At 69.7% G+C, this 56,809-nt stretch carries 48 protein-coding genes and 1 pseudogene (1 of these 49 only partly in view); 32 read left to right on the top strand and 17 right to left on the bottom strand.

Annotated elements, in window-relative coordinates; translation table 11 throughout:
* From ACZ6ZD_RS16775 to ACZ6ZD_RS16755, 5 genes are all read left to right on the top strand, one after another.
* A protein-coding gene (locus tag ACZ6ZD_RS16775) for a DUF6351 family protein (RefSeq protein ID WP_465672955.1) crosses the window boundary here: on the top strand, positions 1-852 show its 3' portion. Its footprint begins 1,236 nt before the window's first position; the window shows 852 of its 2,088 coding nt (coding positions 1,237-2,088); the start codon falls outside the window, past its left edge; it ends in the stop codon at positions 850-852.
* Between the two features lie 18 nt (positions 853-870).
* On the top strand, positions 871-1,656 hold the full coding sequence (locus ACZ6ZD_RS16770; RefSeq protein ID WP_465672953.1) for a DUF4184 family protein: 786 nt from the start codon (positions 871-873) through the stop codon (positions 1,654-1,656).
* Between the two features lie 73 nt (positions 1,657-1,729).
* Positions 1,730-4,348, top strand: a complete 2,619-nt coding sequence (locus ACZ6ZD_RS16765) for an FtsK/SpoIIIE family DNA translocase (protein ID WP_465672951.1) — start codon at positions 1,730-1,732, stop codon at positions 4,346-4,348.
* A gap of 2 nt (positions 4,349-4,350) precedes the next feature.
* Complete coding sequence (locus tag ACZ6ZD_RS16760) at positions 4,351-4,917, top strand: hypothetical protein (RefSeq protein WP_465672949.1); 567 nt, start codon at positions 4,351-4,353, stop codon at positions 4,915-4,917.
* Between the two features lie 119 nt (positions 4,918-5,036).
* A complete protein-coding gene (locus ACZ6ZD_RS16755) occupies positions 5,037-5,783 on the top strand; it encodes a helix-turn-helix domain-containing protein (protein WP_465672947.1) in 747 nt (248 codons plus the stop codon).
* 219 nt (positions 5,784-6,002) lie between these two features.
* On the opposite strand, the gene ACZ6ZD_RS16750 is transcribed toward ACZ6ZD_RS16755, so the two are convergent.
* On the bottom strand, positions 6,003-6,920 hold the full coding sequence (locus ACZ6ZD_RS16750; RefSeq protein WP_465672945.1) for an SCO6745 family protein: 918 nt from the start codon (positions 6,918-6,920) through the stop codon (positions 6,003-6,005).
* A gap of 194 nt (positions 6,921-7,114) precedes the next feature.
* Here ACZ6ZD_RS16750 and ACZ6ZD_RS16745 point away from each other — a divergent pair, with 194 nt between their 5' ends.
* The 4 genes from ACZ6ZD_RS16745 (at position 7,115) to ACZ6ZD_RS16730 (ending at position 10,476) form a co-directional block, all read left to right on the top strand.
* A complete protein-coding gene (locus ACZ6ZD_RS16745) occupies positions 7,115-8,827 on the top strand; it encodes a MiaB/RimO family radical SAM methylthiotransferase (protein WP_465672943.1) in 1,713 nt (570 codons plus the stop codon).
* A complete protein-coding gene (gene pgsA, locus ACZ6ZD_RS16740; protein WP_465672941.1) occupies positions 8,824-9,444 on the top strand; it encodes a CDP-diacylglycerol--glycerol-3-phosphate 3-phosphatidyltransferase in 621 nt (206 codons plus the stop codon). The genes ACZ6ZD_RS16745 and pgsA overlap by 4 nt, the downstream gene beginning before the upstream one ends.
* 71 nt (positions 9,445-9,515) lie before the next feature.
* Complete coding sequence (locus ACZ6ZD_RS16735) at positions 9,516-10,019, top strand: CinA family protein (protein ID WP_465672939.1); 504 nt, start codon at positions 9,516-9,518, stop codon at positions 10,017-10,019.
* Positions 10,020-10,182: 163 nt separating this feature from the next.
* Entirely contained in the window at positions 10,183-10,476 is a 294-nt protein-coding gene (locus ACZ6ZD_RS16730; RefSeq protein ID WP_465672937.1) for a helix-turn-helix domain-containing protein, read from the top strand.
* A gap of 12 nt (positions 10,477-10,488) precedes the next feature.
* Here ACZ6ZD_RS16730 and ACZ6ZD_RS16725 read toward each other — a convergent pair whose 3' ends face one another.
* From ACZ6ZD_RS16725 to ACZ6ZD_RS16715, 3 genes are all read right to left on the bottom strand, one after another.
* Positions 10,489-10,926, bottom strand: coding sequence for a DUF4262 domain-containing protein (locus ACZ6ZD_RS16725; protein WP_465672935.1), 438 nt, complete (start codon positions 10,924-10,926; stop codon positions 10,489-10,491).
* 84 nt (positions 10,927-11,010) lie between these two features.
* The gene (locus ACZ6ZD_RS16720; protein ID WP_465672933.1) at positions 11,011-11,811 is read right to left on the bottom strand and encodes an Fpg/Nei family DNA glycosylase; all 801 of its coding nucleotides are present in this window, start codon (positions 11,809-11,811) and stop codon (positions 11,011-11,013) included.
* Between the two features lies 1 nt (position 11,812).
* The gene (locus ACZ6ZD_RS16715) at positions 11,813-16,411 is read right to left on the bottom strand and encodes an ATP-dependent helicase (RefSeq protein WP_465672931.1); all 4,599 of its coding nucleotides are present in this window, start codon (positions 16,409-16,411) and stop codon (positions 11,813-11,815) included.
* A 113-nt stretch (positions 16,412-16,524) separates the two neighbouring features.
* Between ACZ6ZD_RS16715 and ACZ6ZD_RS16710 the strand changes: the two genes are divergently transcribed.
* On the top strand, positions 16,525-17,622 hold the full coding sequence (locus ACZ6ZD_RS16710; protein ID WP_465672929.1) for an LppM family (lipo)protein: 1,098 nt from the start codon (positions 16,525-16,527) through the stop codon (positions 17,620-17,622).
* Positions 17,619-17,813: a DUF3046 domain-containing protein gene (locus ACZ6ZD_RS16705; RefSeq protein WP_171670048.1), complete on the top strand. Its 195-nt coding sequence runs from the start codon at positions 17,619-17,621 to the stop codon at positions 17,811-17,813. Before ACZ6ZD_RS16710 ends, ACZ6ZD_RS16705 begins: the two co-directional genes overlap by 4 nt.
* A gap of 9 nt (positions 17,814-17,822) precedes the next feature.
* Here the strand turns inward: ACZ6ZD_RS16705 and ACZ6ZD_RS16700 are convergent, their stop codons facing one another.
* Both ACZ6ZD_RS16700 and ACZ6ZD_RS16695 read right to left on the bottom strand, forming a co-directional pair.
* Positions 17,823-18,389: a GrpB family protein gene (locus ACZ6ZD_RS16700; RefSeq protein ID WP_465672926.1), complete on the bottom strand. Its 567-nt coding sequence runs from the start codon at positions 18,387-18,389 to the stop codon at positions 17,823-17,825.
* 43 nt (positions 18,390-18,432) lie between these two features.
* A complete protein-coding gene (locus tag ACZ6ZD_RS16695; protein ID WP_465672924.1) occupies positions 18,433-19,224 on the bottom strand; it encodes a hypothetical protein in 792 nt (263 codons plus the stop codon).
* Positions 19,225-19,474: 250 nt separating this feature from the next.
* On the opposite strand from ACZ6ZD_RS16695, the gene recA reads away from it, so the two are divergent.
* The 3 genes from recA (at position 19,475) to ACZ6ZD_RS16680 (ending at position 23,569) form a co-directional block, all read left to right on the top strand.
* Positions 19,475-20,551, top strand: coding sequence for a recombinase RecA (gene recA, locus ACZ6ZD_RS16690; RefSeq protein WP_465672923.1), 1,077 nt, complete (start codon positions 19,475-19,477; stop codon positions 20,549-20,551).
* 1,555 nt (positions 20,552-22,106) lie between these two features.
* On the top strand, positions 22,107-22,607 hold the full coding sequence (locus ACZ6ZD_RS16685) for a regulatory protein RecX (protein WP_465672921.1): 501 nt from the start codon (positions 22,107-22,109) through the stop codon (positions 22,605-22,607).
* A 548-nt stretch (positions 22,608-23,155) separates the two neighbouring features.
* Complete coding sequence (locus tag ACZ6ZD_RS16680; RefSeq protein WP_465672919.1) at positions 23,156-23,569, top strand: hypothetical protein; 414 nt, start codon at positions 23,156-23,158, stop codon at positions 23,567-23,569.
* Here ACZ6ZD_RS16680 and ACZ6ZD_RS16675 read toward each other — a convergent pair.
* Positions 23,524-24,486 (bottom strand): helix-turn-helix transcriptional regulator, encoded by a 963-nt coding sequence (locus ACZ6ZD_RS16675; protein ID WP_465672917.1) that lies wholly within the window; start codon positions 24,484-24,486, stop codon positions 23,524-23,526. The genes ACZ6ZD_RS16680 and ACZ6ZD_RS16675 overlap by 46 nt on opposite strands.
* 62 nt (positions 24,487-24,548) lie before the next feature.
* Between ACZ6ZD_RS16675 and ACZ6ZD_RS16670 the strand changes: the two genes are divergently transcribed.
* From ACZ6ZD_RS16670 to rny, 3 genes are all read left to right on the top strand, one after another.
* Positions 24,549-27,038, top strand: a complete 2,490-nt coding sequence (locus ACZ6ZD_RS16670; RefSeq protein ID WP_465672915.1) for an ATP-binding cassette domain-containing protein — start codon at positions 24,549-24,551, stop codon at positions 27,036-27,038.
* 152 nt (positions 27,039-27,190) lie between these two features.
* Positions 27,191-27,736, top strand: coding sequence for an antitoxin (locus ACZ6ZD_RS16665; RefSeq protein ID WP_465672913.1), 546 nt, complete (start codon positions 27,191-27,193; stop codon positions 27,734-27,736).
* A 607-nt stretch (positions 27,737-28,343) separates the two neighbouring features.
* Positions 28,344-30,035, top strand: a complete 1,692-nt coding sequence (gene rny, locus ACZ6ZD_RS16660; RefSeq protein ID WP_465672911.1) for a ribonuclease Y — start codon at positions 28,344-28,346, stop codon at positions 30,033-30,035.
* Between the two features lie 9 nt (positions 30,036-30,044).
* On the opposite strand, the gene ACZ6ZD_RS16655 is transcribed toward rny, so the two are convergent.
* The 3 genes from ACZ6ZD_RS16655 to ACZ6ZD_RS16645 form a co-directional block, all read right to left on the bottom strand.
* The gene (locus tag ACZ6ZD_RS16655; RefSeq protein ID WP_465672909.1) at positions 30,045-30,329 is read right to left on the bottom strand and encodes a DUF6458 family protein; all 285 of its coding nucleotides are present in this window, start codon (positions 30,327-30,329) and stop codon (positions 30,045-30,047) included.
* 86 nt (positions 30,330-30,415) lie between these two features.
* Entirely contained in the window at positions 30,416-31,579 is a 1,164-nt protein-coding gene (locus tag ACZ6ZD_RS16650; RefSeq protein WP_465672907.1) for an acyl-CoA dehydrogenase family protein, read from the bottom strand.
* 45 nt (positions 31,580-31,624) lie between these two features.
* Positions 31,625-32,203, bottom strand: coding sequence for a DUF1707 SHOCT-like domain-containing protein (locus ACZ6ZD_RS16645; RefSeq protein ID WP_465672905.1), 579 nt, complete (start codon positions 32,201-32,203; stop codon positions 31,625-31,627).
* A gap of 76 nt (positions 32,204-32,279) precedes the next feature.
* On the opposite strand from ACZ6ZD_RS16645, the gene dxr reads away from it, so the two are divergent.
* From dxr to trxA, 7 genes are read left to right on the top strand one after another with little or no spacing between them, the layout of a single operon-like run.
* Positions 32,280-33,500 (top strand): 1-deoxy-D-xylulose-5-phosphate reductoisomerase, encoded by a 1,221-nt coding sequence (gene dxr, locus ACZ6ZD_RS16640; RefSeq protein WP_465672903.1) that lies wholly within the window; start codon positions 32,280-32,282, stop codon positions 33,498-33,500.
* Positions 33,497-34,807: a M50 family metallopeptidase gene (locus tag ACZ6ZD_RS16635; protein ID WP_465672901.1), complete on the top strand. Its 1,311-nt coding sequence runs from the start codon at positions 33,497-33,499 to the stop codon at positions 34,805-34,807. The genes dxr and ACZ6ZD_RS16635 overlap by 4 nt, the downstream gene beginning before the upstream one ends.
* 27 nt (positions 34,808-34,834) lie before the next feature.
* Positions 34,835-35,986, top strand: a complete 1,152-nt coding sequence (ispG, locus tag ACZ6ZD_RS16630; protein ID WP_465672899.1) for a flavodoxin-dependent (E)-4-hydroxy-3-methylbut-2-enyl-diphosphate synthase — start codon at positions 34,835-34,837, stop codon at positions 35,984-35,986.
* Positions 35,983-36,540 carry a nucleosidase gene (locus ACZ6ZD_RS16625; RefSeq protein ID WP_465672897.1) on the top strand — a complete coding sequence of 186 codons (558 nt, stop codon included), beginning with the start codon at positions 35,983-35,985 and terminating at the stop codon, positions 36,538-36,540. Before ispG ends, ACZ6ZD_RS16625 begins: the two co-directional genes overlap by 4 nt.
* Before the next feature lie 54 nt (positions 36,541-36,594).
* On the top strand, positions 36,595-37,038 hold the full coding sequence (locus tag ACZ6ZD_RS16620; RefSeq protein WP_465672895.1) for a hypothetical protein: 444 nt from the start codon (positions 36,595-36,597) through the stop codon (positions 37,036-37,038).
* A gap of 46 nt (positions 37,039-37,084) precedes the next feature.
* Entirely contained in the window at positions 37,085-37,450 is a 366-nt protein-coding gene (locus ACZ6ZD_RS16615; protein ID WP_465672892.1) for a MerR family transcriptional regulator, read from the top strand.
* Positions 37,443-37,778, top strand: a complete 336-nt coding sequence (gene trxA, locus ACZ6ZD_RS16610; protein WP_465672890.1) for a thioredoxin — start codon at positions 37,443-37,445, stop codon at positions 37,776-37,778. Before ACZ6ZD_RS16615 ends, trxA begins: the two co-directional genes overlap by 8 nt.
* Here trxA and ACZ6ZD_RS16605 read toward each other — a convergent pair.
* On the bottom strand, positions 37,761-38,165 hold the full coding sequence (locus ACZ6ZD_RS16605; RefSeq protein WP_465672888.1) for an SRPBCC domain-containing protein: 405 nt from the start codon (positions 38,163-38,165) through the stop codon (positions 37,761-37,763). The two genes, trxA and ACZ6ZD_RS16605, sit on opposite strands and share 18 nt — an antisense overlap.
* Positions 38,165-38,530, bottom strand: coding sequence for a nuclear transport factor 2 family protein (locus ACZ6ZD_RS16600; RefSeq protein WP_465672886.1), 366 nt, complete (start codon positions 38,528-38,530; stop codon positions 38,165-38,167). Before ACZ6ZD_RS16600 ends, ACZ6ZD_RS16605 begins: the two co-directional genes overlap by 1 nt.
* A gap of 56 nt (positions 38,531-38,586) precedes the next feature.
* On the opposite strand from ACZ6ZD_RS16600, the gene ACZ6ZD_RS16595 reads away from it, so the two are divergent.
* Positions 38,587-39,207, top strand: a complete 621-nt coding sequence (locus ACZ6ZD_RS16595; RefSeq protein WP_465672884.1) for a CGNR zinc finger domain-containing protein — start codon at positions 38,587-38,589, stop codon at positions 39,205-39,207.
* Here ACZ6ZD_RS16595 and ACZ6ZD_RS16590 read toward each other — a convergent pair.
* The 5 genes and pseudogenes from ACZ6ZD_RS16590 to ACZ6ZD_RS16570 form a co-directional block, all read right to left on the bottom strand.
* Entirely contained in the window at positions 39,204-43,235 is a 4,032-nt protein-coding gene (locus tag ACZ6ZD_RS16590; protein WP_465672882.1) for an RICIN domain-containing protein, read from the bottom strand. The genes ACZ6ZD_RS16595 and ACZ6ZD_RS16590 overlap by 4 nt on opposite strands.
* A 150-nt stretch (positions 43,236-43,385) precedes the next feature.
* On the bottom strand, positions 43,386-49,796 hold the full coding sequence (locus ACZ6ZD_RS16585) for an RHS repeat-associated core domain-containing protein (protein WP_465672880.1): 6,411 nt from the start codon (positions 49,794-49,796) through the stop codon (positions 43,386-43,388).
* Positions 49,797-50,028: 232 nt separating this feature from the next.
* Positions 50,029-50,223 (bottom strand): annotated as a pseudogene (locus tag ACZ6ZD_RS16580) (DUF7402 domain-containing protein); the annotation flags it as partial.
* A 95-nt stretch (positions 50,224-50,318) separates the two neighbouring features.
* Positions 50,319-50,510: a hypothetical protein gene (locus tag ACZ6ZD_RS16575; RefSeq protein WP_465676054.1), complete on the bottom strand. Its 192-nt coding sequence runs from the start codon at positions 50,508-50,510 to the stop codon at positions 50,319-50,321.
* Between the two features lie 61 nt (positions 50,511-50,571).
* Positions 50,572-50,739, bottom strand: a complete 168-nt coding sequence (locus ACZ6ZD_RS16570; protein WP_465672878.1) for a hypothetical protein — start codon at positions 50,737-50,739, stop codon at positions 50,572-50,574.
* Here ACZ6ZD_RS16570 and ACZ6ZD_RS16565 point away from each other — a divergent pair.
* From ACZ6ZD_RS16565 to ACZ6ZD_RS16535, 7 genes are all read left to right on the top strand, one after another.
* The gene (locus tag ACZ6ZD_RS16565; protein WP_465672876.1) at positions 50,714-51,202 is read left to right on the top strand and encodes a hypothetical protein; all 489 of its coding nucleotides are present in this window, start codon (positions 50,714-50,716) and stop codon (positions 51,200-51,202) included. The two genes, ACZ6ZD_RS16570 and ACZ6ZD_RS16565, sit on opposite strands and share 26 nt — an antisense overlap.
* A 33-nt stretch (positions 51,203-51,235) precedes the next feature.
* Complete coding sequence (locus ACZ6ZD_RS16560) at positions 51,236-51,391, top strand: ribbon-helix-helix domain-containing protein (RefSeq protein WP_465672874.1); 156 nt, start codon at positions 51,236-51,238, stop codon at positions 51,389-51,391.
* Complete coding sequence (locus tag ACZ6ZD_RS16555) at positions 51,388-52,029, top strand: VOC family protein (RefSeq protein WP_465672872.1); 642 nt, start codon at positions 51,388-51,390, stop codon at positions 52,027-52,029. The genes ACZ6ZD_RS16560 and ACZ6ZD_RS16555 overlap by 4 nt, the downstream gene beginning before the upstream one ends.
* 56 nt (positions 52,030-52,085) lie before the next feature.
* Entirely contained in the window at positions 52,086-53,348 is a 1,263-nt protein-coding gene (locus tag ACZ6ZD_RS16550; RefSeq protein ID WP_465672870.1) for an MFS transporter, read from the top strand.
* Positions 53,349-53,391: 43 nt separating this feature from the next.
* Positions 53,392-54,216 carry a GNAT family N-acetyltransferase gene (locus tag ACZ6ZD_RS16545; RefSeq protein ID WP_465672868.1) on the top strand — a complete coding sequence of 275 codons (825 nt, stop codon included), beginning with the start codon at positions 53,392-53,394 and terminating at the stop codon, positions 54,214-54,216.
* 27 nt (positions 54,217-54,243) lie between these two features.
* Positions 54,244-54,615, top strand: coding sequence for a DoxX family protein (locus ACZ6ZD_RS16540; protein WP_465672866.1), 372 nt, complete (start codon positions 54,244-54,246; stop codon positions 54,613-54,615).
* Positions 54,616-54,701: 86 nt separating this feature from the next.
* The gene (locus ACZ6ZD_RS16535) at positions 54,702-56,465 is read left to right on the top strand and encodes a proline--tRNA ligase (protein ID WP_465672864.1); all 1,764 of its coding nucleotides are present in this window, start codon (positions 54,702-54,704) and stop codon (positions 56,463-56,465) included.
* The last annotated feature ends 344 nt before the right edge of the window (positions 56,466-56,809 follow it).

Raw genomic sequence — 56,809 nt, 5'->3', positions numbered from 1 at the left:
TACTCGCATCAGGTGAATATCTGGGGTCCGCACGCCGGCGCTACCCGGCGTCCGCTGGACAACGTCGGCGTCCAGTACGGCCTGGCCGCGCTGAACGCCGGGAAGATCACCGCCGCGCAGTTCGTCGAGCTGAACCGCAAGATCGGCGGCTTCGGCAAGGACGCCGACTTCGTCCCGGGCCGGACGGTCGCCGATCCGTCGGCCATCGACACGGCGTACCGGACCGGCCAGCTGGTCAGCGGTAGCGGAGGGCTGAGCGGTACGCCGATCGTCGACTACCGCCAGTACACCGACGAGCTGCCGAACGGCGACATCCACCTCGCCTTCCACTCGTTCTCCCTGCGGGAGCGGCTGCGGCTGGCGAACGGTGACGCTGGCAACCATGTGATGCTCGTACAGTCCGGCAACGCGCCCGGCGGCTTCAGCACTGGCAACCCGGTGCTCAAGTCGGCCTTGAGCGCGCTGGACAAGTGGATGGACGACATCGACGCGGACGGCGGACCAGGCTCGCTGCACGCCCGCGTCGTCCGGAACAGGCCGGCGTCCCTCACCGACGCCTGCTGGAGCCCGCAAGGCGAGAAGTTCACCGAGCGGCAGGTCAACGGGATCGGCAAGACGCGCTGCAACTCGCTCTACCCCGTCTGGCCCTCCCCGCGGCAGGTAGCAGGCGCCTCCGTCGCCAACGACATCATCAAGTGCACGCTGCGGCCGCTGTCGCCGGCGGCATACGACGTCCGCTTTACTCCCGCGCAGTGGGCTGCGCTACGACAGACTTTCCCGAGCGGCGTCTGTGACTGGCAGATGCCCGGCGTCGGTCAGCGGCGTCCGGGCGACCCTTGGCCGACCTTCTGACCGTCTAGCCTGCTCGGCGTGCCGTTTCCGCTCGCACACGCCGCAGCTGTACTGCCGCTGATGCGCCATCCGTTCGTGCCATCGGCTCTAGTCGCTGGAGCGGTGGCTCCGGATGCCGTCTACCTGCTGCCCAACGACGCGCTCGCGCCGGACCACACCCATGAGTTCCTGTCGGTGCTCTGGCTCGACCCGCTGCTCGCGTTGGTGCTGCTGGCCGGTTTCAATCTGCTGGTCAAGCGGCCGTTGCTCGCTCTCGCGCCGGCCGCACTCGCGGCACGCCTGCCCACGCCGACCGAGCCGCTCCGGTTGCCAACCCTGCCGGTGCTCGGCTGGAGTGTCGTATCGGCGGTCATCGGCGCGTTCACCCACGTGCTGTGGGACTCGTTCACGCACTACAAGGGGTATTTCGTCCGCCACAACTGGTCCTTCTTCACTGCGAACGTGACGGCGGACTGGGACGTCAATCGCGTCCTGCAGTACCTCAGCACGGTCGGTGGCTGCCTCATCCTGACGGTCTGGCTCTACCGCTGGTTCCGGCGGACGCCGCCGCGCGTCGTGGTCTCGACCGACCATGTGCGGCCCTGGGTGACGTACGCCGTCCTGGCCGCTCTTCTGCTGGTTGGGACGGCTACGGCGGTGGTTCGTGTGTGGAGTGCGGAGGGCGAGCTCGTGGGGGAGGCCGCGGCGCGGCTGGTGCTGACCGGCGCCGCCTCGGGCTGTGTGGCCGTCCTCGGCTGGTACGTCGTCCTCTGGCACGCGGTGCGGATGCGGCGAATCCGGAGTGGCGGGGCTCAGGTGCCGTGACGCTACGGATGGGGCAGCGTGATCGGCGTGTGACACGTGGGACTTGAGTGGTGTTGGAGGTAGCCTGTTGGATATGGCGACCCGCACGTCTTCCCCGGCGCGGGCTCAGAAATCGGCAGCCAAACGGCCGAGTACGGCTCGTTCGGCTGCTGGTGGACGCTCCCGTCCGTCAGCCGCGCAGAAGCGTGGGCAGAGCGCGAAACGCGGTGGTGGTTCGACCGCCGCGCGGACCAGCACGCCCAAGAACAGCGGTCCAGGGCCGTTCGCGGCCGCCATGCTCGCGATCGGCCGGGGCATCGTCAAGCTCTGGATCGGCATCGCCCATCTGCTCGGGAAGCTGGTCCGCGGCATCGGCCACGGCGCCCGCGACCTCGATCCCGAACACCGCCGCGACGGCGCCGGGCTGCTTCTGATCGCGCTGGCGATCATCGTCGCCGCATCGATCTGGTGGCACCTGCCCAGCGCGGTCGGCAACGGCGTCCGCACGGTGATCGGCGAGAGCGTCGGCATGATCGGCTGGGCCGTTCCGGTCCTGCTGCTGATGATGGCGATCCGCACGCTCCGCAACCCCGAGCACAACGGTCCGGCCGGTCGACAGTTCATCGGCTGGACGCTGCTGTCGTTCGGCGTCCTTGGCCTGGTGCACATCGCCAACGGCCTGCCCCGCCCGAGCAACCCCGCCGACGCTCCGCTGAGCGACGCCGGTGGTGCGATCGGGTACGTCGTCTCCGCCGTCCTGTCCGATCTCCTCACCCAGTACGTCGCGGCGCCGCTGCTCGTGCTGATGGGGATCTTCGGCCTGCTGATCATCACCGGCACGGCGATCTACGCGATCCCGCTGCGGGTGCGCGCGGCCTTCGACGTCCTGATGGGCCGCACCGAGCTGCCCGACGACGCGCCGTCCGTCGCCGCCGAGCCGACCGACGACACCGTGCGCCTGACCCGCAAGGAGCGGCGCGCGAAGGCCGCCCTCGACGACGACGGCGAGCCGACCGTCAAGCCGTACGACTCGCCGGTGCTCGAGGGCCGCGAGATCTCCAAGCGCGGCCGCAAGGCCAAGGCGGCCCCGCCCGAGGAGGACGCCTACGACGTCGACGCGGAGGCCGCGGCCGGCGCCGCCGCTCCGGTCGCGGCCACGCCCGCCTTCAAGGTGACCGAAGCGCCGCCGGAGCCGCCGCAGCACACGCCGCTGCCGCAGCGCGTCGAGCAGCTCAGCCTGTCCGGCGACATCACCTACACGCTGCCCGACGGGCAGATCCTGAAGCCCGGTTCGGTGCACAAGGCCCGGACGAAGGCCTCCGACCAGGTCGTCGACCGGCTCACCGAGGTCTTCGAGCAGTTCGGCATCGACGCGCAGGTCACCGGCTACACCCGCGGCCCGACGGTGACGCGCTACGAGGTCGAGCTCGGCTCGGCGGTCAAGGTCGAGAAGGTCACCGCGCTGTCCAAGAACATCGCGTACGCCGTCGCGTCGGCCGACGTCCGGATCCTGTCCCCGATCCCGGGCAAGTCCGCGATCGGGATCGAGATCCCGAACACCGACAAGGAGATCGTCAGCCTCGGCGACGTGATCCGCTCGGCGATCGCGCGCAACGACCACCACCCGATGGTGGCCGGCCTCGGCAAGGACGTCGAGGGCGGTTTCGTCGTCGCGAACATGGCCAAGATGCCGCACCTGCTGGTCGCCGGCGCGACCGGCTCCGGTAAGTCCTCGTTCGTGAACTCGCTGATCACCTCGGTGCTGATGCGCGCCACGCCGGACGAGGTCCGGATGATCCTCGTCGACCCCAAGCGGGTCGAGCTGAACAACTACGAGGGCATCCCGCACCTGATCACCCCGATCATCACCAACGCCAAGAAGGCCGCCGAGGCGCTGCAGTGGGTCGTCCGCGAGATGGACATGCGCTACGACGACCTGGCGGCGTTCGGCTTCCGGCACGTGGACGACTTCAACAAGGCGGTCCGCGGCGGCAAGGTGAAGCCGCCGCCCGGCTCCGAGCGCGTCCTGACGCCGTACCCGTACCTGCTGGTGATCGTCGACGAGCTGGCCGACCTGATGATGGTCGCTCCGCGCGACGTCGAGGACTCGATCGTCCGCATCACCCAGCTCGCCCGGGCCGCCGGCATCCACCTGGTGCTGGCCACCCAGCGCCCGTCGGTGGACGTCGTCACCGGTCTGATCAAGGCGAACGTGCCGTCCCGGCTGGCGTTCGCGACCTCGTCGCTGGCCGACAGCCGCGTCATCCTGGACCAGCCCGGCGCCGAGAAGCTGGTCGGCCAGGGTGACGGCCTGTTCCTGCCGATGGGCGCGAGCAAGCCGATGCGGATCCAGGGCTCCTGGGTCACGGAGTCCGAGATCCGCGCGGTCGTCGAACACACCAAGACGCAGCTGGAGCCGACGTACCGCGAGGACGTCACCGCCGTCGCCGGCCCGAGCAAGGAGCTGGACGACGAGATCGGCGACGACATGGACCTGGTGGTCCAGGCGGCCGAGCTGATCGTCTCCACGCAGTTCGGCTCGACGTCGATGCTGCAACGCAAACTCCGGGTCGGCTTCGCCAAGGCCGGCCGGTTGATGGACATCCTCGAGAGCCGGGGCGTCGTCGGCCCCAGCGAGGGGTCCAAGGCCCGTGACGTCCTGGTCAAACCGGACGACCTGGAAGACTTCATCACCACCCTCCGAGGAGAGTGATCGTGACCGAAGCGAGCGCCCTGCCCCGCGAACACCATCTCGACCTCGACGACGGACCGGTGCCGTTCACGGTCCGCGCGTCCCAGCAGGTGCACGGGGGCCTCGCCCTCGGCGCCGGCCTGGTCGCCGTCGGGTTCGCCGCGTCGGCGTCCGGCAGCCCGGGCGGCGTCCTGCGCTGGTTCGTGGCGGCCGCGTTCGCCGTCCTGGCCGTCGTCTGCGCCCGGGCCCTCACGGTCGGGGACATGCTGGTCGCCGACGACGTCGGGATCCGGTTGCGAATCGGCAACGAATGGATCGGCACCCGGTGGCAGGACATCGAGGAGGTGACGGTGCTGAAACGCCGTCATCCGCTCGACGACGGCCGGATCGCCGTTCATTTGCTGGATCCTGGGCCCACCCTCGGCGCGATGCCGGCCGCGACGCGCAAGACCACGGATGCCAACCGGCGGTTGACCGGGTCCTCGCTCGCGATACCGTTCGGGTTGACGGCACGGCCGTCGAACGGGGAAGTGGTACAGGCATTGCACATGCTCGCGGACGCCAGATGTCCGGTGCGCGAGCAACTCTGACTTGTCCGTGACCCCATCGGACCACGACCGTTGACTTGATGTCGGCGGTCCGGCTGCCGGCAGATTCCCGATGACGCCGACAGCCCACCAGATCGGGCGATGGAGAGGACGGTGACCACGTGAGCATCGGTAGCGAGCTCACGGCGGCCCGCGAACGGGCCGACATGACGATCGAGCAGCTGAGCGCCGCGACCCGGATCAGATCCGGGCTGCTCCTCGCCATGGAGGCCGACGATTTCTCCCGCTGCGGCGGGAACTTCTACGCCCGTGGACACATCCGCTCGATCGCCCGCGTGGTCAAGGCCGACCCCGCGCCGCTGCTGGCGTCCTTCGACGCCGAGCACGCCGCGGAGGAGTCGCGCCGCGAGGAGCGCGCGGCCGTCAAGGGCCCGACCCTGCACCCGGCCCGCCCGCGCTGGGCCGTCGTCCTCGGCGCGATCCTGGTCGGCCTGATGGGCTGGGGCATGGTCCGCCTCTTCACCCTCCCCAGTGACGTCGAGGCCAACGCCGCCAAAACCACCGCCACCACGACGGTGACCACACAGCCGACCAGGCCCACCCCCAAACCCAAGCCCACCAAACCCGTCGTCAAGGTCACCACGCCCCCCGCGGTCCCCACCCAGACCAAACTGACCCTGACCGCCAAGAACGACGGCTCCTACGTCACCCTCCGCGACAAGAAGGGCAAACGCCTCTTCCAGGGCCTCCTCGGCCCCGGCTCCACCCAAACCGTCACCGCCACCGGCGACATCCGCATCTCCGCCGGCATCCCCGCCAACCTAACCCTCACCATCAACGGCAAACCCGTCACCACCAAGCTCTACCGAGCCGTAGCCCACCCCAACGGCACCCTCACCAAAAAGTAACCCCCGCCCGAGCAAACCCCGCAGGTGGTTGCGGGCCGAGCTGATTCCGAGCGCTGGCGAGGCGCGGTGGGCCGCCTCCGGTGGTTGTGGACAGGGCCGGCCCCGAGAGCCGGTCGGTCGACCCAAGCCTCCGCAGGTGGCTGCGGGCCAAGGTGGCTCGCAGGTGGGCCGCCTCTGGTGGTTGTGGGCCAGAGGCTGGTTGTGGAGTGGCTGGGTGGATTAGGCGGGGGTGCGTTCGTAGCCGACGGACTTGATGCGGGTTACTAGGGGGGTGAGGTCGGCGGCTAGTTGGGCTTGCTCGTGGTGGGTTAGGGCTGCGTACGCCGGGGCGGCCAGGGCGTCTGTGATTGCCTCGACTCGTGCTTTGGTGTCGCGGCCGGTGGGTGTCAGCCAGCCGTCGGCGCCGATCAGGCCGCGGTCGCGCATGCCTTGGACGACAGCGGCCAGCTCTTCGTCGCTCAGTGGGTACAACCGGCCGTACTCGCGGGCGGGCATCCCCAACCACAGCGCTTCCAGGACGTGGCACTCTTGCCCACCGATCCCAGCGGTCACGAGCGCGGCGTAGTGCCCGTCCCCGCGGTGCTCCCGAAGCAGCGCACCGGCGTGCCACAACCGCGCGAGCGGCTCCTCCGGAACGGGCAGCGTCCGGAGCGCGGCGTAGAGGATGCGCCGCTCCGACGGCGCAGCGAACGCGGCCCGCGTCGCGAGGTCCGCGGCCCGCTCCACTGCAGGGCTGTCCGCCAGCTCGCCCAGAATCCGCCGCAGCGCCTTCACACTGCCCGTCTCCCGGGCCGCCAGCGCCTGCTCAGGCGTGGCGATCTCCCACACGCTGGGGATGTACGTCTCGACCTCACCGGGCGCGAAGTTGTAGAACAGCGCATCCACCACCGCCGCCGGCACCTTCCCGAGCGGCGCCGAGCGGGACGCGAAGTACCCCGGCCAATGCCCGGCCCAGCCCAGCTTCTCGAATTCCTCCACCGGCTCCTCGGACATGTAGGTGACCAGGTGAACCGCCTCCAACATCGCGCACAACTCGCGACCGACGACGTCCAGGCTGCGCGTCGCGTCGAAGGCGGAACTGCTCGCAGAGCTGCCCGAACCGTCCGGAGCAGGGGCGTCGGTGGTTCGCGTGGACATCTTGACCTCCGTGGCACGACCGGCCGGTTGCCGGTCTCTCACTGTGACTACGAGCTGGATCGACGTCGTTCGACAGGTGCCCGCGAACTTCTTCGCGGAATCTCGCCGGAGACCGCCGGCGGCGTCCGGTGAGACTGCGCACGTCGTCACCGGCGGTTAGGTGTGGGGGAGGGCTGCGAGTCATACTCGTGGTGATGACTACGCCACCCACCACCGTCGCCCTGGTCACGCTGGGCTGTGCCCGCAACGATGTCGACTCCGAGGAGTTGGCCGGCCGCCTGGAGGCCGGCGGTTTCCGCCTCGTCGAGGACGCCGCCGACGCGGACACCGTGGTGGTGAACACGTGTGGCTTCGTCGAGGCCGCCAAGAAGGACTCCGTCGACACCCTCCTGGCCGCCTCCGACTACAAGGAGTCCGGTCGTACGCAGGCTGTTGTCGCGGTCGGCTGCCTGGCCGAGCGCTACGGCGACCAGCTCGCCGAGGCCCTCCCCGAGACCGACGCCGTCCTCAGCTTCGATGACTACGCGGACATCTCCGATCGCCTCCGTTCCATCCTGTCGGGTACCAAGCACCAGCCGCACGTCCCCCGGGACCGCCGCAAACTCCTCCCGCTCTCACCGTCGGCCCGCCAAGCTGCCCCGACCGAGGTAGCCATCCCCGGCCACGGCGACCACATCCCCGCCGCCCTCAAGCCGACCACCCCCGGCGACGCTGCCACCGCCACTGGCGCCTCCGGGACGGCCGACTCCGGCCCGTTGGAGTCGGCGGGCCAGCTGTTCAAGGGGCGGATGGTCTCGGCGTCGGGCGCCCGTGAGGAGCTGACGATCGACGCTCCGGACCTGGCCGCCGCACCCGCCAGCGGGCCCCGGGTCGTCCGCCGCCGGCTCGATGGCGGCCCGATGGCTCCTCTCAAGCTGGCATCGGGCTGCGACCGGCGCTGTGCCTTCTGCGCGATCCCGATGTTCCGCGGCGCCTTCATCTCCCGCCGCCCCACCGAGGTCCTCGGCGAAGCCCACTGGCTCGCCGAGAGCGGCGTCCGTGAGCTGTTCCTCGTCTCCGAGAACTCCACCTCCTACGGTAAGGATCTCGGCGACCTGCGCCTGCTGGAGACCCTGGTCGGCGAGATCGCGGCCGTCCCCGGGATCACCCGGGTCCGGGTCTCGTACCTGCAGCCCGCCGAGATGCGCCCGTCGCTGATCACCGCGATGACCTCGACCCCCGGCGTCGTCCCGTATTTCGACCTGTCCTTCCAGCACGCCTCCGGCCCGCTCCTGCGCCGGATGCGCCGCTTCGGCGACGCCGAGCGCTTCCTCGAGCTGATCGCCCAGGTCCGCGCCTCGGCGCCCGCGGCGGGCATCCGCAGCAACGTGATCGTCGGCTTCCCCGGTGAGACCGAGGAGGACGTCGACATCCTCTGCGACTTCCTCTCCCGGGCCGGCCTGGACGCCATCGGCGTGTTCGGCTACTCCGACGAGGACGGCACCGAGGCCGAGACGTACGACGGCAAGCTCGACGAGGACACGATCGCCGCCCGCCTCGACCGCGTCACCCGTCTCGCCGAAGACGTCACCTCCGCCCGCGCCGAGGCCCGGATCGGCGACCTCGTCGAGGTTCTCGTCGAATCCCTCGGCCCGGCAGCCGGCCAGGACGCCGAGTCGCCGGAGCAGGACGCCGACGGCGGCGACCTGGCAGCCGGCTTCGCAGGCCTCAGCGGCGAGGGCCGGGCCGCGCACCAGGGGCCCGAGGTGGACGGATCGACCACGCTCGTCGGCCTGCCCGAGGGCGTTCGGGTGGGCGATCTGGTGTCCGCGAAGGTGGTCGGGAGCGACGGAGTCGACCTGATTGCGGAGTTCGCCACGGTGGTGACCCCCCAGGACGACCGTCCGGCCGCTAACCTGACCGCGTGACCAACCCGCCGACGAACCCGGTTCCGAGCGCCGCCGGGCGCATTCACGCGCCGAGCGCGTGGAACGTGCCCAACGCGCTGACGGTCCTGAGGCTCGTACTGGTCCCGTTGTTCGTGTGGCTGCTCGTCCGGCACGGCGGTCAGGACGACGGCACCCGCCTGCTCGCCACCACGGCCTTCCTGGTGGCGATCGTGACCGACCGTTTCGACGGCGACATCGCCCGCCGATGGAACCTCGTCACGAACTTCGGCAAGATCGCCGACCCGATCGCCGACAAGGCGCTCACCGGCGCCGCCTTCATCGGCTTGTCGTATCTGGGCGAGCTCCCGTGGTGGGTCACGGTGGTCGTCCTGGTCCGCGAGTGGGGCGTCACCCTGCTGCGTTTCTGGGTCATTCGCCACGGAGTGATGCCCGCGAGCCACGGCGGCAAGCTCAAGACGGTGCTGCAGGCGATCGCGCTGAGCCTCTACCTGCTGCCCTGGCAGGACGTGGCGATCCTGCACTGGACCGCGGTCGCCATCATGACCGCCGCCGTAGCGGTCACCGTCATTACCGGTCTCGACTACGTCGGCCGGGCGCTGCGGCTCCGCGCCGCGGCGAAACACCCGCGCAAGTAACTCCTCGCGGACGTCCCGACACTCCGGCCCACCTGACGCTCCCGACCGGGTGATGCGGGTGGAATGGGGGCATGGCAAGTGCTGGTGAGGATGCAGGGCAGACAGCCGTAGAACGGCTGGTGCAACTGTTGCAGACCCGGGGCGAGACTTTGGCCACCGCTGAGTCGTTGACTGGTGGGATGGTCGGCGCGGCGCTGACCGACGTACCGGGGGTGTCAGCGGTGTACCGGGGTGGAGTGGTCGTCTACGCGACGGATCTGAAGGCCAAGCTTGCGGGTGTGCCCGCGGGCCTTCTGGACGCCGTGGGGCCCGTACACCCCGACACGGCCGCAGCTCTGGCCACCGGCGTCCGAGAGCGTCTGGAAGCCACCTACGGGCTAGCCACGACCGGTGTGGCCGGCCCGGACCCGCAGGCCGGTATCGAAGCGGGCACTGTGTACGTCGCAGCGGCCGGACCAGCCGCCGTGCGGGTGCGAAAGCTGCAGCTGAGCGGTGACCGCAGGTCGATTCGGGAGAGCAGCGTGCAGGCCGCAGTGGAGCTCGCAGCGGCCCTGGTAGCGGAAGAAGTGGAGTGAGTGGGGTGTTGAGACCACCATGGCGACAGGTAGGGCAGACTGGCACGGCGCACCGAAGGTGGACATTGCGAGGAGTAGTGACCCGGCAACAGGTACCGTTGGTTCCTACGGTCGAGCTACCGTGCGTGTAGAGACGACCGGACAGGCGGAAGGGAGAAACCTCATGGTGCTGGTTCGTGGCCTGCTGGGCGACGTTCTGCGGCGTAAGCGGCTGCGTCAGGGGCGCACTCTCCGCGAGGTGTCCGCTGATGCCCGGGTGAGTCTGGGGTACCTCTCCGAGGTGGAGCGCGGCCAGAAGGAAGCCTCCAGCGAGCTGCTCGCCGCCATCTGTATGGCGCTCGAGGTGCCGCTGTCGACGGTCTTCGCCGAGGTGAGCGAGGATCTGGCCCGCGAAGAGGCCCTCGTCCTGGCGCACCCGGCCGCGATCGAGCCCGAGGTCGTCGCCTCCGCGGCGTGACGTCATCACGGCTCACCGCCCGATCGATGGGCGGTGGAGCTGCACGCCCAGGCGCGCCGGCCGCAGCAACTGGAGGGCCGGCAACGGTGGCCGCCCGGGCGCGCGGAAGAGCGCGTTCGCGGCGTGCAGGTGGGTCGCCGAATCCGGGAAGCTGAGCAGTTCGGCGTCGTCCGGCGGTGGGAAGAAGGCCGCCAGGTCGTCACCCTCCTCGAAGGACGCGCCCGCGATCACGGCCCAGGCGAGCGGTTTGAGGCTGAGGTACGCCGTGGCCGGGTCGGGGTCGAACACGATCAGCTCCGGATGCGCGTAACAGCTCAGCCCGACCGTGAACGCGTACGCCGGAGTGCGGTGACCGGCGCCGTCGGCGTACTGGATCGCCCAGCCGTAGGTCCGCAGGTTGTCCTCGAGCGATCGCGAGGCCCGGCGCGGGGTCGCGCACACGTCACACATCAGCTTCTCCTCTCGGTCGAACAGATGTTCGATGCGTCAGAGAAGATATCCGGGTTCTGCTGGGTGACCGGGGTTGTCCACAGCTCAGTTGGCGGGCGGATCGGCAGCCGGCTGACAGGCCGGGCACCAGTAGCTGACCCGATCCCGCGGCGGGTCGCCGATCATCGCCGTCCGGATCGTGGTGCGGCACCGGCGGCAGGGCTTGCCGGGCCGCTCGAAGACCCAGGAGCGCTGGCCCGGCCGGTCGACGCCGGTGCTGACCTGCGCGGCGTTGCGCACGTTGGCCTTCATCAGCTTGCGGCTCAGCTCGACGGCGGCCGGGACGTCGACCGCCGAGACCGGTAGCCAGGGGTGCAGGCCGAGCAGGAAGCACACCTCGTTGCGGTAGAAATTGCCGATGCCGGCGAGATTGCGCTGGTCGAGCAGCGCCTCGCTGATCGTGCGCTCCGGATCCGATCGCAGATTCGCCACAGCGACGTCCTGGTCGAACGCCGGCGACAGCAGATCCGGGCCGAGATGCCCGACCACGTCGTCCTCCGAGCTGGTCGCGACCAGCTCGAGCACGGGCAGTCGATAGCCGATCGCCGTCCAGCCGGCGGTCTCCAGCACGGCGCGGATCTGATGCTCCGCGCCGCCGCGCCACCGCTCACCCGGACGGTACAGATGCCAGCTCCCGTCCATCCGGAAGTGGCTGTGCACGGTCACGCCGCCGGATACCCGCATGAGCAAGTGTTTGCCGCGGGCAACCACTTCGAGCATCGTCCGGCCGCTCAGATCGGTGGTGGCCAGGCCCGGCACCCGGAAGTCCGTCCGGGTCAGCTCTTGCCCGGCAAGAGCCTGGTGCAGCCGCTTGCAGGCCCGCCAGACGGTGTCTCCCTCAGGCATGTCAGGCCCGCAGCCGCAGCCCACGCGGCGTCGCGTGGAACCCGGCCTTCGCCAAGGCGTCGCCGAACGCGGTATGCCGGACCTGCTCGCCGTCGGCCGTCTCGACGCTCAGCTTCCCCAGTTGGCCGTCCCGGATCGACAGCGCGAGCGCATCAACCGCCGGCTGCAAGAGCTCCGGATCCTCGGTGAAACTCAGCACCGTCCGCCCGCCGCGCTCGACGTACACGATCAGGCTGCCGTCGACCATGACGACCAGCGCGCCCGCCTTCCGGCCGGGGCGATGCCCGCTCGCGCCGTCGCGCTCAGGCCACGGCAACGCGGCGCCGTACGGGTTGGCAGGATCCGAAGCGGCCAGGACGACGGCGCGCGCGGCCGGCTCCTCCTCCCGCCGCCCTCGCGGCCCACCCGGCGGACCGCCGAAAGACGGCAACTCGGCCATCGCGCGCAGCCGGTCGACGGCTCCCGGCAGCGCGAACTGCGCGGCCCCCAGCCCGGCGACGAAGTAGCCGCGTCGACACCGCCCGGACTCCTCGAACGCACTCAGCACCTTATACACCGCGGCGAACCCGCCCGGAGTCCGCTCGGTGAGCACCGAGCCACGCGTGACGATCCCGTAGCGATCGAGCAGCGTCTCGGCGGCCGCATGCGCCCTGCGCGTCGCATCCTCGTTGCGGGCCGGGAGCAACGACCATCGGCCACCTGTGGTCGGTGGCCCGCTGCGGGCCGGCATCGCGGGGCGACCTGGCCGCGCGGGACGGCCCGGCCGCGCGCGCGGCGTGGCTCGACGAGCGCGATGACTGCCGCGACCGCCGCCGACCAGCGCCCGCACCGGAGTGAGGGTGTCGTTCGTCAGATGCCCGGCCCAGACCAGATCCCACAGGACGGTCACCATAGTCTCGTCGTCCACGACGCCGACCGCCGCGCCGACCGCATCACTGAGCTGCCGGAAGAAGAACGCCCCGCCGCCCGCCAGTGCGTCGAGCACCGCCTGATGGGTGTCGCCGAGCTCGAACGCCGGATCGGGATCAGGCAGCGTGAGATCGCAGTTGTCCGCCAGATGCAACGACACCCAGCCGTCCGTCCCCGGCAACGACCCCGACCCCGCCCACACGATCTCACCGGACGCCGTCAGCTCGTCGAGCATCGACGGCTGATAACCCGGCACTCGCGCCGGCAGCACGATCGACTCCAGCGCGGACGCCGGGACGGCGCACCCGGCCAACTGCTCGACCGCGCCGAGCAGGACGTCGTACCCGCGGCCCCGGCTGCTGGTGATCCCTTGCCAGGCGGGCAGGAACCGGGCCAGCGCCGTCGGCTCGACCGGCTCGACCTCCTTGCGCAGCGCGGCCAACGACCGGCGTCGCAGCAGCCGCAGCACCTCGCTGTCGCACCACTCCATCGCGATGCCACCGGGCAGGAACTCACCCTCGACAACTCGCCCCGCCGCACCCAGCCGCCGCAACGCATCGGTGACGACCGCGACTCCGATACCCAAGCTGGTCGCCAGGTCGATCGCCCGGAACGGACCGTGCGTCCGCGCGTACCGGGACACCAAGTCGCCCAACGGGTCGGCAACCGGCTCCGCATGGGCCTCGGCGACGCCGGGCGGCAGCGGCACGCCGAGCGCGTCGCGCAGCCGCGCCACATCCTCGACGACGGCCCAGCGATGCTCACCGGCGATCCGCACCCGGACGACGCGGCGCGCGGCAGCCAGCTCTGTCAGCCAAGACTCCGCATCCGATCCATCAACGCAGCGCTGCGACGCCTCCGACACCGACAGCGGCCCGACCAGCCGCAGGACGTCGAACAAGCCTTCGGCATCGCGGGCGCGACGATCCTCGGCCAGGCGCTGCAGCTCGGCCTCGGCGCGCAGCACGACCTCGGCGTCCAGCAACTCGCGCAGCTCCGTCCGCCCGAGCAGCTCGGACAGCAGACTCTGATCGAGCGCCAGCGCGGCCGCGCGTTTCTCGGCCAGGGGAGTGTCGCCCTCGTACATGAAGGCGCCCACGTAACCGAACAGCAGGGATTTCGCGAACGGCGACGCCTCGGTGGTCTCGACCTCGACGACGGAGATCCGGCGCTCGCCGATCCCGGTCAGCAGATCCTTCAAGGCGGGCAGGTCGTACACGTCCTGCAGGACCTCGCGCAGGGTCTCGAGCACGATCGGGAACGAACCGTACTTACTCGCGACGCTGAGCAGCTGCGCCGACCGCTGCCGTTGCTGCCACAGCGGCGACCGGCGCCCCGGATTCCGCCGGGGGAGGAGCAGCGCCCGCGCCGCGCACTCGCGGAACCGCGCGGCGAACAAGGCCGATCCGCCGACCTCGGTCGTGATCAGGTCTTCGATCTCGGCCGGATCGAACAGCACCAGCTCTGCGCCCGGCGGCGCCTCATCGGTCTCGGGCAGCCGCAGCACGATCCCGTCGTCCCCCGAGACCGACTGGGCGTCCATCCCGTAGCGCTCGCGGAGCCGCGCGGCGATCGCCAGCGCCCACGGGCCGTGCACCTGGCCGCCGTACGGCGAATGCACGCAGACCCGCCAGTCGCCGAGCTCGTCGCGGAAGCGCTCGACCACGACGGTCACGTCGTCCGGGACGCGGCCGGTCGCCTCGCGCTGCTCGGCCAGGTAGGAGACGAGGTTGCTCGCCGCGTACTCGTCGAGGCCGGCGGCGCGCGCCCGCTCGATCGCCTTGGCCGCGGGCAGCGCCGTCATCTTCCGCACGAAGGAGCCGGTCGCCGCGCCCAGCTCGGCGGGTCGCCCGACGGCGTCGCCCTTCCAGAACGGCAGCCGCCCCGGCTGGCCCGGGGCCGGCGACACCAGCACGCGATCGTGGGTGATGTCCTCGATCCGCCAGCTGGACGCGCCGAGCGTGAACACGTCGCCGACCCGGGACTCGTAGACCATCTCCTCGTCCAGCTCGCCGACCCGGTGATTGGTCGACTCGCCGACCAGGAAGACGCCGAACAGCCCGCGATCCGGAATCGTGCCGCCGCTGGTCACGGCGAGCCGCTGCGCACCCGGACGCCCGGTGATCTCACCGCTTACGCGGTCGAAAACGATCCGCGGCCGCAGCTCGGCGAACTCGTCGGACGGGTAGCGCCCGGACAGCATGTCGAGGACGCCGTCGTACGCCGAGCGCGGCAGCGTCGCGAACGGGGCGCAGCGGCGGACCAGCGTGAACAACTCGTCCACGTCGATCGCATCCAGCGCGACGATCGAGACGATCTGTTGCGCCAGCACGTCGAGCGGGTTGGCCGGGATGTGCAAGCTCTCGATCAGGCCGTCGCGCATCCGCTGGACGACGACGGCCGTGTCGACCAGATCGCCGCGGAACTTGGGGAACAGGACGCCGCGGGACACCGCGCCGACCTGGTGACCGGCCCGCCCGACCCGCTGCAGACCGCTCGCGACCGACGGCGGCGCCTCGACCTGGACGACCAGATCGACCGCGCCCATGTCGATGCCGAGCTCGAGACTGCTCGTGGCCACCACACAGGGGATCCGGCCGGACTTCAGATCCGACTCGATCAGCGCGCGTTGCTCCTTGCTCACCGAGCCGTGGTGCGAGCGCGCGATCACCGGTGGCGCCGCGAGCGCCGCGCCTGACTGCGCCATCACCTGGGCCGGCGATCCGGCCTCCGGCAGCGCGAGCTCGGCCCGCTCGGCGGCGATCTCGTTCAGCCGGGCGGTCAGGCGCTCGGCGAGGCGGCGCGAATTCGCGAAGACGATCGTCGAGCGGTGCTGCTCGATCAAGTCGAAGACCTGCTCCTCGACATGTGGCCAGATCGACGCGTGCTGCGGCGGGCCGGCGGCCGAGCCGGACGTCTCGATCTCCGTGCTCGCGAGCTCGGCCATGTCCTCGACGGGGACGACGACGCTCAGATCCCACTGCTTGGTGAACTTCGGCTGCACCACCGTCACCGGCCGCTCGCCGCCGAGGAACCGCGCGACCTCCTCGACCGGCCGGACCGTCGCCGACAGCCCGATCCGCTGCGCCGGTTTGGGCAGCAGCGTGTCGAGCCGCTCGAGAGTGAGCGCCAGATGCGCGCCGCGCTTCGTCCCCGCGACGGCGTGCACCTCGTCGACGATGACCGTCTCGACACCGCGCAGGGACTCCCGCCCCTGGGAGGTGAGCAGCAGGAACAGCGACTCCGGCGTAGTGATCAGCACGTCGGACGGCCGGGTCGCGAACCGCCGCCGCTCCGCCGCGGGCGTGTCGCCGGAACGCACCGCGACCTCGACGTCGATCGGCGCCTCGCCGAGCCTTCGCGCGGTCTCCCGGATGCCGATCAGCGGCGCGCGCAGGTTGCGCTCGACGTCGACCGCGAGCGCCTTCAGCGGCGACACGTAGAGCACCCGGCAGCGCAGTTTCGGATCCTCCGGCGGGGGAGTCGTGGCCAGCCGGTCGAGCGCCCAGAGGAAGGCCGCCAGCGTCTTGCCCGAGCCCGTCGGGGCGACCACCAGCGCGTCCCGGCCCGCGGTGATCGCGTCCCACGCCTCGAGCTGGGCCGGGGTGGCCGCGTCGAAGACGTCGCCGAACCACGCCCGGGTCGCGGGCGAGAATCGGCTCAACGCGCTGGACTTCTGCACGCCGACCATCTTGCCGTGCCGCTCCGACAGTTTTCGAACGGCCGATCCGGCGGGCGGTCGCGGGCGGTGCCCGGACGCCTCCGGTGCGCGAGTTGTCGGCGGGGTCTGGAATGATTCGGCCCATGATGAACCGGGTCCGTGCCGCGATCGTCGTCGTGGCTTGTCTGTTCGCTTTCAGCGGGTGCGCGAAGCTCGACACCGACCTCAAGGTCGGGTCGGACGAGACCGTTTCCGGCACGATGCAGCTCGGGTTCGACAAACAGCTGCTGGAGTCCAGCGGCCAGTCGCTCGACACCGTCCGGCAGCGGATCGAGAGCAGCGTCAAACAGCTGACCACCGACGGCGTGGCCTGCACGGCTTTCGACGACGACCGCTACGTCGGCCAGAAGTGCACGCTCGAGGGCGTGCCGTTCGACAAGATGGGCAGCTCGAGCGGCGAGGGGATGACGTTCCGCAAGACCGACGACGGCAAGATCTTCGTCGCGATCAAGGTGCCGAACCTCGGCTCCGCGGTCACCGGCGGCCAGCAGGCCGACGTCAACTTCAAGATCACCATGCCGGGCAAGATCCTCGAGCACGACTCCGGCGCCCAGGTGAAGGGCCGGACGGCGACGTACGACAGCCTCGACAAGCTCGGCAACGTGTCGCTGACCTCCTCGGCCGGCGGCGGCTTCCCGGTCTGGGCGATCATCCTCATCGTGGTGCTGCTGTTGCTGGGTGGCGGCGCCGCCGCGTTCTTCGTGCTGCGCAGCCGGAAGGTAAAGGCGCAGCAGGGCTACGGCCAGTACCCGGGGCAGTACCCGGGCCAGCCGCAGCAGGGCCAGTGGGGTCCGCAGTACGGCGGTCAGTCGGGTCAGTACGGCGCTCCCGGTCAGTACGGCGGGCCTGGTCCGCAGCAGCAGCCCGGGTTCCCGCAGCAGGGTCAGCCGGGTCAGTACGGCGGCCAGCCGGGTCAGCCGCAGTACCCGGGTCAGCCGCAGCCGGGTCAGCCGCAGTACCCAGGCCAGCCGCAGCCGGGGCAGTGGGGTCCGCCGCCGCAGGGCCAGCCGCCGCAGCAGCAGCAGGGCCAGCCTGGTGGGCCGTACGGGCAGCAGCCACCGCAGCAGGGCCAGTGGGGCCCGCAGCAGGGTCAGCCGCCGGCCGGGCCGCCGCAGGCGCAGCCGGGGCCGCAGCAGGGTGGCTGGGCGCAACCGCCGCGGGACAACGACGGGCAGGCATGAGACTGACGGAGTTCTGGGACCGGATGGATCGCCATCTCGGTCCCGCCTATGCACGGACCTGGGCCGAGACCCAGGTCGTCGAGCAACTCGAAGGCCGGACGGTCATCGAGGCTCTCGCCGACGGTGAGGCCGCGAAGACCGTCTGGCGGGCGGTGTGGGCGCATCTGCAGCTGCCGCCGGCCGATCGCTGAGCCGGCGGCTCAGATCGTCCAGCTCGTCCGCGCGGCCCACTCCTCGGCCGGGAGATAGATCAGGTCGCAGACGGGGTCCTTCAGGTCGGCGTAGTCGCCGACCGAGTCGAACGGCAACCTCGCCGCCCGTCGCTTGAACTCGCCGTACGCCTGCGCGGTCTCCGGGTGGCTGCGCAGGTAGTCGCGGAAGAGCAGCGCATAGCGCTGGTTGGCCCGCCCGGCGACGCGGATGTGCAGGTTCACCCGCCGGCGGTACATGGGCTCGACGACGAGCCGCTTCACCCATTCACGCTCGTCCGTGGGCAGACCCGGTACCGGGTGGTCGCGCTGCGCCGCCGTCCGGAAGTCCCAGTCGATGGCGGTCATCCGCTCGACGGCGACGTACAGGTCGGGCTCCGACGCCACCGTCACCTGCATGTCGATGACGTCCTTGGCGGGCAGGCCGGGCACCGACGTCGAGCCGATGTGGTCGACCCGCCGCGCGACGTCGCCGAGCGCGCCCCGGACGACGCGCGCCGTCTTCTCGAACTGCGCGGGCCAGGTCTCGTCCGGCCGCACGATGGCGATCGCGTTCATCCGCCGATCATGTCAGCCCGCCCGCGCGCGGCCCAGGCGGAACTCAGACCGGTTTGACCCGGAACGCGCTGGTCGTCAGCAGGTCGGCCGCCTCGTACGCCGCCTTCCGGATGCCCTTGCGCTCGTCGAAGAACCCGCCGACGACGCCGACCCCGGGGAACTTGCCGATGAACCGCGCGCCGAGGCTGCCGCGCGGCCGGTCCTCGAACACCTCGCCGAGCCCGCCGAGCAGCTTGCTGATCCGCCACACCAGCTTGACCGCTCTCCGCAGTCCCGCATCCCCGGACTCGTCGCCGAACCCGAGCTGCTTGGCGACCTCCTGGCCGGCCGCGGTCGGGTCGTCGTACTCGAGGACGTCGTCCGGGGTGATCGGGCGGTCGGTGAGCACCCGGGCGATGATCGCCGTCCGATCCGCGTGCGCGTCGACGCCGTACTCGCGGCAGACCGCGCCGATGACCATCGCCTGGACCGCCGCGCCGAGGGTGTCCTTGATCGGCAGCCGGTCAGCCGCGGCGCCGCTGATCCGGGGCAGGCCCGCGACCACGGCCGCGAACCCGCCGATCCGCTCGACCCACCAGTCGCAGCGCTCGGCCAGCGGGAGCGTGGGCCACTCGGCGTGCCCGGGGACCTTCATCTTCAGCAGCCGGTCGATCGCGAGGATCAGGCCCTTCTCGGCCAGATTGGGCTGTTCCTGCGCGGAGTAGTCGGTGAGGGTGCTGCGGATGCCGAACGGGTCCTGCGTCCGCAGGGCGTCCAGCACGGAGTCGATGCCGAACTCGACCCGGCTGAGCGCGAGGACGACGGCGGAGTCGGGGACGTCGGGGCGCTCTGTCACGCCCGCAAGAGTAGGTAATGCGCGGGCCAGGAAGTTGTCTCGGCGGGTCCGGCGTGTCAATTTGTGATTCGAACACGTGTTCGGGATAGTTTGTGCACCCGGGAAGGGCGGCGGACAGCCCGGTTGTCCACAGATTCGTGGTGGCGGCCAAAACTGTCCGTGGCGCCGAATATCTTCTCTGGCGACACGGAAATCCTCCGGGCGGCCGGGTGGTCAGCCCCGATTACGAGATGGGTCAGGTGGCAGTCTGATGGCTGGTGCAACAGCGAGCGCGGAGCGCAAGGAAGCGGATCGCGAGAAGGCGCTCGCGACCGCGCTGACGCAGATCGAGCGCGCGTGCGGCAAGGGGTCGGTGATGCGTCTCGGCGAGCAGAACCGGCCGCCGATCGAGGTCATCCCGACCGGTTCGATCGCGCTCGACATCGCGCTCGGGATCGGCGGTCTGCCGCGCGGTCGCGTCGTGGAGATCTACGGCCCGGAGTCCTCCGGTAAGACGACGGTCGCGCTGCACGCGGTGGCCAACGCCCAGCGCGCCGGCGGGATCGCGGCCTTCATCGACGCCGAGCACGCGCTCGACCCCGACTACGCGCGCAAGCTGGGCGTCGACACCGACGCGCTGCTGGTCTCGCAGCCGGACTCCGGTGAGCAGGCGCTCGAGATCGCCGACATGCTGGTCCGCTCCGGCGCGATCGACATCGTCGTGATCGACTCGGTGGCCGCGCTGGTGCCGCGCGCCGAGATCGAGGGCGAGATGGGTGACAGCCACGTCGGTCTGCAGGCCCGGCTGATGAGCCAGGCGCTGCGGAAGATGACCGGTGCGGTCAGCGGGACGAACACGACCGCGATCTTCATCAACCAGCTGCGCGAGAAGATCGGCGTCATGTTCGGCTCCCCGGAGACGACGACCGGTGGTAAGGCGCTGAAGTTCTACGCGTCGGTCCGGCTGGACGTCCGCCGGATCGAGTCGCTGAAGGACGGTTCCGACGTCGTCGGTAACCGGACTCGCGTCAAGGTCGTGAAGAACAAGGTGGCCCCGCCGTTCAAGCAGGCCGAGTTCGACATCATCTACGGGCAGGGCATCAGCCGCGAGGGCAGCCTGCTCGACCTCGGCGTCGACCAGGGCTTCGTCCGCAAGGCCGGCGCCTGGTTCACCTACGAGAGCGACCAGCTCGGCCAGGGCCGGGAGAACGCGCGGAACTTCCTGCGCGACAACCCCGATCTGGCCAACGAGCTGGAGAAGAAGATCAAGGAGAAGATGGGCATCGGCCCGACTCTGGACGCACCGGCCGACCCCAAGGCCACGGCCGAGGTCGATGTCGACTTCTGATCGACCACCCGCGGGTGGCAGCGTTCCCCGGTCCGCCGAGGAACCTGCCCCCGCGGCGCTGTCTCTACCCCACGAGGAGCGGCTCGCCTACGCCCGCCGCCTCCTCGCCCAAGGCCCACCCTCCCCAAGCCCCACCCCCAGCACCCGCCCTCAGCCGAAAGCGGCCCGGCCGGCCGGCCCAGCAGAGGTCGACGAGGAGGCAGCTTCGGCGTCCGCCAGCGGTCGATCCAGCGGACGTCGACGTCCGGCAGGTGCGCGTTCGGATGCGAGTTCGCGGCGCGAGCCCAGGGCAAATGCTTCGCGTCGACCGGCGGAGGAAGCTGAAGACGCCGAGGCGGTGTCCGGTGGCGGTCGGTCCAGCGGGCGTCGGCGTCCGGCCGGCGGAGAATCGAAGGCGTCCGAGCGCGAGCCCAGTCTCCGCCAGGCTCGTCCTTCCAAGCGTCGCGAAAGCCCGGCCCCGGTCGATCCGTGGGGAGAGCTGGACGACGACTTCGCGGCAGACGACCCCGAGAACGGACGCCGCCGGAGTTCGGCGATCCGGCGAAGCGTCGCGGCCGACTACTGGGCCGAAGCAAAGGCCTTCGCCGACACCGAGCAACCACCCGCCGAGCCAAACAACCAACCAGCCAAGCCAAAACCATTCGACCCCTGGGCCGACCCCGAAGACCAACCCACGCCACCCACCCCATCTCCCGCATCCAAGCTAGCAACGCCCCCAGAGCCCCCGCTCGCACCCGGCCCCCCGGCCGACGCGGCTCCAACACTTTCGACACCCGCGTCCGCGACCAGTGCGGCTCCAACATCGTCGACGCCAACCTCTGCGACGGGCGTGGCTCCTACACCTTCGACACCTGAGTCCGCGCCCGATGCGGCTCCTAGACCGTCGGCACTCGAGTCTGTGACCGGCGCAGCTTCTACGCCGTCGACCCCTGCGTCTACGCCCGGTGCGGCTTCTCAGCCGTCAACACCTGAGCCCATGCCCGGTGAGGCTTCTACGCCTTCGATCCCCGCGTCTGCGACCGGTGCGGCTTCAATGCCCTCGATTGCCGCTGCGCCCGCGACGGGCTCGGCATCTACGCCGTCGACACCTGAGTCCACCGACGTGGCTCCTACGCCGTCAACGCCCGCGCCCGTGACCGGCGCGAATCCGCCACCCGCAGCTACATCCACGCGCGAGTCCGCGCGTGACCCCGGAGCGGAGCCCTGGCAAGCATCGGAATCTGGGCCTGAGCTCGCGCCTGGCCCAGGACCGGCTGCGGCTGACCTGAGTTCTGCGCGGGGGCGTGGGTCTGATGTGTCGCCGGCACCTGGAGCTGTGTCGGAGTCCGGCGCTGGGGCGGCTGCGCGTGCGGCTGGGGTGGTGTCGGGTGATGTGGGTGGGTTGAGTTCTGCGGGTGGCGGGGCGTTTGCTTCTGGGGGCGTGGTTGCGCCTGATGGGGTGGGTGGGGTTGTTGGCGGGGGTGGGGGGCGGCGGCGGGCGGCAGCGCCTCGGCGGGGGATCGGGAAGCGGCGGCGGGAGGGGGAGGCACCGGCTGGGGTTGAGGGGGATCCGGCGGTGGTGGCTCGGACGATCTTGCTGGACAAGTTGAGCGGTCAGCCGCGGACTCGGGCTGAGCTGGCTGATGTGCTGGCGGAGCGGGAGATTCCGGACGACATCGCGGACGAGGTGCTCGATCGGTTCACTGAGGTCGGTTTGATCAACGACGCCGCGTTCGCGACGGCCTGGGTGGAGTCGCGGCATCGAGGTCGCGGATTGGGTAAGCGCGCGTTGGCGCAGGAGCTGCGGCGGCGTGGGGTCGACGATGAGCTGACGCGGGACGCGCTCGACGAGCTGGAGCCGGAGCAGGAGGAGGAGACCGCGCGGGTGCTCGTCCGCAAGAAGCTGCGGTCGATGCGCTCGCTGGAGCGTGAGGTCGCGATGCGCCGGCTGCTCGGCATGCTTGCCCGCAAGGGATATCCAGGCGGGATGGCGATGAGCATCGTCAAACAAGAGCTCGACGCCTCCCACGAAGAACTCCCGCTCCTGGACGCCTCAGGCCTAGAACCCGACGACTGAGTCCGCTGCACCCACCACGCCCACCACACCCCGCCGGGACGGCACTCGGCGTCCGGCCGGCGCCGACCGTTCGCATTGGTGTCCGCGACGCGGGCCAGGACGACGTCCAAGAAACGCCGTCGACCAGCCCCGGGGGTGGGGTTGGTGGCCATCTGTTGGGTGCAGGGGGCTGTGGCGGTGGTGAGGGAGGGAGCTCAGGTCGGGGGGTGCGCATGGCGTGTGGGTTGGGTGGAGGTGAGTGGTCGGTCCGGGGGTGGGTCGGCTGTCACCTGCGGGGTGATGGCTGGGGTGGTGGCGGGGCCGGGTTCGGGGCGGTAGGTGCGCGTGAGGTGTGGGATGGGGCGTTGAGTAGTCAGGGGTGACGGGGTGGGGGCGAACAGTCCGGCGGATAGGGCTGGGGTCGTGTAGTCCGGCGGGTGGGGCTGGGGGGCTGGTCGTTGGGGAGGCCAGGGGTGAGTACTCCGGTGGACGTGGCTGGGGTGTTGGGGAGACGGGGGTGGTGGGTTTGGGTGGTTGACGGGGGGTGGGTGTGGGGGGAGGTTGGGGGGATGGTGACGGTGGAGGATGTGGGGCGGTTGGTGGGGGAGTTGCCGGGGACGGGGGAGGTTTGGCGGCGTGGGTGTCGGACTTGGACTGTGCGGGGCAAGGCTTATGCGTGGGAGCGGCCGTTCAGTAAGGCGGATTTGAAGCGGTTCGGGAGTGAGGTGCCGCCGGAGGGGGCGATTCTTGCGATCAAGGTTGAGGACTTGGGGGAGAAGGAGGCGGTGCTGGCGGCGCGGGCGGGGGATGGGTTCTTCACGATTTCGCATTTTGATGGGTACGCCGCTGTTCTGGTGCAGTTGGAGAAGGTGACGGAGGGGGTGTTGCGGGAGGCGTTGCTCGATGGGTGGCTGGTGTTTGCGCCGGAGGCGAGTGCTCAGGAGGTGCTTGCGTCTCGGAAGCGGTCGCCGAAGGCTCGGTAGGCGGCCAGGAATTCTGGTGGGGCGTGGGTGATCTGGAAGTCGGCGTCCAGGAATGCCAGTGGCAGGACCAGCCAGTGCCAGCTGTCGAGGGCGAGGGACAGTTCGGTGTGTAGCGGGTCGAGGGCTTGGACTTCGGCGTCCTGGTACTTGAATGCGTCGATCACGGCTTCGGCCGGCGCGTTGATCGTCAGCTGGACAGGGTGTTTCGTCTTCTGTAGGCCCTGCCGGAGGTAGGCCGTTGCTGACTCGGCCGGCAGCGGGCGCGTGGTGAAGCGCGTTGTACTGCGGCGCAGGTCGCGGAGCCGGTCGACGCGAAAGACGCGCCAGTCGTCACGGTCGAGGTCCCAGGCCAGCAGGTACCACCGCAGTAGGTGGTGAATCTGCCGGTGGGGCTCGACACGACGGATCGACTGCTCGCCTTGGCTGTTGAGGTAGTCGAACGAGATCGTCTGCTGCTGCCCGATCGCCTCGGCGAGCTCGCCCAACTGCTCGGCCGGGACGCTGGGCGCCGCTTGATGGCTGGTCTCGACACTCGCCCGGACCGACACTGCCCGCTCCCGCAGCCGCAGGGGGAGGAACTGGTCCACCTTCCCGTACGCGCGCGTCGCCGCGGCGTCGAGCCCGCCCTCGGACGCCGAACCGACCGAGCCGAGTGACGCCAGCGCCAGCAGGGTCGCGACCGCTTCGTCGTCGTCCAGGACGAGTGGGGGCATCGTACGGCCCGCTACGAGCCGGTAGTAGCCGCCGGGGCCGGGCTGGGTCTGCACCGGGTATCCGTAGCCGCGCAGCCGGTCGACGTCGCGGCGGAGCGTTCGCGGGCTGACGCCGAGCCGCTGTACGAGCTCGTCACCGCTGAACTCGCGCCCGGTCTGCAGAGTCGACAGCAGCGCCAGCATCCGCGCGGTGACATCGGCCATGCCTCCAGGATGCCGCAGATTGCGGCCAGAATCCGGCCACATTTCGACCTAGCGTCGGCGGTATGAGCGATCGAGTCATCACCTTGCGCCAGGCCCGGACGAACAACCTCGCCGCGATCGACCTCGACGTACCGCGCAATCAGCTGGTCGTCTTCGTGGGGCGATCGGGGTCGGGGAAGTCGTCGCTGGTCTTCGACACGATCGCGGCCGAGGCCGGGTACCAGCTGAACGAGACGTACCCGCCGTTCGCGCGGAACCGGTTGCCGAAGTGGGCGCGGCCGGAGGTCGAGCACATCGACGGGCTGACGCCGGTGATCGTGATCGACCAGCGGCGGATCGGCGGGAACGCGCGGTCGACGGTCGGCACGATCACCGACACCTGGACCTACCTGCGGTTGCTGTTCGCACGCCTCAGCGATCCGTACGTCGGGGAGTCGAACCGGTTCTCGTTCAACGATCCGAGCGGGATGTGCCCAGAGTGTTCCGGGCTCGGCGAGGTCGTGGTGAGTGCCGTCGACCGATTCCTGGACGTCGGCAAGTCGTTGGCGGAGGGGGCGATCCGGCTGCCCGGCTTCGGTCCGGGCAAGTACTGGTACGCGCAGTACGCCGACATCGGATCGTTCGAGGTGGACACACCGCTGCGCGACTGGACGCCGGGCGAACGGGAGGCGCTGTTGTACGGCGGACGCGCGGCCGCGAAACTCGGGCGGAAGCTGCCGAAGGACTACGAGGGCGTGGTCGAGCGATTCGAGCGGATCTACCTGCACACCGCCGACAACCTCTCGGAACGCAAGCAGGAGGCGATCCGGAAGTTCACCCGGTCGGCCGTCTGCTCCGAGTGCGCCGGCGATCGGCTGGCTGCGGAGCCGCGGGCCGCGACGGTGCGCGGACGGACGATCGGCGCACTGGCACAGCTGGAGATCACCGAGCTGCTCGAGTACGTGCGGGCGATCGACGAACCGGCTGTCGCACCAGCGGTTTCGGCGCTGGTCGCGCGACTGGAGGCGATGGTCACGATCGGGCTCGGGTATCTGGCGCTCGCGCGGGCGACGACGACCTTGTCCGGTGGCGAGTCGCAGCGGATCAAGACGGTCAAACATCTCGGGTCGAGTCTGACCGAGCTGACGTACGTCGTCGACGAGCCGACCGTCGGGCTGCATCCGACCGACGTGGATTCGATGATCGCGCTGCTCGAGCAACTGCGGGACAGCGGTAACAGCGTGCTGGTGGTCGAACACGATCCGGCGGTGATGCGGCACGCGGATCAGATCGTCGAGGTCGGCCCAGGAGCGGGGGACGCCGGCGGGCGAGTCGTGTTCCAGGGCACGTACGACGAGCTGCTCCAGGCGGACACGCCCACGGGCCGGGCGCTCCGGCGGGAGGGGAGCGAGGTGGTCGGACAACCGCAGAACGGCGAGCGGAGCACGGAGCCGGCTGGGCCTGGTGGGGACGGGGACGAGACGGCTCGGACGGCGGGAGAGCGGCTGGGGAGTTCGGCGCGCGGGGAGGCGGCCGGTGCGGAGCCGACCGGGGTTGGAGCGGCGAGGTGGTCGGGAAACGGGCCGGGGAACGATCGCAGGCGGGCGCGACGCGGCGACTCGGAGTCGGCTGGGGTTGGCGAGGGTTGGGCGGGCTGCTTGGGGTCGGGAGTTGGGGAGTTGGTGGTTCGGGGGGCTCGGATGAACAACTTGCGTGATGTGACGGTCGGGGTGCCGGGGGCGGGGATGACGGTGTTGTCGGGGGTGGCGGGGTCGGGGAAGTCGAGTCTGGCGGCGGAGTTCGTGGCGCAGCATGGGGCGGTCGTGGTCGATCAGTCGGGGGTTGGTGGCGGACGGCGGTCGACGCCGGTGACCTATACCGGGATCGCGCCGGCGATTCGCAAACTGTTTGCCCAGCGCAACAATGTTTCGCCGGCGTTGTTCAGTGCGAATTCCGCGGGCGCTTGTCCGGAGTGCCGCGGGCTGGGGGTGGTGTACACCGATCTGGCGTTCCTGGAAGGGCAGCAGGTGGTTTGCCCGGAGTGCGCCGGGCGGCGGTTCACGAATGCGGTCCTCGCGTACACGGTGGGCGGGTATTCGATCGCGGATGTCGAGCGATTGACGATCGAGCAGGCGATCGCGGAGTTACCGGACGCGGGGATCGCGCGCGGTTTGCGGCAGCTGGCCGCGGTCGGGCTCGGGTATTTGCGCTTGGGCCAGTCGCTGAACACGTTGTCGGGCGGGGAATGTCAGCGGGTGAAGATCGCCAGGGAATTGCGGGTCGCCGAGCGCGGGACGGCGTACGTGCTGGACGAGCCGACGACGGGGCTGCACCTGGACGACATCGCGACGCTGCTCGGCGTCCTGGATCGGCTGGTGGAGCGTGGGCACCCGGTGCTCGTCGTCGAGCACAACCTGGAGGTGATCCGGCGGGCGGACTGGCTGATCGACCTCGGGCCGGGGCCCGGGCGGCACGGCGGGACAGTGCTCTACGAAGGCCGGCCGGAGGCGTATCGCGGGTGCGGGACGCCGACCAGCCAGGCGCTCGAGGCGGCGTCCGATCACAGCGTGTGACGGGGTGTCGCGGAATCTGTGGTGGTGTTGACGGCGAGTGGCGTTGACGGGTGCGGGGCGACGGTGTGTTATCCGAAGTGGGACCGGTGTTTGGCCGGGCTCGTAGGCTGTGATTTTTCCGTCGATCCGCCCCTGACACCGCGGAGGGTGCAATGAACGATTTCCAGGAACAGGCGAAGAACTGGCTCCGGAACGTCGTCAAGCAGAACCCGGACCAGATCAAGGCCGGCGTGCAGAAGGCCGGCGATCTGATCGATCGGCAGACCGGCGGGAAGTACGCGGAGAAAGTCGACTCGGTGCAGGAAAAGGTCGGTAACTACGTCGACTCCCAATCCGGTGGCGCGCCCGCGGATGTGCCGGAAGGGCCCGGGAACCGCTCGGAGGACGCCGGCGCCACCACGGTCGGCGGTGAGGTCCCGGAGCCGTCCGACGACAGCTCGGCCGGCTCCAACCCCGCAGGCGCGGAAACCGGCGGCACGGTCTCCGGCACGGACGACGTCGTCCCGGACGACGCCGTGGACGCAGGCGAGAACACCGGCGACACAATCGGCGCGGACGACGCCGCCGATGCGGGCGAGAGCGCAGTCGACGAGGGTGCCACCGGCAGCCTCGACGAGAGCCTCTCGCCGGAGACCGATGCGCCCACCGGCGACGGCGCCACACAGAGCACCGGCGGGCTCCCAGGCCCTCGGGAGTAGCAAACCCAAGCGGGCCACCAACCCGCAGGACTTGCAGGCTCGCACACGCACACGAGCAGCAACCCGCACGACTAGCAGGCTGGTGTGAGTGACAACCGCGTGCGAACTGCAGGGTGCCCGGGTGCGGCTGGAGGTGGGAAGCGGCGGTGCGGCGGCGGCCGGGAGAGGTGGTTCCCGGGTGCCGGCCGGCCGCCGCTTCGGGTTGTACCCGGTGTTCGCGAACGGTTGCGGGGAGTGGGGATCGAGTGGACCAGTGGGGGCGCTGGTTTGTTGGTGCGACGGGGTCGCGGATGTGGTGGGGGCGTGGGTGAGTGTCCGTCTTGACCGGGTGGTGGGGCACGCCTAGCGTGGGGAATACGAAGGGATTACTCCACCTGACGGTGGCGGTTATAGCGAGCTGAAAGACTGCGACGGCGGGTTGCGACGCTGTCGGTTCGACGGCGCTCCGGTGGCTTCAGTGGCACCGGGTGATGTGGCCGCACTGCGGCCGGCCAGGTGGCGGCGACGCCCCGAGCCGGGCTGCCGGCATCGGCGTACCCGGCGGTGACTCCCTTCGACCGACTGCCACAGTTCCGCCCGGTGCGGGACTCGACGAGGGGAGAGGCCGATGCCACTCGCGGCTCTGCCGACGGCGGCCTCCGCCGGTCTGACCCTGATCGGACTGCTGATCGTGGGCCTGCTGGCCTGGATCGGCTTCACCCTCTCGCGCCGTAAGGCCGCCGACAACACGGCCGCCGCGGCGAACGCGCAGCTCGAGGCCGCGACCATCACCTCCGGCGCGAAGTCGCAGGCCGAGCTGATCAAGCGCCAGGCCGAGGAGGAGGCCGCTGTCCTGCGGGTGCGCGCGGAGACGTCGGAGCAGCGGGCCGAGGAGATCCGCCGCGCCGCCGAGGACCGCGCCTCCGAGGTTCGCCGGGACGCCGAGCAGCGGGCGTCCGACGTCCGGCGGGAGGCCGAGGCGGAGACGCAGTCGATTCGCGACGACCTGCGGGAGCAGCGGCTGGAGATGGAGCGTCGCGACCACCGGCTGACCGAGCGCGAGGAGCGGCTCGACGAGCAGCACCGGGTGCTGGAGGAGCGGCAGACCGAGCTGACCGCGCAGCTGACCGAGCTGGATCAGCGCAAGGCCGAGATCAAGGATCTCGAGGAGGAGCGCCGGCGGATCCTCGAAGGCGTCGCGAACCTGACCGCCGAACAGGCCAAGGCCGAGGTGGTCGCCGCGATCGAGACCGAGGCGAAGCGGCACGCGCACTCGATCGTCCGCGACATCGAGCGGCAGGCGCACGACGAGGGCGAGACGAAGGCGCGCAAGATCATCACCGGCGCCGTGCAGCGGCTGGCGAGTGAGCAGACCAGCGAGTCCGTGGTCTCGGTGGTGCACCTGCCCAGTGACGACATGAAGGGCCGGATCATCGGCCGCGAGGGCCGCAACATCCGGTCCTTCGAGCAGACCACCGGCGTCAACCTGATCATCGACGACACCCCCGAGGCCGTGCTGCTGTCGTGTTTCGACCCGGTCCGCCGGGAGACCGCGCGGCTCACGCTGGACTCGCTCGTCCTGGACGGCCGGATCCACCCGAGCCGGATCGAGGAGATCTACGAGCGCAGCAAGGGCGAGGTCGCCGAGCTGTGCGAGCGCGCCGCCGAGGACGCGATGGCCGAGGTCGGGATCACCGACCTGCACCCGGAGCTGGTCCGTACGATGGGCCTGCTGCGCTACCGGACGTCGTACGGGCAGAACGTGCTGAAGCACCTGATCGAGTCCGCGCACATCGCGGGGATGATGGCCGCCGAGCTGGGGCTCGATCCCAAGCTGTGCAAGCGCGGCGCGTTCCTGCACGACGTCGGCAAGGCGCTCACCCACGAGTCCGAGGGCAGCCACGCGATCGTCGGCGCCGAGCTGGCCCGCAAGTGGGGCGAGAGCGACGACGTCGTGCACTGTATCGAGGCGCACCACAACGAGGTCGAGGTGCGCACGGTGGAGGCCGTCCTGACCCAGGCCGCGGACGCCGTCAGCGGTGGCCGGCCGGGTGCGCGGCGCGAGTCGCTGGAGGCCTACGTACAGCGGCTCGAGCGGCTCGAGGAGATCGCCATGCACCACGACGGCGTCGAGAAGGTGTTCGCCATGCAGGCCGGGCGCGAGATCCGCGTGATGGTCCTGCCGGACGCCGTCGACGACATCGCGGCCCAGGTGATGGCCCGCGACATCGCCAAGCAGGTCGAGGAGGAGCTGACCTACCCGGGCCAGATCCGGGTCACCGTCGTCCGCGAGTCCCGCGCGACCGAGGTCGCCAAGTAGGGCCTGGGCTCAGACGTCCTCGCGCAGGTGCGTCGGCGTCACATCGATCGGCTTCTCGGCGACCTTCTCGTGCGGCGCCACGCTGTACTGCCGCTCGACCTCGGGTTTGAGCACCGTCGTCTCGTCCCGCCGGCGCGGGTTGGCCAGCCGGTACGACAGCCAGATCCCCGCCGCCCCGGCCAGCATGATGATGATCCCGAGCGCCGGCAGATTCAGCCGCTCCGAGGTGTCCCGTACGGCGAACGCGATGATGGCGCCCGCCGTCATCAGCGCGATTCCGGCTCCGATCCGCATAGCCAGCTCCTTCCGAACGCCCCGGCCCCGTGACGTGGAGTAGTGGATTTAACTCCCAGTACCCATGCCGTCACGCCGGTATGCGATCAGCGGAAGGCGTTCTGCCCGGTCAGGGCCTGGCCGATCACGAGCTGGTGGATCTCGGAGGTGCCCTCGTAGGTGAGGACGGATTCCAGGTTGTTGGCGTGCCGCATGATCGGGTACTCGCCGCTGATGCCGTTGGCGGCCAGGATCGTCCGGCACTCGCGAGCGATCGCGATGGCCTCGCGGGTGTTGTTCAGCTTCCCGACGCTGACCTGCTCGGGCCGCAGGGCGCCCTTCTCCTTCAGTCGGCCGAGGTGGACAGCGAGCAGGATGCCCTTGTTCAGCTCGACAGCCATATCGGCGATCTTGCCCTGGGTGAGCTGGTAGCCCGACAGCGGTTTGTCGAAGACTGTGCGCTCCCCGGCGTACGCGATGGCGGTCTCGAGGCAGTCGCGGGCCGCGCCCATCGCGCCGAAGATGATGCCGAAGCGGGCTTCGTTCAGGCACCCCAGCGGCCCCGACAGCCCCCGCGCTTCGGGGAGGACGGCGGACGCCGGCAGCCGCACGTCGTCCAGCACCAGCTCCGACGTGACCGAGGCGCGCAGCGACATCTTCTGCTTGATCTCCGGCGCCGAGAAGCCCGGCGTGGCCGTCGGTACGACGAAGCCGCGGACGCCGTCGTCCGTCCGCGCCCAGACCACGGCGACATCGGCCACCGAGCCGTTGGTGATCCACATCTTCGAGCCGTTCAGGACCCAGTCGTCACCGTCGCGGCGCGCGTTCGTCCGCATTCCGCCGGGGTTGGAGCCGAAGTCGGGCTCGGTCAGCCCGAAGCAGCCGATCGCCTCACCCGCCGACATCCGCGGCAGCCACTCTTCCTTCTGCTCGTCGCTGCCGTACTTCCAGATCGCGTACATCGCCAGCGACCCCTGTACTGAGACGAGCGAGCGCATCCCGGAGTCCGCTGCCTCGATCTCCAGGCAGGCCAGCCCGTACGCGACCGGACCGAGCCCAGCACAGCCGTAACCGGTCAGATGCATGCCGAGGAAGCCGAGCGCGCCCAGCTCCTTGGCCAGCTCCCGCGCGGGGATGCTGCCGCTCTCGAACCACTCCGGGAGCGACGGCCGCAGCCGCTCGTCAGCGAACCGCCGCGCGGCCGCCCGGACGTCGACCTCCTCCGCGGTGAGCAGCGAGTCGACGTCGACGAGGTCCAGGGAAGCGGTCATGGCCACACGCTAACGGTTACCGGACCAGTGCGAAGGAGGTTTTCGTCACTTCCGGGAGAAGGGCCACCACCAGCGCCGCTGCCGCGGGTGCCGGACCGTCACCGAGCTGTGCAGCACGGACCCGCGCACGATCAGATGGACGCCGCCTGCCGTCGCACCGCGCGTCTTGTTGCTGGCCGAGCCGCCCTGCAAGTCGAGCTCGTCGAGGGTGACCGACCAGCCGACCGGAACGATCATGGTGATCGAGCTGTGCTTGAGGTCGGCGTTCACGGTCACCTCGGGCCAGTGCACGACGGCGTCGGTGAAGTCGAGCCGCGCGGACGAGTGCTTCAGCTCGGCCATGACCCGCTCCGGCACCTGCCAGGCGCCTTCACGCTTCTGCGAGCTGTGCGTTGCGCGGATCGACACCTCCGCCGGCGCCGTCCGGCTGCGGACCGGCACCAGGTCGGCCGTCGCGTTCCGCAGCTCCAGCTGGGTTTTCGCGGCGTACACCTGGGTGAGCCGCTCGTCCAGCTCCTGGAAGTCGAGCCGGCCGTCGGTGTGCGCTTCCTGCAGCACAGTGGCCGCCTGCTCGCGGTCCTTGTCCGAGGCCCGTTGACCGGGCGGCGGCTGCTCGAGACTCATGATCCAACCGTACGCCGGGCAGGGTGTCCCCAACGCAATACACCGGGGTCGTCACCATCGGTCGCGACCTGGGACAATGACCGACGTGAACTCGCGCACCGTCGTCATCCTCGGCTCGACCGGCTCGATCGGCACTCAGGCCCTCGAGCTGATCGGCCGCAATCGGGACCGGTTCCGGGTGCTGGCGCTGTCAGCCGGCGGCGACAACGTCGGTCTGCTCGCGCAGCAGGCGCTGGAGTTCGGCGTCGAGGTAGTCGGCGTGGCCAAGGCCACAGTGGCCCAGGATCTGCAGCTGGCCTTCTACGCCGAGGCGCAGAAGCAGGGCTACGCGCAGGGCGACTTCCGGATCCCGAAGATCATCACCGGGCCGGATGCGTCGAGTGAGCTGGCCGCGCTGCCGTGTGACGTCGTACTGAACGGAATCACCGGTTCGGTCGGTCTGCACCCGACGCTGGCCGCGCTGGACGCCGGTAACACGCTTGCCCTGGCCAACAAGGAGTCGCTCGTCATCGGCGGTCCGGTGGTGACGCGGCGGGTGAAGCCCGGTCAGATCGTTCCGGTCGACTCCGAGCACAGTGCGATCGCGCAGTGCCTGCGGGGCGGCTCTCCGGCCGAGGTGCGTCGGCTGCTGCTGACTGCGAGCGGCGGGCCGTTCCTGGGCCGTAAGCGGAGCGAGCTGGCCGACGTCACCGTCGAGCAGGCGCTCGCGCACCCCAACTTCGCCATGGGCCCGGTCGTCACGATCAACTCGGCCACCTTGGTCAACAAGGGACTGGAGCTGATCGAGGCGCATCTGCTCTTCGGCATCCCGATGGACCGGGTGGACGTCGTCGTCCACCCGCAGCAGGCCGTGCACTCGATGGTCGAGTTCCACGACGGCTCGACGATCGCGCAGGTCTCGCCGCCGACCATGACGCTGCCGATCGCGCTCGGCCTCGGCTGGCCCGACCGGATACCGGACGCGTCCCCGCCGTGGGACTGGACCGCCGCGAGCAGCTGGCAGTTCCTGCCGCTGGACGACGACGCGTTCCCGGCGGTCGGCCTGGCCCGGGAGGCGGGTACCCGGGGCGGGACGGCGCCGGCCGTGTTCAATGCCGCGAACGAGGTCTGCGTGCAGGCTTTCCGGGACGGCCGGCTGCCGTTCCTGGCGATCGTCGACACAGTGGCCCGGGTGCTGACCGATCACGACGTACCCTCGTACGAGGAGCTGTCCGTGGACGACGTCCTCGCCGCGGACGCCTGGGCCCGGGCGCGGGCTCGCGAGATCACCGGAGTACAGGAGACCACGAACGCATGACCGCATTGCTCACCTTCATCGGCATCGTGCTGTTCGTGATCGGCATCCTGGTCTCGGTCGGGCTGCACGAGGTCGGCCACATGGTGCCCGCGAAGGCCTTCGGGATGAAGGTCACCCAGTTCTTCGTCGGTTTCGGGCGGACCCTCTGGTCGGTCAAACGCGGCGAGACCGAGTACGGCATCAAGGCCATCCCGGCCGGTGGTTTCGTCCGGATCATCGGCATGCTGCCGCCGGCCAAGGGCCAGGACCCGAACAAGGTCCGCAAGGCCAACACCGGGCCGATCCAGTCGATGGTCGAGAACGCCCGCTCCGCGGAGTACGAGACGATCGACCCGGCCGACAACGGCCGGCTGTTCTACCAGAAGGTCTGGTGGAAGAAGCTGATCGTGATGGCGTCCGGCCCGCTGGTCAACGTCGCGATCGCGTTCGTCCTGTTCGGCGGCCTGTTCATGCTGTACGGCGCCAACGTCGCGCAGACCACGGTCGCGACCGTCACCGACTGCGTGATCCCCGCGGCCCAGGCGACCGCGGACCGCAAGTGCACCGACGCCGACACGGTCTCCCCGGCCAAGACCGCCGGGTTCCAGGTCGGCGACAAGATCCTGTCCTTCAACGGGACGGCGATCTCCAGCTGGGACGACCTGACCCCGCTGATCCGCGCCAACACCGACCAGGCCGCGACGATCGTCGTCGAGCGCAACGGTCAGCAGCAGACGCTGCGGACGAACACCATCCTGAACCAGGTCCGCGAGAAGGCGGGCTCGGACAAGGTCGTCTCGGTCGGTTTCCTCGGGGTCTCGCCGGAGATGAAGGTCGAGCGCCAGGGGCCCGGATTCGTGGTCGACAAGATGGGTGAGCTGACCGTCGCGACCGTCCAGGCGATCGGCAACTTCCCGGAGAAGCTGGTCGGCGTCGCGAAGTCCATCGTCGGCGGCGAGCGCGACGAGAACGGCCCGATGAGCGTCGTCGGCGCCAGCCGGGTGGCCGGTGAGATCGCCGCCAACCAGTCGCTGACCGGCGGGGAGCGGATCGCGTTCCTGGTCTCGCTGCTCGCCTCGCTGAACCTGTTCCTGGCCCTGTTCAACTTCATCCCGCTGCTGCCGCTGGACGGCGGCCACATGGTCGGCGCGATCTGGGAGGGGATCCGGCGCGGTGTCGCGAAGCTGTTCGGCCGGCCCGACCCCGGGTACGTCGACGTCGCCAAGCTGCTGCCGATCGCGTACGTGATGGCCAGCGTCATCGTGGTGATGGGCGTACTGCTCGTCATCGCCGACATCGTGAACCCGATCCGGCTCTTCAACGGCTGATCACCCACCACCTGTGAGTAAGGAATCATGAGCATCAACCTGGGCATGCCCGCGCTGCCGCCTCCCGTTCTGGCCCCGCGCCGTAAGACCCGCCAGATCAAGGTGGGCAAGGTGCTGGTCGGCGGCGACGCGCCGGTCTCGGTGCAGTCGATGACGACCACGCTGACCTCGGACGTGAACACCACCCTGCAGCAGATCGCGGAGCTGACCGCGGCCGGTTGCGACATCGTCCGGGTCGCCTGCCCCTCGCAGGACGACGCCGACGCGCTGCCGGAGATCGCGCAGCACTCGCAGATCCCGGTGATCGCGGACATCCACTTCCAGCCCAAGTACGTGTTCGCGGCGATCGAGGCCGGCTGCGCGGCGGTCCGGGTGAACCCGGGCAACATCCGCAAGTTCGACGACCAGGTCAAGGAGATCGCGGCCGCCGCCAAGGACCACGGCACCTCGATCCGGATCGGCGTCAACGCCGGCTCGCTGGACCCGCGGCTGCTGAAGAAGTACGGCAAGGCCACCCCCGAGGCGCTGGTCGAGTCGGCCGTCTGGGAGGCGTCGCTGTTCGAGGAGCACGGCTTCCACGACTTCAAGATCTCGGTCAAGCACAACGACCCGGTCGTCATGGTCCGCGCCTACGAGCTGCTGTCCGAGCGCGGCGACTGGCCGCTGCACCTCGGCGTCACCGAGGCCGGCCCGGCCTTCCAGGGCACGATCAAGTCGGCGACCGCGTTCGGCGCCCTGCTGTCCAAGGGCATCGGCGACACCATCCGCGTCTCGCTGTCCGCGCCCCCGGTCGAGGAGGTCAAGGTCGGCCTGCAGATCCTGCAGTCGCTGAACCTGCGCGAGCGCAAACTCGAGATCGTCTCCTGCCCGTCCTGCGGCCGCGCCCAGGTCGACGTCTACACCCTGGCCGAGCAGGTCACCGCCGGCCTCGAAGGCATGGAGGTCCCGCTCCGCGTCGCCGTCATGGGCTGTGTCGTCAACGGCCCCGGCGAAGCCCGCGAAGCCGACCTCGGCGTCGCCTCCGGCAACGGCAAGGGCCAGATCTTCGTCAAGGGCGAGGTCATCAAAACCGTCCCCGAGTCCCAGATCGTCGAGACCCTCATCGAAGAAGCCATGCGCATCGCCGAAGAAATGGGCGAAACCACCGCCTCCGGCGAACCCACGGTCACCGTCGGATGACGCAGTACGTCGTCGTCAGCGCCGTCGCGGGCGAGGCGCGGTATGTGCCGGACGATCTGCCGGTGGTGATTACCGGGGTGGGGAAGACGGCGGCGGCGGTTGCTGTGGCTCGGGTGTTGGCGGAGCGGGATCGGTCCGATCTGGTTGTTCTGAATGTTGGGACGACGGGGGCGCTGCGGGACGGGGTGTCGGGGCTTTATCTGCCGAGTGTGGTGATCAACCACGATGTGAACGCGGAGGCGATTCGCGGGATCGGGCTTGATCCGCAGGAGGAGCTGGCGGTTGAAGGTGGGGACGGGAGTGTGCTGGCGTCGGGGGATGTGTTTGTGACCGACCCGGTGGTGCGGGCTCGGCTGGCGGAGCGGGCGCAGCTGGTCGACATGGAGGCGTACGGCGTGGTGTACGCCTGCCGCGAGTTCGGCGTACCGGTCCGCGTGGTCAAGCATGTTTCGGACGACGCCGACGAGAGCGCTCATGACTGGCCCGCTCTGGTCGACCGTAGCGCCAAGGTGCTCGGCGACTGGGTCACGGAGTACGTGAACCGAACCGCCTGAGTGCCGCGGCCCCAGGGGGTGGACTGGGGTTAGCGGGCGTGCTGAGAATGCCGGGTGGCTGATACTCGCGGCGGGGCGCTGTTGTGCCGGCTCAACCTGCACCGGCGGGAGGGGGATTGGCGGGCCGGAGAGGGCTGCCGACAGGTGCGGGCGTGCAGCAGGTGTGGCCAGGAGCTGCAGTCGGCGACGGCGCATCAGTGGGGTGAGCCGGTGCGGTACGACGACGGACGCGGGGTGTGCGCGTCGACCACCACCTGTGCGGTGTGTGCGGAGGAGCGGCGCGGTTTCGTGCACGACCTGCACCGGTACGCGGGGGACGCCGTACCGGTGCAGCCGAAGGGGTTCCGGACGCTCGAGCGGCACAGGTGTGCTGAGGTCGAGATCTGCGTGCGGTGCGGGGAGGTGACGTGGGACGGGTGGCAGCACGAGTACGGCGACCTGAACCGGTGCGTCCGGTGTGGGCTGGCGGCGCATCTCGATCCTGGGTATGAGGCTTGACCTTGACCCCAGGGGGAGGGTTTAGCGTCGGGGGAGAGGAGGCGAGATGCGGATCGGGGATCTGGCAGCGGCGGCCGGTGTGACGGTGAAGGCGGTGCGGTACTACGAGGGCCAGGGGCTGCTCAAGCCGCGCCGGGCGGCCAACGGGTACCGGGTGTACGACGCCGAGGACGTGGTGATCGTGCGCGAGGTGAAGGCGCTGCTGAGTCTCGGGCTGACCGCCGAGCAGACGTACCCGTTCATCGAGTGCCTGCGCGCCGGCAACGACCGGGCCGATGTGTGCCCGGCGTCGCTGACGGCGTACCGGATCCGGATCGCGGAGGTGGAGCAGCGGATCGACGAGCTGACCGCGCTGCGCGAGCGGCTGGCCGGCCTCCTGACCGATGCCGAGAGCTGGAGGACGAATGAGTGAGCTGCAAGTCGTCGACGAGACGACGTTCGACGAGCTGGTACTGCGGGCCGGTCAGCCCGTCCTGGTCGACTTCTGGGCCCAGTGGTGCCCGCCGTGCCACCAGATCGTGCCGATCCTGGAGCAGATCGATGCCGAGCGCAACGACCAGCTGACCGTCGTCAAACTCAACGCCGACGAGAACCCGGCGATCACCGCCGCCTACCGGGTGCAGGCGATGCCCACGCTGATGCTGTTCCAGCACGGCCGCCCGATCTGGGCCGTCGTCGGCGCCCGGCCGAAGGCCAAGCTACTCAAGGAGCTGGACGACGCCCTACTCGCCGCCGTCTAGCCGCTCGACCACTGCTGCCAGCACGGCAGCCCAGTGAGCCCGCTGGCGTTCGCGCTCCGCCGCGTCCGCCAGCCGCTCCTGGTGGAACCGCAACACGGCCTTCGAGCCAGAGCCTGTCACCGTCACCTGCACAGTCGTCTCGTGCGACCAGTCCGCCGGCTGCCAGGTCAACCGCGCCCGCCCGTGCGCGTGCAGACTGCGCACTTCGCCGACAGTCCCGTCCACGGTCTCGTACGCCGCGCCGTCCGTCAGCTCAACGCCCTCGCCAAGCCAGAACGCGACGCCGGCCGGGCTCGTCACGAACGCCCAGACGTCGTCCGCGGCGTACGGCACCGTCTTCGAGACGCCGATGTTCCACCCGACATCCTTCGTCAGCCCGGTCGGCATCAGAGCGCAGACTGCTGGTGGAAGATCACGCGCCACTCGCCGGAGCCGTTGTTCCAGACCGTGCTCGCGTACGACGGCAGATGCATTTCGGACCCGTCGACCAGGGCCACCACGTCGACCCGATACGTCACGACGGCCGTGTGCTCGTCGACGACGATCACCTGCTCGCCCGACCGATCCGTCGTCAGATAAGGGTTGTGATTGACCTGGATCCCGGGGACGGCGGTCGCCTTGTCGATGATGCCCCACTTGCTGACCGCGATCGCGTCGTCCCGCAGCCACTGCGCGTAGAACGCGCCGTCCCCCTCGCGGTTCGCCTTCCAGAGCCGGTCCTCGAGCTCGAGCAAAGTCTCCGTGATCGACATGCTGATCCTCCGTGTAACTGGTTATACCGGTGTCTGACACCGAATATAGTGGTTACATGAAGCCAGGAGCAAGAGGTCTGACCGGAACCGACGGCGTGACCCACACCTTCGATCCCGGCAGTTTCGCGCTCGAGCTGATCCTCAGCGGCGGCCCGCCGCCCTGGGACCGCTACGAAACCCTGCACACCCCCGCGGACGCCGCCGCCTGGCTCGCCGACTCCTATCTGGCCGCCGACCTCCCGCTCAGCCCCGCCGACATCCACCTCACCGAAGCCGAGCTGGAGCGCCTCAAACAGTTCCGCTCGATCCTCTGGCGCGTCATCCCCAACCTGACCGGCGGCGAGGTGCCCGGCGTCGTCCCGAGTGCTCTCACCGCCGCCGACCGCGCTCTGATCAACAGCGCGGTCGCCGCCACTCCGGCCCCCGAGCTGGACGACCACGGCGTCCTCCGCCGCCGGACGCCGGTCACCGGCGACCAGATCCTCGGCGCCGCCGCCCGCGACCTGATCGCCATCATCGGCACCGACCGCGTCACCCGCCTCCGCATGTGCGAAGGCGGCAACTGCGCCCTGATGTTCTACGACACCTCCCGCCCGGGCAACCGCCGCTGGTGCTCCATGCAGCGGTGCGGCAATCGCCACAAAGTCGGCAACTACCGCACCCGCCACACCACCTAACGCTTCCGGAAGAACCAGCGCTGGCACGGCCCGCCGTGGTAGAACCACGTGATCACTTCGGCCTGGCTCGTTCGGTTGCAGTCGGCAACATCCATCGACAGCCCGGTGCCCGCCTGGATGACGCTGTAGCTGCCCTCCGGGCTGGGCTCGATCCGCCAGAGCTGGCATTCGGTGTCGTTGTTCGTCCACAGCGTGACCTTTGCCGCCGGCAACTTCGAGCAGCCCTCGATGTCGACCACCTTCGAGCTGTTCCCGTCGACGATCTTGTACAGGTCGTCGCCGAGGCTCTGCAGTTTCCACTGCTGACAGGCGCTGTTCGGGAAGTCGTCCCAGATCCGGATGTTGCCGCCGTCCTGGGTCTGGCAGTTCTCGACGTCCAGGACGCCCGTCGCGCTGGTCGCGGCCGACGTCCGGTACCGCGCGGTCAGGTTCTCGCCCAGCTGCGTCTGGTTGTAGGCCGGCCGCAGGATCCACTGCTGGTTCGCCGCCTGACCGCAGGTCTCCTGCCGGACCTGCTCACCGTCGTTCGGCGATCCGCCGATGATGGACAGGCACTTCGCGCTGTGCGCGACCTTCAGCTGGACGACGGTGTCGTAGCTGGAGCCGTCGACGTACGTGAGCGTCACCTGCTGGTTCGCGGTCGGCTCGCCGTTCCCGTTACCGCACGACCACTGGATCAGCTCACCCCCGTCCTCCAGACTCCAGCCGCCGATATCGGCGCAGCGCAACGCGTTCTCACCGGTCGCGGTGTGCACCGCCTTGATCGCGTACTGCTCGGTCCCGGCGACCTGGTCGATGTGGAAGCGGGCGTTCATCGCGAGCGTCTCGCACTTGTACTGCACGTATTTGGCGAGGTTGTTCGGATCGGCGTTCCACACGTTCAGGCACTTCCCGCTGTTGCGGTTGACCAGCTCGTACTCCCGGTGCTCGATGTCGAACTTCGGCCCGGTCACCGCCCCGGTCTCGCCCTCCCAGCCCTTGACCCGATCCGCGAACGCCGTACCGCTGGACCGGAAGCTGAACACCTGCCGGTCCACCGGGGCCGTGCCACCGGCGTACAGGATCGCGACGTCGTCCAGCCGGTCCCGGTTGTAGTCGCCGGTCGTCAGCGTCGCCTTCGACAGGTCGAGATCGATCGTCTTGCGCCACCACGAGCTCTGCGTCAGCGCCGTCCCGTTCGAGCGCAGCACGGTCAGGCCGGCATCGGTCCCGCCGGCCGCGACGCCGTACTCGTACAGCGCGACGATGTCGTCCTTCCCGTCGCCGTCCACATCGGCGACGGCCGGCCGCGCCTTCTCCCAGCACAGCCCGCCGGCGCCGGAGTCGAAGATCGTCCGGGCCGCCGCGAACGAGGTCCCGGTCGACTTGTACAGATCCACCGTCGTCCGGCAGCCGTTGAGGTTGCGCACGCTGAGCAGGTCGAGTTTGTTGTCGCCGTCGATGTCGGCCAGCAGCGGCGCGCTCGCCGACCACGGGTTACCCGCCGCGGCGGTCGCCCAGGTCGTCGGCGTGGCGAAGTTGTTCGCGGCCCGGAACACCAGTGAGCTCCAGCTGTCCGATCCGGCGTTCTGGACGACGATGTCGTCCTTCCCGTCCCCGTCGACGTCCCCGCCGATCATCCGGGCCGTGCTCAGCGGCCAGCCGTTCGGCCCGCTGCTCCACAGCGCCGGCGGCGCGTCGTACCGGTTGCCGTCGGACTTCAGTTTGTAGAGCCAGAGCTGCCGGCCCGCGCCCTCGCGGAACAGCGCGAGGTCGGTCTTCCCGTCCCGGTCGAAATCACCTTGGACCGGCCGGGTGCGGTACAGGTTGAAGCCGCCGCCCTCGCGGCTGTCCCAGCCGATGTAGCCGGGGTAGAAGCTGTTGTCCCCGGCCGAGTCGAAGTTCCAGACCGCGGTCCGGCCGTAGCCGTGGTCGACGACCGAGGTGAGGTCGGCGCGGCCGTCGCCGTTGACGTCGTTGCGGACGAACGACCGCGGCGGCGCGCCCTCCTCGAGCGCCTGCAGACTCCACTGCTTGAACTTGTCGCTCAGGTTCCCGGCGCGGTCGACGGCCTTGACGAACAACATCGCGGACGGCGGACTCTGCGATCCTTCGGGGATGTCGAGGGTGACCGGGATCGTCGCGGTACCGCTCGCGTCGCGTTTGACCCGCATCGTCATCTTGTCCTGCTGGTAGCCGAACAGGAACTCGCTCACGTCGGTGTCGGCCGCGGAGCCGATCTTGAACGTCACCTTGCCCGCGGTCCGCAGCGTGGTCACCGGCTCGCCGTTCGGGAAGTCGGTCGAGGTGACGATCGGCGTCGCCGGTTTGATCGTGTCCACGACGAACCAGCACTCCGGCGTCGACGGGCCGGTGACGTGGTCGTCGCGGGTCGTCGCCTTGTACCGGTACGGCGTGTTCGCCGCCAGCTTGCCGGCCGGGACCTCGGGCCAGGAGAAGGCCGCGCCGCTGACGGTCGGGCCGACCTCGGCGGAGTGCGCCTCGGCGCCCGCGGCGTCCAGGATCTCCAGCTTGGTCCGGACGTTGTCACCGGCGTCCGGGTCGTTCGCGATCCCGGCGAACTGCGGCTGCGGGGTCGCGATCGCGGTCGGCGCCGCCTTCGTACCGCAGGGGCGCGGCCGGGTGAAGTTGACGTTCTTCGGCATCCGCGGCGGCGTGTTGTAGTCGATCGCGATCACCGCGGTGTTCGGGTGGAACTTCTTCCACTGCCAGCCGTCGGACTCGTTCTCCGCGCGCAGCCCGAAGGCGACCTGCGGCTCCCGCCGGTCGGCGATGCCCTGGACGATCGCCTTCAGCGTGTCGTTGCCGAACTCGATCGGGTTGTCCTCGTGCCAGGGATAGGCCTCGCCGGTCGAGGTGGCGACGTGCTGGCGCCAATAGCCTTCCTGGTTGCCCCAGTTGACGACGTCCGTGGTCTTCAGCTGGTTCAGCCACCACAGCTGGACCGGCCGCGCGACGCCGTCGGGCGACTTGTTGATCGTGATCCGGAAGGTCGCCTTGACGATCTGGCTGCCGGCGATCGTCTGCGCGCCGTTGGTCGTGTTCATCAGGAACATCGAGCGGTACCGGTGGTTGGTCTCGCCGTAGATCGCGCCCATCTTGGCGCCCTCGTCGTTGCGGTCGTACGCCCAGCCGTGGTCGCTGCCGGACATCTTCGTGCTCACGTGCAGCCAGTTGACCAGCCCGCCGCCGAGTGACGGGTCGATCAGCACCGGGTACTTCGTCGCCGGATCCGTGAGCAGCTTCTGGTTCGGGGTCAGGGTCATCGTCGTCGGCGTCAGCTCGATCCCGAGCCGGGACGTCGTCCGCGCGGCGTCCCACATCGTCGGCGGGGGAGCGGTGAACACCGTCTCACCTTTCTTGCCCTGGGCAAGCGTCGTCCCGTCCTTGCGCACCGACAGTTTCAGGCTGTCGCTGCTGACCGGATACCGCAGCGTCCGCAACGCCGGATTCCCGGCCGCCTGCCGGTTCTTCACCACCAGCAGATGCTGGAAGTCCGTGATCCCTACCACGATCCGCAGATCCACCCCCGGCAACACCTCCGGGTACGTCGCCGTGTCACCACTCAGCCGCGGCGCCGGCAATCGCCCCGGCCACCCCATCGCGACCTGCTGCCCCCGCTTCCCGATCGTCAGCAAATGCCCCGACCCGCCCCCCGACAACACGATCGGCGTCACCGCCGCCCGCGGCCGCACACTCCCGTCACCCCCCTTCACCAGCGTCGCATCCGGCGCCACCCACCCCTTCCCCCGCCGAACCCGCACCGGCACCGCATGCTGCTCCAGCGTCTTCGTCCCATCCGGATTCGCAAAAACCGACCCCGTCTCACTCCGCAACCCCTCCACCTCAACCCGCTTCCCACTCTCCCGCGCCGCGGACTGTGCTTTCGCCATCGGCGACTCGGCCGCGGGCGGGGTGCTGTCGACCGTCCCGGAAGGCGTCACCGCCTCCGAGCGGCCGGCGACGACACCGGTGGGAAGCAGTAACGAGCCCACAACGAGGGCCCGCAAAACTCGACCGAACTTCATGGTGGTCACCTCACCGCGACGCACGCACGGCGCGACGCCTCGAAAGAACTGCGGGGATCGGGGAAGGCCCCGGGGATGCGGCTGGAGGGTGACCGGGATCCGGCCACCCTCCAGCCGCGGATCAGCGAGCGGAGAAAGTGCTCGGCGCCGTCACTCGGGCCGGGCCGGCACGATGTGCGCGTGCCCATTCTTGTCGTAGTGGATCGTGCCGGAGTTGGTCGGGGTTCTGGCGCCGGTCGTCCCGTCGATGTGGGTTCCGATGTTCCGGTCGTAGACGACCTTCTCCTTGTGCCCGGCCTGGCCCGGAGCCTTGTCGCCGGTTTGGCGGCCGCGACCGAACCCACGCTGGATGAGCGCGGTGGCATCGTCGACGGTTCCGGCCATCTCGCTGCGGTTCTTGATCGGGTCGAAGTTCCGGGCGCCGAGGATGTGCTTCTCCTGTTTGCCGGCATGCACCGCCTTCAGGCCGACGTCGAACCGTTTCGCGGAGCTGGCCAGCCTGGCCGCCGACGACGCGTACCGCATCGCCATGATCGCGCCGCGGAGGGCGAGCGCTCCGACGCCGCCGGTGATCGCCCCGATGGCGACGGTGAGCGCGACCTCGGCCACCACGCGCAGGATCATCGCGCGGTTCTCGTAGACCCATTTGGCGGCCTTGACGGCGACTGCTTTGGCCGCGTGGGCTACTGCTTTGGCCGTTTTGACGGCGGCGGCGGCCGCCTTCTTGAGCGAGCCGACGGGGTCCTTGCGGACTTCGTTGACCTTCTTGGCGACCTTGACGGCGACCTTGACCGTTTCCTTGACGACGGTCTTGATCGTCTTCTCGACCTGTTTGATGACTTCGACCGGGTGAGTGACGACGTACTTGACCGCTGCGAGGGTCTCGGTGGCCCGGTCGCGAACCCAGGTGACGACCGTCGAGGCGACCTGGATGGTCTCCTTGTACTGTTCGACGACCCGGTTGGTGACGGTCTTGGTGACCGTCTTGATGCTCTCGACGATGCTGCTGAACCAGGACATACCGTCCGGGTCGCTGAACGTGATGGGGTTGTTGTTGCTGTAGATGTACGCGTTCAGCGTCTGCGGATCGTCGATCGTCACCTTCGGATCGACCGAGATGAACTTGCCGATCGTGGGGTCGTACTCGCGGGCGCCGAGATGGACCAGTCCGGTGGAGGCGTCGTTGGTGCCGCCGACGAATCCGCGCTGGCCGGGCCAGGCGGCCGGCGCCGTGCCGCGGTTGTTGCCGTACGGGTCCTCACGCCGCCGCTGCACCGTTTGCGTCGCGGTGTCGGCGACCGCGGTGTTCGACGTGCCGTGGTGGTCGGCACCGAGCCAGCTCAGCTTGCCCTGCTGGCGGACGGCGACGGTCTTCCCGCCGAGCTGGTAGTACCGGGTGCCTTCGGCAACGGTCGCGTTCGGCTTCAGCAGCAGCTCGGTGTTGCCCAGGTAGAGCGTCGTGCCGGTGTTGTCCCGCCGGATCAGGCGCTCGCCGTTGGCGCCGTACATGTACGACGTCTCCTGGCCACCGACCTTCTTGACCTTCTCGAGCTCACCCTCGTGGTTCCAGGTGTAGTCCTCGGCCGGGCCGCCGCCGATGGTGCGCTGGGTCCGGTCGCCGCCGGTGTTGTAGGTGTAGTTGTCCGTCCGGCCGCCGGCCGGCATGCCGGTGCCGGTGGTGATGACCTTCTGGACGGCGTGCGGCTGGGCCTGCCCGGCGGCCGGATACTTGTACGTCGCCGTGGTCGAGCCACCGCTCCAGGTCTTGGTCTCGGTCTCGCGGTTGCCGACCTTGTCGAACGTCCACTGGTGCCAGTACGGCGCCGGCCCGCCCAGGCTCGCGGCGGTCGGAGCGAGACCGCAGTCGCCCGGTGCGTTGTCCTCGCCCGGCTTCGGCGTCCAGGCTCCGGTCATCCGGCGCAGGTAGTCGTACTTGAAGCACTGCGTGTCGGTGGCCTCGCCGCTGGCCGACGACGGGGTGTCGTTGAGTTGCCGGATGTTGCCGGAGGCGTCGTACAGGTACTCGACCTCGGACACCCGCCGTGGCAGCGTCTCGCGCTCGGTGGTCACCTTCGAGAGCCGGCGGGTGCCGTCCTCGTAGCTGTAGCCGATCGAGAGCCACTTACCGGTCGACGAGCCCATGGTGATCTGCTCGGCCTCGCCGAACGAGGTGTACGTCGTACCGCGGACGTACGTCGACAGCCCCGAGGCCAGCGTGGTCGGCTGGTCCTGGGCGTTGTAGCCGTACGTCAGCGTCTCGCCCGGCAGGTCACCAGCGCCCGGGACCGTCTCGGTCGCGAGCTGTCCGTCGTCCTTGTAGGTGCTCTCGAACTTGTAGGTGCCCGCGAGCTTGCCCTCGTTACCCGGGATGACGTACTCGTTGCCGGTGGCCCGGCCGCGGTCGTCGTAGCCGGTGACCCGGTTGATGTACTGGTTGCCGTCCGGGTCGTACCGCGTCGACGAGGTGGGCATCCCCGGCAGCAGCGTGTCGTAGACCCACTCCGCGATCTTCGGCCCGGTCGCCGAGTCCGCCCGCTTGACCGTCGTCCGGCCCAGGGTGTCGTACTCGTAGGCGGTGATCTTGCCGCGGCCGTCCTTCGTGGTCGCCAGCCGGTCGAGCTCGTCGTAGGTGCTGGTCGTGGTGCCCTTGTCCGGGTCGACCTCTTCGATCTGCCGGCCGAAGACGTCGTACTTGTAGGTCCACTTGTTCCCGGCCGGGTCCGTGACGGAGGCCAGCTGGCCCTTCGCGTTGTACCCGTACTTCGTCGAGTCGTACGCGCCGGTCGCGGTGTCGCCGGTGTACTGACGCAGCTCGAGCAGCCGGCCCTGGACGTCGGTGATCCGCGTCGTCGGCGTCTCGCCGGTCGGCGGGTCGATGGTCTCGCTGTCACCGCTGTAGGTGTGCTTGGTCTCCCACAGCACGTTGCTGAACGACTTCACCTGCTCGACGGTCGGCCGGCCCGCGAGGTCGTACTGGGTGACCTTCTGGGTGGGCAGCTCCTCCTCGACCGGGATCAGCAGCTGCTCGGTGACGGGGGTGTCGGAGTAGAACGGACCGTCCTCCTTGACCTCCAGACCGCGGCTGTCGTACTGGATGTTGTTGATGATCGAGCCGCCGGTCTTGCCCGGATCCTTGGACTGCCGGGGCCGCATCAGGCCGTCGAACAGCTGAATGGAGTCCTCGACGCTGTTGTCGGTCTGCAAGGTCCGCGTGGTGACGGACGACGGGGCGTTGGCGAAGATGCCGTAGGTGTACTGGACGTCGGCCGTGGCGGCGTTGTCCGCGGCCGCGGCCAGACCGGCCACGTTCGCGCCGGCCTTGGCCGAGAAGTTGGCCGCGCCGGTGCGGCCCGGGTACCAGACCTTCGCCGTCCGGCCGAGCGCGTCGTACGTCGCCTCGGTGCGCTTGCCGGCCTCGTCGACGGTGGCGATCTGCTGACCCCAGGCGGGTTCGAGCTCGACACTCGTCTTGTGGCCGTTCGGCTTGGTCGACTCGACCTTGGTCACCGGGCCGGGGCCGGCCGGCGTGTAGACGACCGAGCTGCTCTGGTTCTTCGGGTTGGTCATCTTGATCGCGCGGCCGAGTACGTCGTACTCGGTCGTTCCGGTGACCTGGTAGTCCGGCTTGCCGTCGGGCTTGAACCCGGACAGCCGTGCGGTCTTGGTGACGTTCCCGCGGACGGGCGCGGCGTCGGGATCGGCGGCTCCGTCGTAGTAGGTGAGGTTGTCGCTGATCACCTGGTCCTGCGTGTACGGCTTGCCGCAGGCGACGCCGACGGTGACCTCGCGCTTCGGGATCTCGCTGATACCCGCGGCCGCATTGGCCGTGTACTCGTAGGTGGTGCAGGTGTCGTCGGTGTCGGTGCTCAGGTCCTTCAGGTCGTTGCGGCTGAGCAGGACGCCGTTGTCGTCGTACTTGTTGGACGCCTGGCTCTTCCGCGAGCCGCCGCCGGTGAGGGCCTCGAACTGGCGGCTACCGGCCTCCTGGACCTGGAAGGCGCTGACGGTCGCCCACGGGCGGACCCGGGTCGAGGTCGCGTCGGAGATCCACTGCTCGTTGACCGTCCGCTGGACCTCGGCGGTCCCGTTGAAGGTCCGGGTCTCCAGCGGCTGGCCGGACAGCGGCGGCAGGTCGTCGACCTTGGCGCCGGTGGAGTCCACGACCTGGACGTCCTTGAAGCCGGTCTTCAGCTTGTCGCCGTCCATCCCGCGGAAGTAGCGGTTCTCGGTGACGATCTGCGGACCGCCGACGTTGCCCTTGCGGACGATGGTGCGGTCGTAGCCGCGCCATTGCGACCAGGTCTTCTGGCCGATCTCGACCAGACCGTCCTCGTCGTCGTGCCGCCAGGCCGGCGGGTCCGGGTACTCGACGGTGGTCACCATCGGCTGGGCGCCGGTGACGCGGTCGGTCTCGGTGACCGTCTCGACGACGTACTTGTGGAACCAGTCCTCACGCTCGGTCGAGCTGGGCGGCGTCCACTTCATCGGGTGACAGCGGCGGCCGTTGGTGTCGGCGGCCGGCTTGTCGCCGGGCTTGCAGTCGGCCTTGAGGTAGCGGACGGCGAGCTCGCCGCCGGTGCCGTAGGAGACGCGGTTGACCCGCCACCACTTCATCTCGGGCAGGTTGTCGCCGGCGGCGTCGACCCGGTTCGCGAGTTGCTCGCCGTCCAGGTTCACCTCCGGGATCGGGACGCCGCCGGCGCTGCCGACGTGGCCGGCGTACGTGATGGCCTCCAGCCACAGGCCGGGCTTGGTGCCGTCGCCGTTGTCGGGGAAGGTGTGCCGCAGGCTCCAGCTGCTGACCAGGTCGAACGTCGAGCCGCGGTTGACGTAGGTGCTGACCTTGCTGAGCTTCTTGGTGGTGAAGAAGGACGGGTTGAACTTGTTGTCGCAGTTGGCCGGCTGCGCGCCGCCGGCGCCGATGCAGCGCTGGTCGAGCGGAACGTCCGGGTAGTCCTCCGGAGCCGAGCAGCCGCTGTTGTCCCGGCAGCGTTCGGTCGTCGTGAACTCGACCTTGCCGACGGCCTTGGTGCTGAACACGGCGCCGTCGCGCTGGCCGTACTCGATGGTGCGGACGTTACCGCCGCGCACGTACGGCGTCACCGCGGTCGCGGTCGAGTTCCGGCCGTAGTAGTTGGTCTCCTTGTCGTAGAACAGGCTCATCGTGTTGCCGTGGCGGTCCACGACGTAGTCCAGGTTCCACTTGTAGACCTGCTGGCACCAGGAGCCGGCGAAGTTGCCGGTCGCGAAGCACTGCTCACCGGAGTGGTTGCCGAACACCGGCACCGTCCAGCCGGAGTTGGTGCGCTGGTCGGCGGCGCCCGGCAGCTTGTTCAGGCCGAAGTAGTACTTCGTGCCGTCCTTGGTGGTCAGGCGCCAGTACTCGCCCTTCTCGGCGGCGACGCGGCCGTCGTCGCCGTTGTCGGCGCCGGAGAGCTTCTCGATCACCGAGCCGTCGTCCTGGCGCGGGTGCCAGGTCTTCGTGTCGTCGTCGCGGACCAGCTCACCGCCCTTGCCGTTCAGCGTGAACGTCGCGTTCTCGCCGGCCCAGCACAGGTCGCCGGTGGCCTTGGTGCCGTTGTTGCCGGACTGCTCGGTCTTCGAGGCGCAGGAGGCGAACCGCTGCTCGATCGAGCCGCCAGGCGCCAGCTCGAAGCCCTGGCCGCCCCACGAGGGCTGGTTGTTCGTCGCCGCGGTGCGGCCGTCGACACCACCGGAGCTGTAGTCGAGGCTCAGCTTCGGCGTGGGGCCGCCGTTGCTCGGCGGGACGGACATCGGGTACTGCCAGGCGAAGTCGCCAGACGACCCGCCGACCTGCCAGGTCGCGGTTGGCGCGAGCTGGGACGAGCCGAAGTTGCCGGTGCCGCCGGACGGACCGGCCTGGACGGCGAAGGTTGCGGCCTGCGCGCCGACCGGGACATCGGCGGTGAGCGTGCCGGAGCCGTTGTTCTGAACGGCGAGCGGTTTGCCGGTCGACCGGTCGACCACGCGCAGCCGCTGGGCCCAGTCGCCACCGAAGGAGTCCCGGAAGTCCTCGTAGCGCAGCTGCAGGGAGACCTTGCCGCTCTTGGCGACGCCGTCGGTGCGGTTCAGCTTCAGCTGCAGGCCGTCGGCGCCGAGGCGGGTCAGATCGACCTTCACCTTCGTCGGCGTCGCGTCGGCAGCAGCCGCGGCGGCGGTGGGCGCCGCCGCGGAGCCGATCCAGATCGGCAGCGAGCCGGCCTGCGTCTTCGTTCCGGCGCTACGGCCGCCGGCGAGCGTCGTACTCCAGGCCGAGGCCACGGCGGGCAGCGCGACCTCCGCGGCGCCGGCCTTCGGCCAGGTAACCTTGTTCGGCGCCGGCTTCGCGGCGGCGGCCTCGGCGGGATCGGCCGCCTTGGGGATCGGCTTGAACGGTTTGGTGGGGACGGGCTTGTCCTTCTTGGCTTTCCAGGCGGGGTCGTCCTTGAGGGGAGTCGCGTTCGCGGCCGGACCCCACAAGGTCGCTATCAGGGCCGTCGCGACCGTGGTGGTGATCGCGACGCGGCCGGCCCGGCGCCGGGCGGCTGGGGCATTGGGCATGGGGGTGCTCTCTTCTCGGGAGGGCAGTGGACCAAGACATTGCAACGATTGACATCCGTATTCGACAACCCGTTCGACGCTGCTCGAAGCAGCGTGACGCACCGTTCGCCCTTTTCGGCGTCCGTCGAAACGAGGCCATTTGACGAGCGTCGAAACGGAAACCGAAATCCCTGTCAGAACAAGCGAAGTAGTTGCTCTCAGCAATGAAATCAGGACTCGGAGAGGCCAAGGTTCAGGCCGGCGCCGCCGGCGGTCTCGAACCGATCGACTGCGTGAGCCGGGGCGGCAAGGTGACGACTTCGCCTGTGCCGAGGTTGTCCAGGCCGGTGAGGGGTGCGCGGCTGCCGTCGCCGTCGCCGAAGATCAGCGTGCCGCCCCGGGCGTGCTCCTCGAGGTTGTTGCGGTCATAGAGGATCACCTGGCCGACGCGCTGGGGTGTTGGTCAGGTCAGGGTGAGCGTGGGGTTCAGTTCGCCGTTGGAGGCCCACTCGCCGGCGAACCATTGGTTGACGACGCCGTCGGTCACGGCCGGGCCGGCGTACGCCGAGTCGGTGCTCGCGGTGAGGTGCCCGCGCGGGCGACGTCCGCGCCGTCGTACACCTGGATCTCGGAGAGGCCGACGTTCGATCCGGCGCCGTCGGTGATCTCGAGCCGGACGGACGTCGTACTGCGGGGTGCAAAGGTGAGGTCCTTGGCCAGGCCGCTGTTCGGCAGCTCCGGGACGGGGAAGCGGCCAGGTCAGGGTCAGGCTGGGTTTCAGCTCCTGGCTCGAGGCTCACTCGCCGTCCCCGTGGACGCCGACGATGCCGTCGGCAACGTTCGCTGCGGCGAGGGTCGGGTGCTCCTGGCTGACCGATGAGCCGGGTGCCGTCGCCAGCGGTGCGAGGTTGTTGCCAAGGGCAACGCTACCGAGCCGGATGCCGCTGACCGAGTACGGCGGCACGCTGAGATGCGCGGTCGCCGCGCTGTTCGTCACCGCCAGGGGGAGTGACGACTTCGGCGTCACCGGGTTCTGGTTCGGGCTCGCCTCAAAGAGGTTCGGGGGAGTCGACGTCCGGCGGATGGTGCTGACGCCGTCGCCGAGGCCGAGGTTGCGGCCGGCGTCGGAAAGGCCTGCAGTGTCGCCGACCCGGGTGTCTCATCCCGAGCCGCCAACCGTCCTGCTCTGTTCGGACGGCTTCATCGTCACGACAGCCGCCCGAGAACTGGCTGACCTCGGCTACGAGGTCCCCGGTGCCGTCGAGCTGGCCGGTATGGACGACGTCGGCCCGGCCAGCATCCTCGCCGTCGCCGCCTCCCTCCGTCCAGGATCTCGGCCGCAATGCCGCCGACCTCCTCGCCACCTGATCCTCCCCATCACCCTCCAAACCCGCCCGGCGACTCATCTCCGCGTCGGCACCCATTGATTCCTAGCGCGCTAGATTGCTAGCATCCTAGGTATGGACGACAAGAAGGTGCAGTTCAACGTGTACCTGCCGCCGGGGTTGGTGCGGCGGGTGAAGCACAAGGCCATCGACGAGGGCGCCAGCCTGTCGGCGCTGGTCGAGCAGGCGCTGACGGAGTACCTGGACGAGCACGGGGAGGCGCGAGGATGAGCGACGTGGTGATTCGGCCGTTGCGGTTCACTGTCGATGTGGCCGGCATGCGGGCCTTCTTGGAGACGCTGGGGCTGCAGGCCCGGATCGAGTCCGAGAGTGGTGGCTGGGTGGACATGCGGGCCGGGCAGGGGATGGTCGCGTTGCACAGCGCAGCCACGAGCTCTACCGGTGGCCGGCCGGGGCAGACGAGTCTGTCCTTCGAGGCCGATGACATCGATCGGCTGCAGGAGCAGTTCGAGCAGGCCGGTTACACGGAGGTAGCGGTGTGGGACGAGGCGTACGGGCGGGTGCTCAAGGTCTCTGGTCCGGGCGGGGCGCACATCTACATCGACGAGCGCAGTGACGACCTCTACGGCTACAAACTGAACGAAACGGCTCCGGACGACCGCTGGCTGGTGACTCCGCAGCTCGACGCCGCAGAAGAGGCGGCCTGGCGAGGCTTCCTCTCCGTCGTCGGTCTGGGCTCGCTGGCCCGCTTCGGCCTCGGCGTCCGGCTGGAGCTCACCACCACCGAGGATCTGGACGCGGTGCGCCGCCGCCTGGTTGAAGCGGGCTACCAGGTGAGCCGGGCCGGCGACGTGCTCGAAATGACCGACCCTGACGGCCAGGTTGTCGTGGTGCACGGACGGTCTTGAACGACTGATGTGTTGCCGGACGAGGGGGCGGCGGATGGATTCGGGGAGGAGCTGCGGTGGATGAGGCTGGCGCTGTGAGTGTGCGGTTGCGGGACGATCCGGACTTCCGGAGGTACTGGCTGGCCCGAGTGCTCTCGTTGAGCGGGTCGATGGTGACGGCGATCGTGCTGCCGGTGCTGGTCTATCGGCTGACCGGGTCGACGGTTCTGACGGCTGCGGTGACCGCGTTGGAGGCGGCGCCGTACTTGTTGACCGGGTTGTTCGCGGGGGCGCTGGCTGATCGGTGGGACCGGCGGCGAGTGATGGTGACGGCTGACCTGCTCAACGCCGTGCTGATCGGGTCGGTGCCGGTGGCTTACCTCCTCGATGTGCTGAGCGTTGCGCAGGTGCTGGTGGTCGCGTTCGTCGTCCAGGCGGTCTACACGTTCTTCGACGGTGCCAACTTCGGTGCGCTGCCGGTGCTGGTGGGGCGAGCGCGGGTCGCCCAGGCGAACTCAGCTGTCTGGTCGGCGTCCAGTCTGATCGAGCTGTTGGTGCCTCCGCTGGCTGGTCTGTCGCTGGCGCTCATCCATCCGGCTGGGCTGCTGGCGCTTGATGCGTTGAGCTTTGTCGCGTCTGCGCTGGCGGTGCGGGGCATCGTCCGGGCGATGTCGGAGCGACGTCAGGGGCTGCAGCCGCTGCGGCCGCGCGTCGTCCTGGCTGACATCGCGGAGGGCATCCGCTACCTCATCCGGCACCCCGGCGTCCGGACGATGACGATCGTGGGCAGCCTGCAGTCGTTCGCAGGCGGTGGGTTCATGGCGCTGATGGTCGTCTGGTGCGACCGCGTGCTCCACGTCGGTACGTCGGGGCTCCGGTTCGGCCTCGTCTGGGGGACGTGGGGGATAGGCGGTCTGATCGCGGCACTCGCGCTACCGCGGCTGTTGAAGCGTTGGCCGCCCGCTGCGATCACTCTGTACGCGCTACCGCTGTCCGCGCTCATCGGCGTACTGGCGCCGTTGTCGACCGGCTGGGTGGTCGCAGCGTTCGCCTTGCTTTGCTGGGGCTCGGCGTACGTGCTGGTGATCGTGAACGCCGTTTCGTACCGCCAGCAGGTCACACCGGAGCAGCTCCTCGGCCGAGTGAACACAGCGGGCCGCATGCTGTCGTGGGCGGTCGGCTGGACACTGGGCTCGATGGTCGGCGGTCTGCTCGGTAATCAGGTCGGTATCCGCGCAGCGATGGTTCTGGTCGGGAGTGCGAGCTTTGTCGGCGTCGCAGTGGCCTGGACGTCGCCGCTGCGGCGAATCGCCGCCACACCCGACCCGGCCGCGAGCTGACCCGTTGCGTGCTGCGGAGCGGTTCATCCGCTAGGTTCTGCGCGTGGGCGTACGGGTTCTCGGTCCTCGTGACCTCGCTGCGGCGCGCGCGGTGATCGCCCGTGATCCGGTCGTCAACGTGTTCGTCGACAGTCTTGTGCAGGCATCCGGTCTGGACCCGCGCCGTGGCGCGGAGGTCTGGGGCTACGTCGACAAAGGCGTTCTGGAGGCGCTCTGCCACGCCGGCGGGAACATGGTCCCGGTCGGCGCGGACGACGCCGCACTGCGCGCGTTCGCGGCGTACGCGTTGCGCCGGGGCCGCAACTGCTTCCAGATCCTCGGACCGGCCCGGGCGGTCGACCAGCTGTGGACGGCGCTCGAGCCGCACTGGGGCCCGGCCCGCGAGGTGCGCGGCGACCAGCCGTTCATGGTGATCGAGGGCGCGCCCGCGATCGAGCCGGATCCGCTGGTCCGCGCGGTTGAGCCGGTGGAGCTGCCGGTGCTGTACCCGGCCTGTGTCGCGATGTACACCGAGGAGGTCGGCGTCCCGCCGCAGACCGGGCCGGACGGGACCTTCTACCGGTCCCGGGTGGCTGAGCTGATCCGGGCGGGCCGGGCGTTCGCGCGGATCGAGGACGGCCGGGTGGTGTTCAAGGCCGAGGTCGGTTCGGTGGGCAGTGGGGTCTGTCAGATCCAGGGTGTCTGGGTGGACCCGGAGTACCGCGGGCGGGGGATCGCGGCGCCCGGGATGGCCGCCGTGGTCGAGCTGGCGCGGCAGATCGCGCCGGTGGTGACGCTGTACGTCAACGCGTTCAACACACCCGCGCGCCGCGCGTACGAGCGGGTCGGGTTCCGGACGGTCGAGACGTTCGCCACCATCCTGTTCTGAGGGTTACTTCGGAGTAAGGTGGCGCTCATGGCGACCCGGAGCAAGACCACGACCGGCCTGTCGGTGCTGTTCGGCGTCCTCGGCGTCCTGCACTTCGTGAAACCCGAGCCGTTCGAGAAGATCGTGCCGAAGGTGCTGCCGCGGAAGAAGGAACTCGTTTACGCGTCAGGGGTCGCGGAGCTGGCGTGCGCGGCCGGACTGCTGCACCCGAAGACGCGCCGGGCGGCCGGGCTGGCCAGCGCGGGCCTGCTGGTGGCGGTCTTCCCGGCGAACCTGCAGATGGCGGCGGACCTGCAGCGCAAGGGATCGCCGCGCGCGAAGGCGATCGCCTGGGCGCGGTTGCCGTTCCAGCTGCCGCTGATCAAATGGGCGCTGAAAGCGTCCCGCGAGACCGAGTGAGAGCGGCCTGGGGATAACTGGTCGGAGCACTCCTGGCGGACGGATATCCTCTAGTCGTCCGTTGTGCCATCTCCAGGGAGTTCGCCGTGATTCTGCGTATGTCGTCGCTGTTCCTTCGCACCCTTCGCGAGGACCCGGCGGACGCGGAGGTCCCGAGCCACAAGCTGCTCGTCCGCGCCGGGTACATCCGCCGGACGGCGCCGGGTGTCTACACCTGGCTGCCGCTCGGGCTGCGCGTGCTGCGCAAGGTCGAGCAGATCGTCCGCGAGGAGATGGACGCGATCGGCGCGCAGGAGCTGGTCTTCCCGGCGATCCTGCCGCGGGAGCCCTACGAGGCGACCGGCCGCTGGACGGAGTACGGGCCGAACCTGTTCCGGCTGAAGGACCGCAAGGGCGCGGACATGCTGCTCGGCCCGACGCACGAGGAGATGTTCACGCTCGTCGTCAAGGACCTGTACTCGTCGTACAAGGACCTGCCGCTGTCGATCTACCAGATCCAGAACAAATACCGCGACGAGGCGCGGCCGCGGGCCGGCGTACTGCGCGGGCGTGAGTTCGTCATGAAGGACTCCTACTCCTTCGACGTCGACGACGCCGGGCTGGCCGCGTCGTACGAGGCGCACCGCGGCGCGTACATCAAGATCTTCGACCGGCTCGGGTTCGACTACGTGATCGTCCAGGCGATGTCCGGGGCGATGGGCGGCTCGCGGTCGGAGGAGTTCCTCGCGATCGCGGCGAACGGCGAGGACACCTTCGTCCGCTCGGCCGGCGGGTACGCCGCCAACGTCGAGGCGGTCGTGGTCGCGCCGGCGGCGCCGGTCGACGCGTCCGGCGTCCCGGCGTCCGAGGTCGTCGACACCCCGGACACCCCGACGATCGACACGCTCGTCGACGCGCTGAACGCCAAGCACCCGCGGGCCGACGGCCGCGAGTGGACGGCCGCGGACACCTTGAAGAACGTGCTCGTCGTCCTCATCCACCCCGACGGGACGCGCGAGCCGCTGGCGATCGGCGTCCCGGGGGACCGGGCGATCGACGAGAAGCGGCTCGGCGCGCAGGTCGAGCCGGCCGAGGTGGTCGCGTTCGAGGAGGCGGACTTCGAGAAGCACCCGGCGCTGGCCAAGGGCTACATCGGCCCGGGCGTGCTGGGCGCGGAGAACACCGCGAAGATCCGCTACCTGCTCGACCCGCGGGTCGCCGAGGGCTCGGCCTGGGTGACCGGCGCGGACAAGACCGGCTACCACGTCATCAACCTGGTGCACGGCCGCGACTTCACCGCCGACGGCACCATCCAGGCCGCCGAGGTCCGCGACGGCGACGCCGCACCCGACGGCTCCGGCCCGCTGGAGTCCGCGCGCGGGATCGAGATGGGCCACATCTTCCAGCTCGGCCGCAAGTACGCCGACGCCCTCGACCTCAAGGTCCTCGACCAGAACGGCAAACTCGTCACGGTCACCATGGGCTCCTACGGCGTCGGCGTCACCCGCGCCGTCGCCGCCATCGCCGAGGGCAACCACGACGAGTTCGGCCTGGTCTGGCCGCGCGAGATCGCCCCCGCCGACGTCCACCTCGTTGCCACCGGCAAGGACCCCGAGGTCTTCGCCAAAGCCGCCGAACTCGCCGCCGAGCTCGAGTCCCGCGGCCTCACCGTCCTCTACGACGACCGCGAAAAAGTCAGCCCCGGCGTCAAGTTCAAAGACGCCGAACTCATCGGCGTCCCCACCATCGCCGTCGTCGGCAAAGGCCTCGCCGAAGGCACCATCGAAGTCAAAGACCGCCGCACCAACACCCGCGCCGACATCCCCGTAGCCGACGTAGTAGACCACCTACTAACCACCACCACCCCCTAACCCCCGACTGCCCTTCTCCGGGCGCTCACCCCCCGGGTCACAAGCCGTCCGCCGACGCCGCCCGGCCAAGATCCGTCCACCCGCGACGCCCAGACTGGGTCTGTCCACCGGCGGTGCCCGCATGCGCCACGCCCAGGCGGGCCCCACGCGCCGGTGACGCCCGGGTGAGGTCCGTCCACGGGCGACGCCCAGGCGGGTTCCGTCGGCTGGTCACGCCCGGATGCGCGTCACGCCCAGGCGGGCCCCATGCGCCGGTGACGCCCGGGTGAGGTCCGTCCACGGGCGACGCCCAGGCGGGTTCCGTCGGCTGGTCACGCCCGGATGCGCGTCACGCCCAGGCGGGC

The sequence above is a fragment of the Kribbella sp. NPDC104218 genome (assembly GCF_055584105.1).
The sequence above is the reverse complement of the archived record's forward strand: the minus strand, read 5'-3'. Positions and strand labels throughout refer to the sequence as shown.

Bases quoted from the DNA above. Each gene is read 5' to 3' on its own strand.
- ACZ6ZD_RS16765 (WP_465672951.1), top strand. From the start codon at position 1,730: ATGGCGACCCGCACGTCTTCCCCGGCGCGGGCTCAGAAATCGGCAGCC.
- ACZ6ZD_RS16645 (WP_465672905.1), bottom strand. From the start codon at position 32,203: ATGAGTCTCGAGCAGCCGCCGCCCGGTCAACGGGCCTCGGACAAGGAC.
- ACZ6ZD_RS16600 (WP_465672886.1), bottom strand. From the start codon at position 38,530: ATGTCGATCACGGAGACTTTGCTCGAGCTCGAGGACCGGCTCTGGAAG.
- ACZ6ZD_RS16750 (WP_465672945.1), bottom strand. From the start codon at position 6,920: ATGTCCACGCGAACCACCGACGCCCCTGCTCCGGACGGTTCGGGCAGC.
- trxA (WP_465672890.1), top strand. From the start codon at position 37,443: ATGAGTGAGCTGCAAGTCGTCGACGAGACGACGTTCGACGAGCTGGTA.
- ACZ6ZD_RS16730 (WP_465672937.1), top strand. From the start codon at position 10,183: ATGGTGCTGGTTCGTGGCCTGCTGGGCGACGTTCTGCGGCGTAAGCGG.
- ACZ6ZD_RS16710 (WP_465672929.1), top strand. From the start codon at position 16,525: ATGATGAACCGGGTCCGTGCCGCGATCGTCGTCGTGGCTTGTCTGTTC.
- recA (WP_465672923.1), top strand. From the start codon at position 19,475: ATGGCTGGTGCAACAGCGAGCGCGGAGCGCAAGGAAGCGGATCGCGAG.
- ACZ6ZD_RS16565 (WP_465672876.1), top strand. From the start codon at position 50,714: ATGCCGCTGACCGAGTACGGCGGCACGCTGAGATGCGCGGTCGCCGCG.
- ACZ6ZD_RS16625 (WP_465672897.1), top strand. From the start codon at position 35,983: ATGACGCAGTACGTCGTCGTCAGCGCCGTCGCGGGCGAGGCGCGGTAT.
- ACZ6ZD_RS16725 (WP_465672935.1), bottom strand. From the start codon at position 10,926: ATGTGTGACGTGTGCGCGACCCCGCGCCGGGCCTCGCGATCGCTCGAG.
- ACZ6ZD_RS16615 (WP_465672892.1), top strand. From the start codon at position 37,085: ATGCGGATCGGGGATCTGGCAGCGGCGGCCGGTGTGACGGTGAAGGCG.
- ACZ6ZD_RS16585 (WP_465672880.1), bottom strand. From the start codon at position 49,796: ATGCCCAATGCCCCAGCCGCCCGGCGCCGGGCCGGCCGCGTCGCGATC.
- ACZ6ZD_RS16735 (WP_465672939.1), top strand. From the start codon at position 9,516: ATGGCAAGTGCTGGTGAGGATGCAGGGCAGACAGCCGTAGAACGGCTG.
- ACZ6ZD_RS16595 (WP_465672884.1), top strand. From the start codon at position 38,587: ATGAAGCCAGGAGCAAGAGGTCTGACCGGAACCGACGGCGTGACCCAC.
- ACZ6ZD_RS16745 (WP_465672943.1), top strand. From the start codon at position 7,115: ATGACTACGCCACCCACCACCGTCGCCCTGGTCACGCTGGGCTGTGCC.
- ACZ6ZD_RS16665 (WP_465672913.1), top strand. From the start codon at position 27,191: ATGAACGATTTCCAGGAACAGGCGAAGAACTGGCTCCGGAACGTCGTC.
- ACZ6ZD_RS16670 (WP_465672915.1), top strand. From the start codon at position 24,549: ATGAGCGATCGAGTCATCACCTTGCGCCAGGCCCGGACGAACAACCTC.
- ACZ6ZD_RS16720 (WP_465672933.1), bottom strand. From the start codon at position 11,811: ATGCCTGAGGGAGACACCGTCTGGCGGGCCTGCAAGCGGCTGCACCAG.
- rny (WP_465672911.1), top strand. From the start codon at position 28,344: ATGCCACTCGCGGCTCTGCCGACGGCGGCCTCCGCCGGTCTGACCCTG.
- ACZ6ZD_RS16605 (WP_465672888.1), bottom strand. From the start codon at position 38,165: ATGCCGACCGGGCTGACGAAGGATGTCGGGTGGAACATCGGCGTCTCG.
- ACZ6ZD_RS16715 (WP_465672931.1), bottom strand. From the start codon at position 16,411: ATGGTCGGCGTGCAGAAGTCCAGCGCGTTGAGCCGATTCTCGCCCGCG.
- ACZ6ZD_RS16705 (WP_171670048.1), top strand. From the start codon at position 17,619: ATGAGACTGACGGAGTTCTGGGACCGGATGGATCGCCATCTCGGTCCC.
- ACZ6ZD_RS16655 (WP_465672909.1), bottom strand. From the start codon at position 30,329: ATGCGGATCGGAGCCGGAATCGCGCTGATGACGGCGGGCGCCATCATC.
- ACZ6ZD_RS16675 (WP_465672917.1), bottom strand. From the start codon at position 24,486: ATGGCCGATGTCACCGCGCGGATGCTGGCGCTGCTGTCGACTCTGCAG.
- ACZ6ZD_RS16590 (WP_465672882.1), bottom strand. From the start codon at position 43,235: ATGAAGTTCGGTCGAGTTTTGCGGGCCCTCGTTGTGGGCTCGTTACTG.
- ACZ6ZD_RS16700 (WP_465672926.1), bottom strand. From the start codon at position 18,389: ATGAACGCGATCGCCATCGTGCGGCCGGACGAGACCTGGCCCGCGCAG.
- ACZ6ZD_RS16555 (WP_465672872.1), top strand. From the start codon at position 51,388: ATGAGCGACGTGGTGATTCGGCCGTTGCGGTTCACTGTCGATGTGGCC.
- ACZ6ZD_RS16540 (WP_465672866.1), top strand. From the start codon at position 54,244: ATGGCGACCCGGAGCAAGACCACGACCGGCCTGTCGGTGCTGTTCGGC.
- ispG (WP_465672899.1), top strand. From the start codon at position 34,835: ATGAGCATCAACCTGGGCATGCCCGCGCTGCCGCCTCCCGTTCTGGCC.
- ACZ6ZD_RS16560 (WP_465672874.1), top strand. From the start codon at position 51,236: ATGGACGACAAGAAGGTGCAGTTCAACGTGTACCTGCCGCCGGGGTTG.
- ACZ6ZD_RS16650 (WP_465672907.1), bottom strand. From the start codon at position 31,579: ATGACCGCTTCCCTGGACCTCGTCGACGTCGACTCGCTGCTCACCGCG.
- ACZ6ZD_RS16635 (WP_465672901.1), top strand. From the start codon at position 33,497: ATGACCGCATTGCTCACCTTCATCGGCATCGTGCTGTTCGTGATCGGC.
- dxr (WP_465672903.1), top strand. From the start codon at position 32,280: ATGACCGACGTGAACTCGCGCACCGTCGTCATCCTCGGCTCGACCGGC.
- ACZ6ZD_RS16680 (WP_465672919.1), top strand. From the start codon at position 23,156: ATGGTGACGGTGGAGGATGTGGGGCGGTTGGTGGGGGAGTTGCCGGGG.